This window comes from Pseudomonas sp. LFS044 (genome assembly GCF_047978245.1).
Classification (GTDB): domain Bacteria; phylum Pseudomonadota; class Gammaproteobacteria; order Pseudomonadales; family Pseudomonadaceae; genus Aquipseudomonas.
Window position 1 is genome coordinate 114566 of record NZ_JBFPFX010000013.1, and the last position, 47049, is coordinate 161614.

Here is a 47049-nt window from a genome sequence, read left to right on the forward strand (position 1 = left end):
GGTCCAGGGCGCGGGCGGCGGCGACCTGGTCGTCGCGGGTGCGCGCGGCGAGCAAGGTGTCGAGCAGGTGGTCGACCACCGGGTCCTTGACCCCAGCATAGTTCTTGCTGCCTTTCGTCGCGGCCTGGCTTGAGTGGAAGTACAGCCACTGTTCGAGGCCGGGGCTCAGGGTCTGGCTCAGGGTCATCAGGATCATGTCGAAGTCGAACTGGTCCAGGCGTTGTTTGTACTGGGCACGGTCGACGGTGCGCAAATGGGCGTCGATGCCGATGCTGGCCAGGTTTTCGACATAAGGCTGCAGAATGCGTTCGAGGTTAGGGTTCACCAGCAGCAGCTCCATGCGCAGCTGCTTGCCGTTCTTGTCTACCAGGCGTTGGCCGTCGAGATTCCAGCCGGCCTGATTGAGCAAGCCCAAAGCCTGGCGCAGGGTTCGGCGGCTGATGCCGCGCCCATCGGTGTGGCTCACCTGGTAGGGCTGGGTGAACAGCTTTGCTGGCAACTGGTCGCGCAGCGGCGCCAGCAGCAGCCACTCCTTGCCCGTCGGCAAGCCTGCGGCCGCAAACTCGCTGTTGGGGTAATAGCTGGTCGAGCGGCGGTAGGCACTGCTGAACAGGGCGCGGTTGGTCCACTCGAAATCGAGCATCAGGCCCAGCGCCTGACGCACCCGGCTGTCGCTGAAGGTGGCCCGGCGGCTGTTCATGAACAGGCCCTGGGTCTGGGTCGGGATGCGGTGAGGGATCTGGGCCTTGATCACTTCGCCACGGCGCACGGCCGGGAAGTTGTACCCGTTGGCCCAGTTCTTCGCCTGGTGCTCGATATAAATGTCGAACTCGCCGGCCTTGAAGGCTTCGAACGCCACAGTAGCGTCACGGTAGAACTCGTACTCGACGCGGTTGAAGTTGTATTTACCGCGGTTCACTGCCAGGTCTTTGCCCCAGTAGCGCTTCACCCGCTCGAACACCAGGCGCCGGCCTGGTTGCACCTGGATGATGCGGTAGGGGCCGCTGCCCAGTGGTGGCTCGAAGGTGGTGGCCTGGAAGTCGCGGCCTTGCCAATAGTGCTTGGGCAGCACGGGCATTTCACCCAGGCGCAGGATCAGCAGCGGGTTACCAGCGCGCTTGAAGACGAAGCGGATGCGCAGTGGGCTGAGGATGTCGACGCGCTGTACTTCCTGCAGGTTGGTGCGGTAGATCGGGTGGCCTTCCTTGAGCAAGGTGCGGTAGGAAAAGGCCACGTCCGCCGAAGTGATCGGCTGGCCGTCATGCCAGCGGGCTTCCGGGCGCAGATTGAACACCACCCAGCTGCGGTCCTCGCTGTACTCCACCGAGCGCGCGATCAGGCCGTAGCTGGAAGTAGGTTCGTCACCTGAAGGGTCGTACTGGCCGGTGCCCACCATCAGCGTCTCGTTCAGCTCGCTGATGCCGTACTGCAAGAAATTCGGCGTGGTGACCGGGCTGGAGCCCTTGAAGGTGTAGGGGTTGAGCGTGTCGAACGTGCCGAATGCCATGGCCCGCAAGGTACCGCCTTTGGGCGCTTGCGGGTTGACCCAATCGAAGTGGGTGAATGTGGCTGGGTACTTGAGCGTGCCGAACTGCGCGTATCCGTGGCTTTCGCTCACCATCGCGGCTGCGGGAAAGCTCAAGGCCAGGCTGAGTGACAGCAGGAGGGGACGTATCAAGTCGGCATCCGATCCAGAGGCGTTGGGCTTTGGTCGGCGTACAGTAACAGCTTGGCGGGGTTGGAAAAAGGGTGTGCCAGGTGGGACATCAGGGGCTGCCTTGCAGCCCATTCGCGGGCTTGCCCCGCGAATGGGGCGCGGAGCGGCCCCAGGTTTGCATCAATGCGACAGGTAGACGGTCAGGGTCTGGCCTGGCTTCAGCGCATGCCCGCTGCGCGGATTCCAGCGCTTGAGGTGTTGCATTTCGACATTGAAACGTTTTGCCACCAAATACAGTGAGTCACCCTTGCGCACCTTGTACTGGGTCGAGCGCTTCGAGGACGCTGCGACGCGGTTACCCGCTGCACTCGGCGCATTGCCGCCGCGCAATGCCAGCACCTGGCCGGCCTTCACGCGGTTACCCGGCAGCTTGTTCCAGCGCTGGATGTCCTTGACCGACACGCGGTTGGCCTTGGCGATGGTGCTCAGGTTGTCGCCACGCTTCACCCGGTAGCTGCGCGCGGTTGCCGGCGCCTTGCCTTCGGCCACGGCGCGGGCGAACACGGCCTTGTTCGGCTGCAGGCTGACCAGTTGTTCTGGCTTAAGGTTGGACAGGCTGGCGGACAGCAGTTGCGCCTTGGCGGTCGGCACCAGCAGTTGCTTGGGGCCGTCCACGGTCATGCGCTTCTTGAACGCCGGGTTGAGCTGGATCAGCTCGTCTTCGTCGATGTTGGCGAAGGCGGCGACCCGCGACAGGTCGAGGCGGTCGTTGATGGCGACGGCTTCAAAGTAGGGTTCGTTGGCGATCGGGTTGAGGTTTACGCCATAGGCCTCGGGGGTCGACACCACCTGCGACAGGGCCAGCAGCTTGGGCACGTAGTCGCGGGTTTCCTGCGGCAGGGGCAGGTTCCAGTAGTCGGTCGGCAGGCCGAGCTTCTCGTTGCGCTCGATGGCCCGGCTGACGGTGCCTTCCCCGGCGTTGTAAGCGGCCAGGGCCAGCAGCCAGTCGCCGTTGAACATGTCGTGCAGGCGCGTCAGGTAGTCCAGCGCGGCATTGGTCGACGCGGTGACGTCGCGGCGGCCGTCGTAGAAATTGGTCTGGCGCAGGTTGAAGTGGCGGCCGGTCGCGGGCATGAACTGCCACATGCCTGCGGCGCTTGCGCGGGAGTAGGCCATCGGGTTGTAGGCGCTTTCGATGGCGGGCAACAGCGCCAGCTCCAGCGGCATGTTGCGCTCTTCGAGACGCTCGACGATGTAATGCAGGTAGAGGCTGCCGCGTTCGCCTGCGCTTTCGATGAAGGTCGGGTTGCTGGCGAACCACAGGCGCTGCTGCTCGATGCGCGGGTTGACGTCGATGCTGTCCTGCAGCGCGAAGCCCTGGCGCATGCGTTCCCACACATCCTGTGGCGCCTGCTCGACGGGTTTCACCGCGAGCGGGGCTGGCTTGTGCTTGATCCGCGCCTGGTAGCTGTGTGCGCGAACACTGTCGGATTCGTCGAGCTGACGGGTGCTCTGGCAGCCCACCAGGGTGGCGGCCAGCGCCAGCGCACTGATTTGGGCCAGGCGCGTCAAGGCGACTGAATGAGAGGTTCTGCGGCTACGGGAAGACATCGGCTGGGACAGGTATCCGGGCAAAAAATTTCGGCGATTCTAGGAACCGCATCCAGCCGGGTCAACCTTCCGTGGCACTTTGCGATATATCTTCAGGTTATCAGAAGCTGTCCTTCCAAGACCTCAAGGCAGCAAAAACAGTGACCTGCGTGTCGTTTGAACGTCCCTTCCATTCGTCTGCTTTTTGTTTAACTAATGTTTCAGAGGTACGCAAAAAGGGGTTGGTCAGCCGTTCCAGGCCTATGGTTGATGGCAAGGTGATGCGATTGTCGGCGCGCAACCGGGTAACGTCCTCGAAACGTTGCTGAACGTGTGGGTTTTGCGGTTCGACAGCCTTGGCGAAGCGCAGGTTGCTCAAGGTGTATTCGTGGGCGCAGTACACTTCGGTCTGTTCAGGCAGCGCCGCCAGGCGGGCGAGGGCAGGCTGCATTTGCTCCGGCGTACCTTCGAACATCCGCCCACAACCGGCGGCGAACAGCGTGTCGCCACTGAACAGCACGGGTGTGGCAGGCTGCGGGCTGAAGAAGGCGATATGGCCCAAGGTGTGGCCAGGCACGGCCAGTACCTGGAAGGTCACGCCCAGCACCGTGACCTGGTCACCCTCGTCCAGGGCCAGGTCGCGACAGGGGATCTGCTCGTTGGCCGGGCCGCAGACGCGGGCACCGGTCAGTTGCTTGAGCCGTGCCACACCGCCGACATGGTCCTGGTGATGGTGGGTCACCAGGATGTCTGCCAGCACCCAGCCGGGGTTGGCGGCCAGCCAGGCTTCCACCGGGCCGGCATCACCGGGGTCGACCACCGCGCAGCGTCGTTTGGCAGTATCCTGTAACAACCAGATGTAGTTGTCGGAGAAAGCGGGGAGAGCATCGATCTGTATCATGGTGCGGATCCGTATCGCCAAGCGTGGCACATGAGGGCATCTTAGCCGCGATGGCGCGGTGCGAGAACCTTCGAGGGAGAGCGCAATGACCGACCAAGCCTTTGCCCAGGCCGACCCGGACTGGGTCGAACTGATCAGCCTGGCCCGTGAGTGGTTCAACGGCCCACTCGGCCAACTGATGCTGAAGGAAGAGGAAAAACTGCTGGAGGAAGAGCTCGGGCGCTTCTTCGGCGGTTACCTGGTGCATTACGGCCCCTGCGCCGAAGCGCCGCCCAGCGCACCCCAGGTGCAGCGCAACGTGCGCCTGGGTGCGCCGTTGCCAGGGGTGGAGATCGTCTGTGAGGAACAGGCCTGGCCATTGAGCGAGCACGCCGCCGACGTGGTCGTGCTGCAGCACGGCCTGGACTTCAGCCTGTCGCCCCATGGCCTGCTGCGCGAGGCAGCCAGCGCAGTGCGCCCGGGTGGCCACCTGCTGATCGTTGGCATCAACCCCTGGAGCAGCTGGGGCGTGCGCCACTTCTTTAGCCATGGCGCGTTGCGCAAGGCCCGCTGCATCTCGCCGTCCCGGGTGGGCGACTGGCTCAACCTGCTGGGCTTCGCGCTGGAGAAACGCCGCTTCGGGTGCTATCGTCCGCCGCTTGCCTCGCCGGCCTGGCAACAACGCCTGGCGGGCTGGGAACGGGTTGCAGGCGGTTGGCAAAGCTCGGGCGGCGGTGTTTACCTGCTGGTGGCGCGCAAGATGGTGGTCGGCCTGAGGCCGCTGCGCCTGGAGCGCCGCGAGCCGATGGGCAAGTTGCTGCCATTGCCTCTGGCCAAGGTCAACCGCACTGCGGCAAGCCCTGACACCGAAAAGCACTGAACATGAGTGGTACATGAGCGATAGCGTCGAGCTGTATACCGATGGTGCCTGCAAGGGCAATCCCGGCCCGGGCGGCTGGGGCGTCCTGTTGATCTACAAGGGCGTCGAAAAGGAACTGTGGGGCGGCGAGCGCGAAACCACCAACAACCGCATGGAGTTGATGGCTGCGATTCAGGGTCTGATGGCGCTGAAGCGCGAATGCGAGGTGGTGCTGACCACCGACTCGCAGTACGTGATGAAGGGCATCAACGAGTGGATGGTCAACTGGAAGAAACGCGGGTGGAAGACCGCCGCGAAAGAGCCGGTGAAGAATGCCGACCTGTGGCAGCAGCTCGATGAGCAGGTCAACCGGCACAAGGTCACCTGGAAGTGGGTGCGCGGGCACATCGGCCACCCTGGCAACGAGCGCGCCGACCAGCTGGCCAACCGTGGTGTCGACGAGGTGCGCGCCAAGCGTTGAGCTGGGGTACAATCCCCGGCTTTGTAACTGATGCAAGTCGGAGCGCCCCGCGTGGAGCAGCAGCAACAAGATAAACGCCTGGTCATTCTCGATACCGAAACCACCGGCATGCCGGTCAGCGAAGGCCACCGGATCATCGAGATCGGGTGCGTGGAAGTCATGGGCCGGCGCCTGACCGGTCGGCATTTCCACGTGTACCTGCAGCCGGACCGCGAGAGTGACGAGGGGGCGATCAACGTCCACGGCATCACGGACGCCTTCCTGATCGGCAAACCCCGTTTCGGCGATGTGGCCGACGAGTTCTTCGAATTCATCCAGGGCGCCACGCTGGTCATCCACAACGCGGCGTTCGACGTCGGCTTCATCAACAACGAATTCGCCTTGCTGGGGCAGCGCGACCGCGCCGACATTTCGCAGCACTGCACCATTCTCGATACCTTGCTGCTGGCGCGTGCCCGCCACCCCGGCCAGCGCAACAGCCTCGACGCGCTGTGCAAACGTTACGACATCGACAACTCCGGCCGTGAGCTGCACGGCGCATTGCTCGACTCGGAATTGTTGGCCGACGTCTACTTGGCGATGACCGGTGGCCAGACCAGCCTTTCGCTGGCGGGCAACGGGCAGGACGGTGACAACGATGGTCAGGGCAGCGGTGGCAGCGAGATTCGCCGCATTACCGGGCGTGCGCCAGGGCGGGTGATCATGGCCAATGCCGAGGAGCTGGAGGCGCATGCCGAGCGCCTGGCGGCAATTGCCAAGTCGGCGGGCGGGCCTTCGATGTGGCAGGCCTTGACCGAAACACCTGCCGGCTAGCTGATCGTCCGTACCGGCGACAGGGCCAGCACTTTAACCATCAGGCTCAACTACCCTGAGAGGACGATCCGTCCTTCGGAGGTAGCCGCCTGATGTACAAGGACCTCAAGTTCCCGATCCTCATCGTCCACCGCGCCATCAAGGCCGACAGTGTTGCCGGCGAACGCGTGCGGGGGATCGCCGAAGAGCTGCGCCAGGACGGTTTCGCCATCCTCGCCGCCGCGGATAACGCCGAAGCGCGCCTGGTTGCCGCGACCCATCACGGCCTGGCCTGCATGCTGATCGCCGCTGAAGGCATTGGCGAAAACACCCACCTGCTGCAGAACATCGCCGAGCTGATTCGCCTGGCCCGCCAGCGTGCGCCGAACCTGCCGATCTTCGCCCTTGGCGAACAGGTCACCCTGGAAAACGCCCCCGCCGAGGCCATGAGCGAGCTCAACCAGCTACGCGGCATCCTCTACCTGTTCGAAGACACCGTGCCCTTCCTGGCCCGCCAGGTGGCCCGTGCCGCGCACAATTACCTCGACGGCCTGCTGCCGCCGTTCTTCAAGGCCCTGGTGCAGCACACCGCACAATCCAACTATTCCTGGCATACGCCCGGCCATGGCGGTGGTGTGGCCTACCGCAAAAGCCCGGTGGGCCAGGCCTTCCATCAATTCTTTGGCGAGAACACGCTGCGCTCGGACCTGTCGGTCTCGGTGCCGGAGCTAGGTTCATTGCTCGACCATACCGGGCCCTTGGCCGAGGCCGAAGCCCGCGCCGCGCGCAACTTCGGTGCCGACCACACGTTCTTCGTCATCAACGGCACCTCCACCGCCAACAAGATTGTCTGGCACGCCATGGTCGGCCGCGACGACCTGGTGCTGGTGGATCGCAACTGCCACAAGTCGGTAGTGCACGCAATCATCATGACGGGCGCCATCCCCATCTACCTGTGCCCGGAGCGCAATGAGCTAGGCATCATCGGGCCGATTCCTCTCAGTGAGTTCAGCCCCGAGTCGATCCAGTCCAAGATACTGGCCAACCCTTTGGCCAAGGGCCGTGAACCGCGCATCAAGCTGGCGGTCGTGACCAACTCCACCTATGACGGCCTGTGCTACCACGCCGGGCTGATCAAGCAGGCCCTGGGCAGCAGCGCCGAGGTGCTGCATTTTGACGAGGCCTGGTTCGCCTATGCGGCGTTTCATGAGTTCTTCACCGGCCGCTATGCCATGGGCACCGAGTGCACGGAGGGGAGCCCGCTGGTGTTCAGCACTCATTCGACGCACAAGCTGCTGGCAGCCTTCAGCCAGGCGTCGATGATCCACGTGCAGGACGGTGCGCAGCGGCAACTGGACCGCGACCGCTTCAACGAAGCATTCATGATGCACATCTCCACTTCCCCGCAGTACAGCATCCTGGCGTCACTGGATGTAGCGTCGACCATGATGGAAGGCCCCGCCGGGCGGTCGCTGCTGCAGGAAATGTTCGACGAGGCGTTGAGCTTTCGTCGTGCCCTGGCCAACCTGCGCGAGCACATCGCTGCGCACGATTGGTGGTTCAGTATCTGGCAACCGCCGGCAGCAGAGGGCATTGCCCTATTGGCCGCGCACGACTGGCTGCTGCAGCCGGGGGCGCATTGGCATGGCTTTGGCGAGGTGGCTGACGATTATGTGCTGCTCGACCCGCTCAAGGTCACCCTGGTGATGCCAGGGCTGAGTGCCGACGGCGTTCCAGGCGAGCATGGCATTCCAGCGGCGGTGGTCAGCAAGTTTCTCTGGGAGCGCGGGTTGGTGGTGGAGAAGACCGGCCTGTACAGCTTCCTGGTGCTGTTCTCCATGGGTATCACCAAAGGCAAGTGGAGCACGCTGCTGACCGAACTGCTGGAATTCAAGCGCCATTATGATGCCAACACTGCTTTGAATCTGTGCCTGCCCAGCATCGTTGCGGTCGATGGGGCGCGCTATCAAGGTATCGGCTTGCGTGACCTGTGCGACCAACTGCATGACTGCTACCGCGTGAATGCCACGGCCAAGCAGCTCAAACGGCTATTCAGCCGTTTGCCGGATGCAGCACTCAGCCCGGCTCGGGCTTACGACCAGATGGTGCGGGGAGAGGTGGAGGCGGTGCCGATAGAAGCGCTGCTCGGCCGCATCGCGGCGGTGATGCTGGTGCCGTACCCACCCGGCATTCCGTTGATCATGCCAGGCGAGCGATTCACCGAAGCGACCCGCTCGATCCTGGAATACCTGGCGTTTGCCCGTGCCTTCAACAGCGGCTTCCCGGGCTTCGTCGCCGATGTGCATGGCCTGCAGAACGAGACCGGCACCTACACCGTGGACTGCGTCAAGGAATGCGAATGATTTCGACGCCCGTTTGTGCCAGTTCGAAGCGGTCTTCACCCAGGTGGTTGACCCGGTCGCCGATGGCCAGGCGATAGGTGGTGATCGGCGAGCCCAGGGCGCTGCCATCGGTCTGCAGGGTGGACTCCTGGAACTCGTGAACGGGGTAGATACGGCCTTCGGCGTCACGGGCGTGGAATTGGCCGACCATTACTGCTGCCATTTAGGTGAAAACCTCTGAAATACGTAGGAAATGTCTGCCTGAATAGACCGTGGAAGGTACCCGGAAGTTTTCCGCTCCGTTAAAAAAAACCAAAGCGCCGAAGAACGGTCATCTATAACTACCAAGTCTCTTACCCAGCAAAGGTTGGAAATCGCCATGAGCCAGGTGTATTCGGTAGCGGTCGTCGTCGGCAGCTTGCGCAAGGACTCCTACAACCGCAAGGTGGCCCGCGCCCTTGCAGAGCTGGCGCCGTCCAGTCTCAACCTGAAAATCATAGAGATCGGCGACTTGCCGTTGTACAACGAAGATGTCGAGGCGGCTGGCGTGCCAGAGCCCTGGAAACGTTTTCGCGACGAGATCCGCCACAGTGATGCGGTGCTGTTCGTTACCCCGGAATACAACCGTTCAGTACCCGGCGCGCTGAAGAATGCCATCGACGTGGGCTCACGGCCGTATGGGCAAAGCGCCTGGAGTGGCAAGCCGGCTGCGGTGGTCAGCGTGTCGCCGGGGGCCATTGGCGGGTTCGGTGCCAACCATGCCGTGCGTCAGTCGCTGGTGTTCCTCGACATGCCGTGCATGCAGATGCCAGAGGCCTATATCGGTGGGGCGGCGACCCTGTTCGAGGACAGCGGCAAGCTCGGTGACAAGACCCGGCCGTTCTTGCAGGGCTTTATCGACAAGTTCGCTTCGTGGGTGAAGTTGAACCGGGCGGTCTGAATTCAAGCCCTCACCGGATGCCAGGCACGGCCTCGCCAGCCGTGCACGCGGCATCCATTCCAACTGCGGTGATGCCGAGGCCCTCCTACAGTATTGGCGCTCCTGAACCTGATTGCTGGAGCGACAATGACGCACAATTCCTCGGCGACACGCACGGTCGATGAAAAGACCCTTGCTGCCACTGACGACTTTATCGCCGCAAGGCTGCCAGCGTGGTTGAAGCGCGCCTCGCGTGCCCAGATGACGAGGTTGCGTGCCGCCTTCAATGCCCATCAGGCCAGCCAGGCGCGCCTGCGTGGGCTCACCCTCAAGCTTGAACCGCTGGATGTATTCGCCGAAAAGCATCTCAAGTCGCTGTTGGCCAAGCCGCTGCCTGCGGGGGTGGAGTTTTCGCAGCTCGAGTGGCTGGAAGTGACGCCCTGGATCGGTACGCTCGGCAGCTCTGACATGCAGGCGTTTGGTTACCAGGCATCACGCACCGTCGGCATCTTGAGGCTGATGAGCAACTTCGAATCTGACAGCCCCTTATACGCAGGCTCTGGCCTGGTCGCGCCGGGGCATGATGAGGTGTTGTCAATCTCGGAAACGTTGCTTGCGGCCGAGTGCAGAGGGCTGGATGTGGGGCAAAAGTACCAGGATGAACTGGAACGGATATTCAATGCTACGGCCTTGAGTATTCTGGCCGACGACAAGCGATCCGGGCTTGCGTTGGCAGGCAAGATTGCAGCGATGAAAGGCGACATTACGGCCGAGGTGGAAATAGCGCTGCTCGAGATGACCCGTGCAGAGTCGCACCTTCATAAGTCGGGGCTGCGCGGTTATGGTGGCACTTTGCAGGTGCTTGGCCAGGCAGCAGCCGACGGCATGCTCGTCCGGTTGCGCAATGTGCAGGGTACGCAGAAGGGTATCCTGCTCTACTTGCCAAGCGATCCGCAGCAGGCCTTGCGCTATTTTGCTGATGAAGCGTCGATGAACAGCGCCATGGCCACCTTGCTGCAAGGTAAAACCTATCGCTCGTTTTTCTCTCAGTTGATCAGCCTGAGCGCTCGGGCCAATTTTGTCGACCTGCTCGGCAAGCGTCTCCAAGACCCATCCCCTGATCTTGAGATGGAAGGTGTTGTGATTCAGGGCAGCATTTTTACAGCGCTGGCCAGCGCCCAGGTCGAGCGCACCATGGCAGATGCGCGGATGCTGTTGGTGCCAACCGCCGAGGCCGATGCCAAGGCAGCCCGCGCCAGGCACGAGGCCTGGAAGTCGGCAGGCCTCAACCTGATCAATCTGGCAGGGCTGTTCATCCCGGTGGTCGGGGCCGTGTTGCTGGGGCAACTGGTACTGCAGACCTTGGGTGAGGTCTTCGAAGGCGCGCAGGACTGGTACGAGGGCCACCGGCATGAAGCATTGGAGCATATGCTCGGTGTCGCCGAAGCGCTGGTAGCGACAACGGCGACCGTGGTTGGCGTGATTGTGTTGCGCAGCGCCTGGGTAGCTGCCCTGGAGCCCGTCAATGTGCGAACCGGCACTCAGCGTTTGTGGGACGACAGCCTCGTACCTTACGAGTCGGTACCTGAAAATATCAGCCTGCGTTCCGACGGCTTGTATGGCGATGGCAGTCAGCGCTGGCTGCGCTCCGGTTCGCGTTACTATGAAGTGCATCGGCCCGAACCTGAGGGCCCCTATCGGCTCCGCCATTCACGACGTTCAGGCGCTTACGAGCCCGTCGTGCTGCATAACGACGAGCGCTGCTGGCGGCCGATTTGCGAACGGCCCTGGGTGTGGGCTGACAACGCGCAGATGCTTGACAGGTTGTGGCCACAGCACCCGATGATAGACGCGCAGCGGGCCGAGCAGGTACTGCGCGTAGCAGGGGTCGATCAAGACGAGCTGCGCGGCATCCTGATGGAAAACCGAGCGTTGCCTGTCAACCTGCGGGAAACCCTGCGCAGCTTTGAAGCGGACGGGCTGATCGAGCGCTTCTTCGATCATTTGCAGCGCAAACGTCTGGATGCACAGGACGAGGAACTGCTGACGTGGTGCGAGTCATCTCCCGATGTCGGCAAAGGCATTGCGCAGGTGCTGGGGGCGAAGCTGCAACTGCGTGGCAAGCTTTACGCGCACCTGACGCGTCTGGACCGTGTTGGCGATGACCCGTTGCTGCAGCAGTTGAAGAGGGATTTTCCTGGGTTGGGGGATGCGTATGCTCAGATGCTGGCAGGCGAGGCCAGTACAGTAGAACACAATGAAGGGTTCAGAACCGGCAAGCTGCCCCTGGCTTTGGCGCTCAAGGCGGCGTCGTTATTGCGTGTTGCGAGAATCAACAAGGCCTTGGCGGGCCTCTACCTGGCCAATGGATATGCCACCGAGACAGGCGAATTGGTATTCGCATTGCTCAATCAGCTGGGGCCTCGGACCATCAACATCAATCTGTGTGAAGGTGAAGTTGACGGGCGTGTTGTTGCAAGCCTGGTGGCGCAGGAACAAGGGACGCCGTTGCGGATACTCGTCCACCAGAACGGAAAGTTCAATGTTTTCGCGGCCAATGGCGGCGAGGTCACGGTTTCAGCAGGCGACCCAGGAGATCTCTTCCAGGTAGTCGTCGCACTGCTAACCCCCGCTCAGCGTGTCGAGTTGGGAATAGCGGGGAGTGACGATGCAAGTCAGCTGCTCCTGGCTCGGGCGCTGGAGCAACTGCCTCGAACTCATGAAGAAATTGCGCGTTTCCTGGAATGGCCGGAACGTGCACGCTGGATCAACCCCGGGCAACGCCTGGACGATGGCCGGGTCGGTTACTTGCTCAGTGGTCGTGGTCAAGGCCAGCGCAGAACCCCAAGGGACGTGTTGCGAGACGGTCTGCGCCGGTACTTTCCTGGCTTGAGCGAAGCGCAGATTGACGAGGAGCTGCAACGCAGGCTTGAAGGACAGGCATCGGCGTACGAGCTTCTGCTCGAGGTGCAGAACGAGCATGAGCAACTGGAAAGGGCGCTGCAGCGCTGGCAGGGGAGTGAGCTCAACGATACCCGGCGGCGCACGCGGGGTTACGTTGCCCAGCGCATGCGAAGCGCCTGGGCTGCGCAGGGCGAGCGTTTCCCCGCCGACAATGGCGGTGTAGCAGGGCAGCGCCTGACCCTCACCGGCCTGAATATCACCACGCTTCCAGAGTTACCCCTGCGCCTGAATTTCACTTTCATCACTTCATTGGTGATGGAGGGTACAACGATTACCGGAGTGCCGACACAGTTTCTCAGTTCATTCACCAGCTTGCAGGTGTTGAATATGGGGGGGAATACGCTGCTGCGCATTCCCGAGGGTATTTCATACCTGATCGAACTGCGCGAGCTGCGCTTGGCGCGTAATAACATCCGATTGGATGCGGCAGCCCAGCAGGCCTTGAGCACGCTGCCGCGTCTTGCCTATCTCGATCTCAGCCACAATCCGCTGGGCCAGTTCGCAATGAGGTTCAATCACCTGTCGCACATGGTGAGCCTCTTTATGCGCAATTGTCGTTTGGGTGCCTGGCCGGAGGGTGTGGAGCTCTGTGGCTTTCTCGAAATAGCTGACTTGCGTGACAACCAGCTGCACGCTGCGCCTGATGTCTTGCTGCAGATGCCTTATGAGTTTCGCCGCATTTTTCAACTCGACGGCAACCCTTTATCTAGCCAGGCATTGCAGCGTTTCTATGCGTTGGACAGCATTCCGGAAGAGCCGGCGCAGTTGCGGATCGCGGCGACCGATGCCCGTGCATGGTGGGTCGGCGAGGATGCCGCACTGCGGGTTGTTCGTGACACTCGTTGGAGCGCATTGACGGCATCGGTAACTGGGGCACGGCTTGTTGCACTGTTGAGCGAACTTATCGAGTTCGCCGACTTCAGCTGGCCGCGATCGTATCTGATCGAGCAGGGTTGGGATGTGCTGAACGAATGGGAACACAATGCGGAATTTCGCGGGCAAATCGACGGATTGATGGAGCGGCCGCTGATGGATCACAACGCGGCTATCGAGCGCTTCAGCCAGTTGACTTTACGCTTGCATATCGCCCGGGCAGAGGCCCTTGTAGCGGCTGGGCGGAGTGCCGACCTGGTGGATCTGGGGCGGGCGCTCATGCGCCTGGATTTTCTGGACCAGTACGCGCGACGGGATATCGCCCAACGTCAGACGTTGCGAGTACCCGTAGACCGTACAGCCATTATCCTGGGCTATCGGGTGCGTCTGCGGCAGCGCTTGAGCTTGCCCCGACAGCCGCTGGCAATGCGCGAATCGCAGGACGGTAGGGTAACCGAGGACCAGTTGCTGGAGGCATTGCGTGCCTTACGTGAGGCCGAAACACCTGAACACTTGGCCGCTAGCCTGTGTCGACGCTCGTTCTGGCGGCGACACCTGGCACTGGTGAATGCTGAACCTTTCAACGACCTGGTACAACTCTACGAGCAGAGGCGCAACGTGATCGAAGGGCAGCGCGCTCAGTTGGGTGAGCCGCAGTACCGGAACGACCTTGACGAGTTGGACAATGAGCAGGACGCCGATACCCATGCCTTGAGGCTGGAGCTCACCTTGCGGCTCGTTCGCAGCCTGGAAAGAAGTCGAGGTTGAGTGCGGGGCGCGGCCGTATTCGCTGACCTTGTTCCCCCGCGTGACGAACAGGCGCTTTTGCGGGTAGACCGCGCCCACAGGTTCGATGGCGAAGCTGTGGGCACGCTCTTGCCCGCGATGGGGGCAGCACCGCTGCGTCAGAACGCCTGCGGCATCTCACCCTTGACCAAGCGCCGGTTGATGTCGGCGATCACCTCGGGCAGTTCATTGATGGTGTCGATCAGGTAGTGCGGGCGCGAGCTTTCGAACATTGCGTGAATACGCTTGCGCTCGCTCTCCAGCTTCTCTGCGCTCAAGGCACGGTAACCTTCCCAGGTCAGGCCCAGCGCGTTGCCGGAGCACACCAGGGCCACAGTCCACATGCCGGCGCGGCGACCTTCCAGGATGCCCGGCACGGTATCGTCAACCTTCACACAGGCCGCCACATCGTCGATGCCCAGGGCAATCACGTTGGCCAGTGCCTGGGCCGGCCATGGGCGGCCGTTCGGGGTTTCGTCGGTGGCCACCACGTGGTCGGCGACATAGCCGTTCTGCGCCGCCAGCTCCACCACCTTGTCCATCACCACTTTCGGGTAGCCCGAGCACGAGCCGATCTTCAGGCCGCCCTTGCGCAAGCCGGTGAGGGTGTCCAGGGCGCCAGGGATCAGCGCCGAGTGCACAGCGATCTTTTCGATCTGCAGGGGCATGAAGCGGTTGTAGATGGCGGTGACGTCATCGTCAGTCGGGGTGCGGCCGAATACTGTGCGGTAACGCTCGGCGATGGCAGGCACGTCGCACAGGGTGCGTATGTGGTCCCACTTGCCCATGCCCATCGGGCCACGGGCTTCTTCAATGGACACCTGCACGTCGAACTCGGCGAAGGCTTCGACAAAGATCTGCGTCGGGGCGAAGGAGCCGAAGTCGACCACGGTGCCGGCCCAGTCGAGGATGGCGGCTTGCAGCTGGGTAGGGTTGCTGTAGTTCATGTGCGCTGATTCCTGAAATCGGGTGGGCAAAGGGTCAGATATCCAGTACTTCCATTTCCCGTAGCACGTCGGCCACGGCATTTACAGCGGCTTGCATGCCGTCCGGGCCGACCACGCCTATGCAGCCGACGCGGAAGGTCTCGACCTGGGTCAGCTTGCCTGGGTAGAGGATGAAGCCCTTGGCTTTGACCCGTTGGTAGAAATCCGTGAACTGATAGCGAGTGTCGTCAGGGGCGTGGAAGGTGACGATGATCGGCGCCTGGATGTCGGCCGGCAGGAAGCTGCGCAGGCCGATGGCAGCCATGCCGTCGAGTAGCGTCTTGCAGTTATTGGCGTAGCGCTGGTGGCGGGCGGGCAGGCCGCCTTCCTCGTTGTATTGCTGCAGCGCCTCATGCAGTGCAGCCACGACGTGCGTGGGCGGCGTGAAGCGCCACTGGCCGGTCTTGGCCATGTACGTGTGCTGATCGTGCAGGTCCATGGCCAGCGAGTGGGCGTTGCCTTCGGCGGCGGCCAGTGCGGTTTTTTCGACGAAGACGAAGCCCATGCCCGGTACGCCTTCCAGGCATTTTCCAGAGGCGGCGATCAGCGCCTCGAAGGGGATTGCGCGGGCATCGATCGGCAGCGCGCCGAACGAACTCATGGCATCGATGATCAGGCGCTTGCCGTGGCGCTTGATCACCTGGGCGATCTCCGGCAGCGGGTTGAGGATACCGGTGCTGGTTTCGCAGTGGATCAACGCCACGTGGGTCACGGCCGGGTCAGCGGCCAGCAGGCGATCGACATCGGCAGCAGTGGTCGGCTGATCTTCGGCGGTTTCGAAAGTAGTGTAGGTGCGCCCCAGAACCTTGCAGATCTTTGCCAGGCGTTGACCGTAGGCGCCGTTGATCAATACCAGCACCTTGCCGTCGCGTGGTACCAGGGTGCCGATGGCGGCTTCCACGGCAAAGGTGCCACTGCCCTGCAGAGGGACGCAGTGGTGGCTGGCGCTGCCGTCGATGATGGCGAGCAATTGTTCGCAGACGCTGGCAGTGAGTTGGTTGAAGTCGCGGTCCCAGGAGCCCCAATCCACCAGCATGGCTTGGCGGGTGCGAGCGGAGGTGGTCAGGGGGCCGGGGGTCAGCAGGATCGGGGCGATGCTCATTCCGTGGTTCCTCACAAGCGGCGGGTGGTCAGCCGAATAATCTGGCGCTGAAACTACGGGGCTAGGTTGCAATTCCCCTTCCTATCAATCAAATTGTTTGTTGTTATTCGAGCTATAAGTCAGGCCGATAAATATGAACCTGTTTCAGCTACGTGCCTTCGATGCAGTTGCCCGCGAAGGCAGCTTCACCCGCGCCGCCGCGCGGTTGTTCATCAGCCAGCCGGCGGTCACCGGGCACGTCAAGGCGCTGGAAGAGCACTACCAGATCACCTTGTTGCGGCGCACCGCACGGCGGGTCGAGCTGACCGAAGAGGGCACCCGCCTGGCAGCCATTACCCGGGCCATGTTCGGCCTGGCGCAAGAAGCACAGGCGATGCTCGAGGCCAATCGGCAGTTGCTCACTGGCCGCCTGGAGGTCGCTGCGGACGGCCCGCACCGGGTCATGCCGATGCTCGCTCAGTTGCGCGAGCGTTACCCGGGCATCACCGTCAACCTGCGCCTGGGCAATGCTCAGGAGACGCTGGCTGCATTGCTTTCCGAACATGCCGATGTTGCCGTGCTGACCGAGATCGAGCCACGCAAGGGCCTGTACCTGCAGGCCCTGTGCGAGTCGCGCCTGTGCGCGCTGCTGCCGGCGGGGCATGCCTGGGCGAGCGGCGAGGGGGATTTGCCGTTGGCCGAGCTTAACCAGCAGATCATGGTGTTGCGTGAGCCCAGTTCTACCACCCGCCGCACTTTCGATAAGGCCTGTGCCGCAGCGGGTGTGCACCCCCGTGTGCTGCTGGAGCTGGACAGCCGCGAGGCGGTCACCGAGGCGGTGGCTTCGCAGCTGGGCGTTGGGGTGGTTTCGTCGACCGAGGTGGCCAACGACCCCCGTGTGGTGGCGCGGCCGCTCACCGGAGAGGGCCTGGTCAATCAGCACATGATCGGCTGCCTGGAGCGTCGTCGCGAACTGCGCTTGATTCAGGCATTCCTGGGCCTGGCCGCGAACCTGTGAGGCAGGGCTGGTGTTTTTCCTGACCGGGCCTAAGATGGCCGGCACAGATCAATCTGGATGGCCGATGAGCGAAAAAGACACCATCTCCATGCAATTGGTGCGCGAAGCGCTGTTGCAGACCTGCCCGGCAGGGCAACCCGATGTCGGTGTGCTGCGGCCTGCCGGCATCGACCCGGCGCAGCTTGAGCTGCCAGAGGCGCGGGTGAGTGCTGATGCCTATGCCCAGCTTTGGCGGCTGCTGGCGCGACGCTGCAACGATGAATTCTTCGCCATGGACCCGCGTGGCCTGGCCGTCGGCAGCCTGGCCTTCATGACCCGTGCAGCCATGGCCCAGCCGACGCTCGGTGAGGGGTTGGACGTCGCGCTGGGTTTTCTTTCGTTGATGCTCGCGGACCTGCATCCAACCCTGATACGCCAGCAGAGCCTGGCTGAAATCGTCATCAACGAACCCCGCGAACAGTCGCGGCGAGCCTTCACCTATTTCACCTTCTGGATGATCGTGCACGGCGTCGCCTGCTGGCTGGCGGGCCGGCGCATCCCGATCCTGGCCATCGACCTGCGCTGCGCTGAGCCTTCGTTCTGCGATGATTACCGGGTCATGTTCTCGGAAAGTTTGCAATTCGATCGGCCGCGTACGCGCATGATCATTGCCGCCGACAGCCTTGACCTGCCAATCAAGCGTACGCCCCAGGAATTGCAACGCTTCTTGGCCGAAGCGCCGGGCAATATTCTGGTCAAGTATCGCGACCCTGCCAGCCTGGGGCGGCGTGTGCGCAACGATCTGTTGCATCGGCACCCCAATCAGTGGCCCGACGCCGACGCCCTGGCCCGGCAGTTGTGCTTGTCACCTTCCACCCTGCGCCGGCGCCTGGCCGAAGAAGGGCAGACCTACCAAGGCCTCAAGGACAGCGTGCGACGTGAATTGGCGATTGCCTGGCTCAGCGAGGCTGAACCCGCCATGGCGGACATTGCCGAGCGGCTGGGGTTTGCCGACAGCAGCTCGTTCTACAAGGCCTTTCGCAAGTGGTTTGGCTGCAACCCCGGCCATTACCGTGCGTTGGTCCAGGCGCGTGAGCCTCACTGCTGAGCGGCTGTCTGCCTTGACTGCGACAGCTGTTCGGCTTCCCTCTGAAGCGTTGCCGCAATGAGTGAAAGATTGTGCCCTCTCATCAGCACAGAGGGTTCCTCATGCGCACATTTCCGGCTGTACCCAGTACCCGTAACAGTGTCACTGCCCAAGATATGCAAGAGGCTGCTACGGCTTTTACCGAATCGCTACCTGAATGGATCAAAGGTGCCTCAAAAGCCAACATCTACAAGCTGCGAGTATTGATCGCCAGCCATAGAGCCAGCCAGATAGCCGTGGCCGGGGCGACCAAGGCAGCGGTACCCCTGCAGGCGTTCGCCGAGAGCAAATTCTCCGAAGCCCTGGCAGGCATGCTGCCCAGTGGGCAAACACTGAACGCGTTGCAGTGGCGAAGGAAGACTCGCAGACCGGTTGGCCATTCGGTTCCCCACCTGGAAGACGCTTTTGAAGTGCAGCCAGCGTTGTCGCGCCTGGTGCAGAACTTCGCCGAAGATGACATCCCCTTGAGCGGCAGTGGTCTGGTTGTCCAGGCTGACGATGAAGGGGTCATTGGCAATACCGCGCAATTGATCGAAGCGTGCCGCCAATTGGATGCTGGAAAGCAGTACCAGGCACTGCTTGATCAACATTTCACCCAGAACAAGGCGCTGCTGGTGGCGGACAAGCTTGCGGGCTTCAAGCTGGCCGTGCAGGTCGCCTTTCTCAAGGGCAAGATCGACAACGATGTCCGAGACGCACTGGAGCACTGTGCCGAAAGCCCTGGCGGCACGGCTACCGAGCCCAGGCTCACGGCGTACCCAGGGCTGATGTCCATGCTGGGGGTGCTGGTTCATGAGGCTTTGATAATCCAGTTGAAAACGGCCGATGGCAACAGTGCAGGTGTCGTGACCTACATGCCTGGCGATGCCGACAATCCACTGCGCTGGCACAGCTCCACCCAGGAGTTGCAAGTTGAAATGGTATCCGCCCTGCAGCACCAAGGTTATCAGCGTGAACTCCTGCAATTGATCGCGCTGGATGCTCGCAGCGCGTTTTTCCAGCAGCTGCAATTGCGCTTGATGGATGACGTGCCTGACCTGCAGATAGAGGGCATGACCGGGCACGGCACAGTGTTCACCCGCTGGGTGGATGAGCAGGTCGAGCGGGTGCGCGCGGATGCCAAGGTGCTGCTCGTACCTACCGCAGACGCTGATGCCGAGGCCAGCCGTGAACGCCTGGAGGACTGGACGTCGCTTGGCTGGGGGCTGGTCGGGCTGGCCGGGTTCTTCATCCCCGCGGTAGGGGCCGTGCTGTTGGGGGCGTTGCTGAAGGATGTTTGCGCCCAGGTGTTCGAAGGCGTTACAGACTGGGCCAAGGGGCATGACCACGAAGCATTGCAACATGCACTGAACGTGGCGCAGGTTGTCGTTGCCACGGGGGCTGCGGGGGGTGCGGGCGCCGCTGCTGGCCGTTTGGTCGACAGGGTGCTGGAAGAGGGCCTGGAAGCGGTCACGTTGGACGATGATAGCCAAGGGCTGTGGAACGGCGACCTGAGTATCTACCAGCGTGAATTGCCGGATGATGCGGTCATGGGTGCAGATGGTTTGTATTTCAAAGGCAACCGCCGTTGGCTAAGGGTCGACGAGCACTATTACGAGGTGCATCAGCCGAGTGAGAACGGGGCCTGGCGGCTGCTTCATCCCGACCGGCCACAGGCTTACGGGCCGGTGCTGCAGCGCAACGCCGAGCGCCTGTGGCTGTTACCTGACGACTCGCCCATGGGCTGGAATGACCCACAGCAGATGCTCGCCCGCCTTTGGCCACAGCAAATTCCCCTTGACCAGCTACGTGCCAAGCAGGTGCTGCAAGCGGCTTGCAGCGATATAGACGAACTGCGCGGGATCCTGGTGGAGAATCGTCCTTTGCCGGCGAACTTGCGCGATACCCTGCGCCGTTTCGAGGCCGATGAAAGGATCGAGCGCTTCTTCAGGTCGCTGGCGCCCGGTGCGACGGGGGCCGATGACCTGGCGCTGCTTGACTGGTGCGAGCAGCGCCTCGATTTAGCTCAGTTGACAGCCGCCGAGCGACATGGGGCGATTCTTGATCAACAGATCCAACTACGTCAGGACCTGTTAGATCACCTCACATTTGTCGAGCCGGGTTCTGACCTTGTTGTTCAAGTGCTGAAGCGGGATTTTCCTGGCTTGCCTACCGATTACGCCATCGAATTGGCCTGTCAGGTGAGCGCAGACGAGCGGGAAGAGGTGCAGTTGCGGCAGCGGCTGCCCTTGTCTGTCTCCACCAAAGCGCGCTCCCTGCTTCAGCTCGCCAGGCTGAATCGTGCTGTACAAGGCGTGATGCTGCGAAACGCGTTCTGTGATAGCAGCGACGAGTTAGCGCTGGGACTGCTGTCCAGGCTTGACCATTGGTCTTTCTCGAGTCGCCTCGAAATACGCCTCGAGTCGGCGGAGGGGCGCTTGCTGGCAGCTATCAACACGCAGGCATCGCAGGGAGAGCCAATAACGATGGTACGTCATGCGGGGGCGTTCCGGTTGTATGACGCTCAAGGCCTCCCGCTGGAAGAGCAGAGCAGCGTTCCCGATGACTTCTTCCAGGCCATTGCCACCGTACTGACAGCGGCACAGAAAACCGCCCTTGGCCTCGGCAGCGAGGATCAGGCAGGCGAGCTACGGCGACAGGTCGTCAAGCAGCTGCCCACAGGCCGGCAAAAGCTGGTGAGCCAATTGGCCTGGCAGGAGCAGCCGGGCTGGTTCAATCCGGGGCAGCAGCTGGACGATGGCCGTGTCGGGTATCCGCTGGGCGGCAGTGCCTCTCAGCTGCGCAGGCCGGGGTGGCGGGCCCGGCGGCGATTGGCCAGGCTCTATCAGGGCGATTCGCCCAGGCAGATGGATGAGCATTTGAATCGCATTCTGGACGCTGCCAACCCCTACGCAGCTCTGGTTCTGGAAGAGCAGAACTGTCAGATGCTCGACCATTGCCTGGGGACGTGGATAGCTGATGGGCCAGAAGGGGAACGGGCAGCGCGTCGCCTGCTTGGGCAAAGGTTGCTACAAGCCTGGCGCAGGCAGTTGCCGGTCGATGCCCACGGGAATGGTTTGCGCGGCTTCGTTCTGGACCTGAGTGGGCATGGTGTGAGCAGCTTGCCTCAACTGAATGCCGCGATCGACTTCCATCACATCACCGCCCTGGCCATGGTCAATACGCCACTGCAGGTGGTGCCAGATGCCTTCCTCAGTTGCTTCAGGCATGTTCGCCGTCTGAATATGGCGCGCAACCGCCTGGAAGCACTACCGGTCGGCATTCGGCATCTGCGGGGGCTTGAAAGGCTGGACCTTTCATACAACGGTATTCGCAACGGCGAGCGTGTGTCTGAGGCGCTCAGCACACTGACCGAGCTGCAGGAGCTGGACCTCAGCGCCAATCCGGCGATCCGCAGTTTGTATCTGAGCAACTGGGCTTCAGGGCTCAGGCGCCTGCACCTGAGGGAGTGCGGGTTGCTGGAATGGCCTGAGGGCCTGGAGCGGTGCCGATTATTGCGCTGGATCGACCTGCGTTCCAATCATCTGATCAACGTACCTGCAGCCATCCAGGCAATGCCGTATGGCTACCGTATCTCAATTTTGCTGCATCGCAACGCCATTGAGGAAGCGCAACTGGAGCGCCTCTATGCGCGCCCTGTGCATGTCCATCCGCCGGCCGCCCACCCCGCGCCTCAGCTACTTGCTGCCAGGGATGTCTGGGTGACTGGTGAGCATGTGCAAGCGCGCGGGGAAACGTGGGATCGGTTGTTCGCTGAGCCACGACGCAGTGAGCTGGACACGATCCTGGGCAGGCTGCAGCAAAGCAGCGACTACAGCAATAAGGCGCTGCGCAGTGAGCTGGACGCCCGAGTGTGGACGATACTTGACGCCATGGACACCGACACTGAGCTGGCCAATAACGTCCATGCCTATGTTCGCGGCACTACTTGTGTAGATGATGTCGCCGATCTATTCAGCGAGCTGCATCTGCTTGTATTGGTGGAGAATGCAACGCGATCGTCAGCAGAGGCCGGGCAGCAACAGGCGTTGCTCGAGCTGGGCCAGGGGTTGTTCCGGCTCACGCTGTTAAAGGAACATATCGGCAGGTACATCGCTGAAAAAACCGTGAGCAAGCCAAACCTTGATGCCATCGAAGTCAGCCTTTATTTCCGATTGGCCTTGGCCGAAGAGATGAAGCTGCCAAGCCAGCCGAGCTCGATGATGTTCGGTGCGATAGCCAACGTCAGCGAGGCGGATCTTGATGCTGCACGGGCCTTCGTCAGGGATGCGGCCACAGTCGAAGCGAAAGCCGCTTTCCTGAGCCAGCAGACCTTCTGGTGTGAATGGGTGGAAAAGCAACACGCGGAGGCGTTTGCTCCCCTGCTCGACCAATTCCAGGAAAGTCTGGACGAAGTGTTTGAACAGCGGGGTGAGATCGACGACGCGCCATATTGGGAACAAAGCAATGAGTTGTCCAGGCAGCTTGCACAAAACAAAACCCGTTTGGTGATCTTGCTGACCAAACCCATGCTGACGCCCGACGCAGATCCAATCCTGCCAGCTGGCGACCAAACCGGTCATCCAGATTGACAGCTTTGGCCATTGCCCGTCAGGGCATGTAGCGACAACATCGTCAGACCAATGGTGCACTCCAACAATAACAACCAGGAGTCTGACGATGCGTGATTATGCCGATGCCGCCCGTTCGTTCGACCATGCCAAGGCTGCCCGCGCGGCACTGCACGGGCAGCTGAATGCCCTCAATGCCTGTGTCGAATGCTGCGACCGCCATGTTGGCAGCGGCAAGCTGGCGCTGCGGTGGGAAGGCCGTGATGGCGACAGCAAGCAATATACCTTCGATGAGCTGGCCGGCTTGGCGGCACGCTTTGCCAACGTGCTGAAAGCCCAGGGGGTAGGCGCCGGCGACCGTGTTGCCGGCTTGATGCCACGCACCCCCGAATTGCTGGTGACCATCCTCGCCACCTGGCGCCTGGGTGCGGTCTACCAGCCGCTGTTCACTGCCTTCGGCCCCAAGGCCATCGAACATCGCCTGGCGCAGTCCGCAGCGCGCGTGGTCGTGACCGACCAGCAGAACCGTGCCAAGCTGGATGAGGTGAGTGATTGCCCGAAGGTCATCACAGTTCAAGCACGCGCTGGCGAACTGGATTTCCATGCCAGCCTTGAACACATTGCAGATGGCTGTGAACCTGTCATGCGCACGGGTGACGACCCGTTCCTGTTGATGTTCACCTCGGGCACCACCGGCCCAGCCAAACCCCTTGAAGTGCCGCTGCGCGCCATCGTCGCCTTCCAGGGCTACATGCGTGATGCGATCGACCTGCGCCCGGAAGACAACTTCTGGAACCTGGCCGATCCAGGTTGGGCGTATGGCCTGTATTACGCCGTGACCGGCCCGTTGTCGCTGGGCCACGCCACGACCTTCTACGATGGCCCGTTCAGCGTCGAGAGCTGCGCGCACATCATCAACAAGCTGGGCATCAGCAACCTGGCCGGTTCGCCTACGGCCTATCGGTTGCTGATTGCTGCGGGCAGTGAGTTTTCCGCGCCAATCCAAGGCCGCCTGCGGGCCGTCAGCAGTGCCGGCGAGCCCCTCAACCCGGAGGTCATTCGCTGGTTTGCCGACGAACTGGGGGTGACCATCCACGATCACTACGGCCAGACCGAACTGGGGATGGTGCTGTGTAACCACCATGGCTTGCAGCACCCCGTGCATCCAGGGGCTGCCGGTTTCGCCATTCCAGGCCACCGTATCGTCGTGCTCGATGAGCAGGGCGCGGAGCTGTCGGTCGGGCAACCTGGGATTCTGGCCGTCGACCGTGAGCAATCGCCCTTGTGCTGGTTCGGCGGTTATCGCGGCGTGCCTACCCAATCGTTCGTCGGCAAGTATTACCTCAGCGGCGATACCGTCGAGCTCAACGCCGACGGCAGCATCAGCTTTGTCGGCCGCAGCGACGATGTGATCACCACCTCCGGTTACCGGGTTGGCCCTTTCGATGTGGAAAGCGCGCTGATCGAGCACCCAGCGGTGATCGAAGCGGCAGTCATCGGCAAGCCCGACCCGGAGCGCACCGAGCTGATCAAGGCCTTCGTCGTGCTGGCCAAAGGCGTGACACCCACCGCAGAGCTGGAAGATACCTTGCGCCGGCACGTGCGCCAGCGACTGTATGCCCACGCCTATCCGCGTGAAATCGAATTCGTCAGCGAGCTGCCCAAGACGCCGAGCGGCAAGCTGCAACGCTTCATCCTGCGCAATCAGGAAATCGCCAAACAACACGCGCCGCTGGCCACACGCGCCAGCGCCTGAGGGACCCCACATGCAGATCAACCACAAACATTTCATCGTCAGCGGCGCGGCTTCCGGGCTGGGTGCCGCCACTGCGCAGATGCTGGTCGAGGCAGGTGCCAAGGTCATGCTGGTCGACCTCAATGCCCAAGCCGTCGAAGCCAAGGCACGCGAACTGGGTGACAGCGCCCGTTTCGCGGTCGCCGACATCAGCGACGAGCAGGCCGCAAAGGCTGCGGTCGATGCTGCTGTCAGTGCTTTTGGCAGTATTCATGGCCTGATCAACTGTGCCGGTATCGTCGGCGCCGAGAAGGTGCTGGGCAAGCAGGGCCCGCATGGCCTGGCCAGCTTCACCAAGGTCATCAACGTCAACCTGATCGGCAGTTTCAATTTGCTGCGCCTTGCAGCGGCAGCCATGGCCGAGGGCCAGCCTGAAGAAGGAGGGGAGCGCGGCGTGATCATCAACACCGCCTCGATCGCCGCTTATGACGGGCAGATCGGCCAGGCCGCCTATGCTGCATCCAAAGGCGCGATCGCCAGCCTTACGCTGCCTGCGGCCCGTGAGCTGGCGCGCTTCGGGATCCGGGTGATGACCATCGCCCCCGGCATCTTCGAGACGCCAATGATGGCCGGCATGACCCAGGAAGTACGCGACTCCCTGGCCGCCGGCGTACCGTTTCCGCCGCGCCTGGGCCGGCCACAGGAATACGCCGCCCTGGCCCGCCACATCATCGAGAACAGCATGCTCAACGGCGAGGTGATACGACTCGACGGCGCGCTGCGCATGGCTGCCAAGTAAGGAGCATTGAACATGACCCTCGTCAACGATTCTATTGTCATCGTCAGCGCCGTGCGCACGCCCATGGGCGGCCTGCAGGGCGACCTCAAGAGCCTCACCGCACCGCAACTGGGCGCAGCGGCGATCCGCGCAGCCGTCGAACGCGCCGGTATCGATGCCGCCTGCGTCGAGCAGGTGCTGTTCGGCTGCGTGCTGCCGGCAGGCCAGGGGCAGGCCCCGGCGCGCCAGGCCGCGCTGGGCGCAGGCCTGGGCAAACACACCACGTGTACCACCTTGAACAAGATGTGCGGCTCGGGCATGCAGGCGGCGATCATGGCCCACGACCTGCTGCTGGCCGGCACCGCCGACGTGGTGGTGGCTGGCGGCATGGAGAGCATGACCAATGCCCCCTACCTGCTGGACAAGGCCCGCGGCGGTTACCGCATGGGCCATGGCAAGATCATCGACCACATGTTCATGGACGGGCTCGAGGACGCTTACGACAAGGGCCGGCTGATGGGCACCTTCGCCGAGGACTGCGCCCAGGCGGGCGCCTTCAGCCGCGAAGCCCAGGACCAATTCGCCATTACCTCGCTGACCCGCGCGCAAGACGCAATCAAGAACGGCCTTTTCGCTGCCGAGATCGTCCCGGTGGAAGTCACCGAGGGCAAAGAGAAGCGCCTGGTCAAGGATGACGAGCAGCCGCCCAAGGCGCGCCTGGACAAGATCCCGCAGCTCAAGCCGGCCTTCCGTGAAGGGGGGACGGTGACCGCCGCCAACTCAAGCTCGATCTCCGATGGTGCCGCAGCGCTGGTGCTGATGCGCCGCTCCGAAGCAGACAAGCGCGGCCTCGAACCGTTGGCCGTGATCCATGGCCATGCCGCTTTTGCCGATGCCCCGGCGCTGTTCCCCACCGCGCCAATTGGCGCTATCGACAAGCTGATGAAGCGTACCGGCTGGAACCTGGCCGAAGTCGACCTGTTCGAGATCAACGAAGCCTTCGCTGTGGTCACCCTGGCGGCCATGAAGCACCTTGACCTGCCACACGACAAGGTCAATATCCATGGCGGCGCCTGTGCGCTGGGCCACCCGATCGGCGCTTCAGGCGCGCGGATTCTGGTGACGCTGTTGTCGGCCCTGCGCCAGAACAACCTGCGCCGCGGCGTGGCGGCCATTTGCATTGGCGGTGGCGAGGCCACGGCCATCGCCGTCGAATGCCTGTACTGAGGTGAACCATGCTGGTAACTGACGAGCAACAACAAATTGTCGACGCCATCCGTGACTTTGCCCAGGAGCGTCTAAGGCCGTTCGCCGAGCAATGGGACAAGGCGCATCGCTTCCCGCGCGAAGCCATTGACGAGATGGCTGCCCTGGGCCTGTTCGGCATGCTGGTGCCGGAGCAGTACGGCGGCAGCGATACGGGGTACGTGGCCTATGCCCTGGCCCTGGAAGAGATCGCCGCAGGCGACGGTGCCTGCTCGACCATCATGAGTGTGCACAACTCGGTGGGTTGCGTGCCCATACTCAAATTTGGCACCGAGCAGCAAAAGCAGCAGTTCCTCGCGCCTTTGGCCAGCGGGTCGATGATCGGGGCCTTCGCGCTGACCGAACCCCAGGCGGGTTCCGACGCCAGCAGCCTGAAGACCCGTGCGCGCCTGGAGGGCGACCACTACATACTCAACGGCAGCAAGCAGTTCATTACGTCCGGGCAGAACGCCGGTGTGGTCATCGTCTTCGCCGTCACCGACCCGGAGGCCGGCAAGCGTGGCATCACCGCGTTCATCGTGCCAACCGACACGCCGGGTTACCAGGTAGCGCGTGTGGAGGACAAACTCGGCCAGCATGCATCCGACACCTGCCAGATCGTCTTCGACAATGTGCGCGTGCCTGTCGCCAATCGGCTGGGCGAAGAGGGGCAGGGCTACAAGATCGCCCTGGCCAACCTGGAGGGTGGGCGTATCGGCATCGCTTCGCAGTCGGTCGGGATGGCCCGCGCCGCCTTCGAAGTGGCGCGCGACTATGCCAAAGAACGGCAGAGCTTCGGCAAACCACTGATCGAGCACCAGGCCGTGGCCTTCCGCCTGGCCGACATGGCCACGCGCATTGCCGTTGCCCGGCAGATGGTGCTGCACGCCGCCGCGCTGCGTGATGCCGGGCGTCCAGCGCTGGTTGAAGCGTCGATGGCCAAGCTTTTTGCCTCGGAAATGGCCGAAAAGGTCTGTTCGGATGCCTTGCAGACCTTGGGCGGTTATGGCTATCTGAGCGACTTCCCGCTGGAACGGATCTACCGCGACGTTCGGGTCTGCCAGATCTACGAAGGCACCAGCGACATTCAGCGCATGGTCATTGCGCGCAATCTTTGAAGGAGCAGACTGCATGGCATTCGAAACCATCCTGTTGGACATCCATGGCAAGGTCGGCCTGATCACCCTCAACCGGCCCCAGGCGCTGAATGCGCTGAATGCGCAGATCGTCAGCGAGATCAACCAGGCTCTGGACCAGCTCGAGCGTGACCCGGACATCGGCTGCGTGGTGCTGACCGGCTCGGCCAAGGCGTTTGCCGCCGGCGCCGACATCAAGGAAATGGCAGAGCTCAAGTACCCGCAGATCTACGTCGACGACCTGTTCAGCGATGCCGATCGGATTGCCAACCGCCGCAAACCGATCATTGCTGCCGTGTCCGGCTTTGCCTTGGGCGGTGGTTGCGAGCTGGCGATGATGTGCGACTTCATTCTGGCGGGTGACAACGCCAAGTTCGGTCAGCCGGAAATCAACCTCGGCGTACTGCCAGGTATGGGCGGTACCCAGCGCCTGACCCGGGCGGTAGGCAAGGCCAAGGCCATGGAGCTGTGCCTGACGGGGCGCTTGATGGGCGCGGAAGAAGCCGAGCGTGCCGGCCTGGTGGCACGCGTGGTGCCGCAGGCCGAGCTGGTCGAGGAAGCGTTGAAGGTAGCTGCAACCATCGCCAGCAAATCGATCCCGGTCAGCATGATGGTCAAGGAGAGCGTCAATCGCGCCTTCGAGGTCACCCTCAGCGAGGGTGTGCGCTTCGAGCGACGCGTGTTCCATGCCGCCTTCGCCACTGAAGACCAGAAGGAGGGTATGAGTGCCTTCATTGGCAAGCGTGAAGCGCAGTTCAAGGATCGTTGAGAGGCCGGTGCGCTGCATGCAGCGCACTGTTTGAGTCATGTCTTGAAACAGGCCCAGGCACGCCGGCTGGCGGAATCGGTGCCATTTCAGTCAAAATCCCCCGTGATTGCAGTTGCTCCACGCGACGTGGAGCCTTAGACTGCCGCCCCCTGTAAAAGAGTGCCGATTGGCGCTTGAAGAATTCCGCTGCTGACGCGTTGGCGTCGGCGGCACCCGAATCGCCCAAATGCACATTTTTTCATAGAGAAATCGATGACCAAGGAACAGTTGCTGGCCATGTCGGCCGATGACTACATGAACGCTGATCAGCTGGCCTTCTTCACTGGCCTGCTGCAGTCGATGAAAGTCGAAACCCATGAGCGCATCGAGTTGAGCCGTGCCACCATCGAGGGCCTGGACACTCCGTCGGACCCTGCTGACGTGGCTTCGGTAGAAGAAGAGCGTAGCTGGTTGGTCAATGCCATCGACCGCGACCAGCGTTTGCTGCCACAGCTGGAAATGGCGCTGGACCGTATCTCCGACGAGAGCTTCGGCTGGTGCGATGACAGCGGTGAGCCGATTGGCCTGAAGCGTCTGCTGATCAGCCCGACCACCAAGTACTGCATCGAAGCCCAGGAGCGCCACGAGCAGCTCGACCGCCACCAGCGTCAGGTCTGATCGAGCGTTGCGTGCCAGGCCCCATGGAGCGATCCCTGGGGCTTTTTGCGTTTGCTAGGCGCAGCGCCGACGAGTTTGTTGCCCGCAGCGCAACACAGCTCTACCAACGTTGGCTTTCTCCCGCCTGATCGCGGGCGTATCATGACCATATAGTTAGGTTGCTAATTAAATTCCGGAGGGAATGATGAATAGCCGAGTCGATGTGGCCGTGATGATTGGCTCAGGTGTGCCCGAGACACTGCAGGCGCTGGGTAGGCGGGTATGTTGGGTGGTGCTGGTCAATGGCGAGCGCCGTGGCACGGCGTTCGCAACGCGTGGCGAGGCGCTGGAGTGTCAGGCGGCCTGGCTGCAACAGTTGCACAAAGGGCAGGCCGCCTGATTGCACGCTAGCGCTCCAGGCGTCTGGCGAGCTCGCAGGCATCATGGTGTCGGCGGCGAAACCCCTTGACCTGCCCGGTAGCGCTCTCGGTGACGTGGAAGAACTCGACACCTGCAGGAATGACGACGAACCGAGGTTTTGAAAGATAAGAAATCTTCTTTGCCTCTCGACGGATTTCAGTGTTTTCGTGCATATTTCTTCCTCAGTAAGCGATGATGGATTGCCGAGCCCGTTCTGCCGAGGGGCCTGCTGTTATCTATCGCATCTTCTCCAGCGGAGTAGTTGTAGGACGTTACGCTTCCCGATTGGGGAATGTGCCCAAGCTCGCTGTTGCGGCTAAGTCTGGCGATCCGGAGTAAGGTTTCCTGCACGCCGTATCGCCAAAAGGCACAGACGTATTACGCATCGCTTAATTATTCTTTTCGCCTATCGAATTTAAATGGCCGCGCCTCACCGACTGCGAGTGGGGGCGGATGTCACCGGTTTGAGGATTACTTCATTGGCAGTCAGTACTCTGGATACCCACGCCCTGTTCGCCCTGGGCGATTTGCGCGGTAAGTTGGCCAAGCTGTTTCAGGGCCGTTTCGTGTATGTTACCGAGCAGAACCCCGAAGGCCTGTACATGGCCGAAATAGATACCGATAGCGCGTTGGTTGTCGATGACAAACAGCGCCTGGAGCTGAAGGTCGGCGATCATTTTCGCGCTGCCGTGTTGCCCAGCCGAGAAGGCGGGAAATTGGAAATGCGCTTTCGTGAAATCAAACTCAATGTCTATGGTGTGGGTGATTACGCGTTTGTCTCGGTGCCGGAAGGCGAGGGCATCGTGTTCCGCGACGGCCAGGGCGTGATGTTGGTGTTCGCTGCGCAACAGCAAGTGCAGGAAGGCCTGGGCAAGTTGCTAAAGGCAGTGACCGGCAAGGTCGCCAAATGGCGAAAGGGCGAGCTGATCACGTTCAAGGCAAGTGAATGAGTGACGGCGAGTCACTGCCCGGTTCGCGTGCCGCGTTCCATCGGCAGTATCACGCGCAGGCTGTCTTGCAGGCCGAAAGCCTGCTTGCCAGGCGCCAGGAGATGCAGGGGGCGTGGTTGACCTGGGTGGCCGCCCAGCTCTATCAGCTCAGCCCGCCACCCTACGCCGCCATGGTTCGGCGCGAGCTGCAGCGCCTCACCCAGGGCTGAGGCGGCCGCCGAGCCTTTGATCAGTTGCCGCTGTCGCGGCCGCTGCTGACCTCTTCAGGTACTGCTTCCCTGGACATGCGCTTGCGGAACAACGCCGCCCTGGCCAGGAGTAGTGTGGTAACCGGTACAGTGATCGACAGCAGAATGGGAATCAGCCAGGCGTGCAGCACCGGGCTTTGCTTCAGCCACGAAAAGTAGATGATTGAAGCCAGTGCAACGCACCAGGCGCCAATGGTCGAGGCCAGCGCCGGTGGGTGCATGCGCTGGAAGTAGTCCTTCAGCCGTAGCAAGCCAATCGCCCCGATCAGGGCGAACAGGCTGCCGAGCAGCAGCAGGGCGGCGGTGAGCAGGTCCAGCCAGAGCGGCAATTCAAGGGCTTGATTCATTCGATCACCTCGCCACGCAGCAGGAATTTAGCCAGGGCGAACGAGCCGACAAAGCCAAACAGGGCAATCAGCAGGGCACCTTCGAAATAGGTGTCACTGGCATAGCGAATGCCCAGTACCAGCATCATCAGCATGCCCAGAATATAGAGGTAGTCCAGTGCCAGTACCCGGTCCTGCGCCGAAGGGCCGCGGAACAGCCGGATCAACGCCAGGCCCATGGCCAGGGCGAAGATGAACAGGCTGGCGAGGACTGCGTTGGCGAGCAGGCCTGTCATTCGAAAATCTCCATCAGCGGGCGTTCGTAAGTGTGTTTGAAGTGCTCGATGAAAGCAGTCTCATCCTGCAGGTCAAACACATGCAGCAGCAGGACGCTGCGGTCCAGCGCCAGTTCCGACCAGACCGTCCCGGGCACCACGGTGGTGATCATCGACAACGCTGCGAGGCCGTGGGCGTCGCGCAGGTCCAGGGGGATGTGCACGAAGGCCGAACGAGGTGGCCGCTGCGCTGCCCGCAACACACCCAGGGCGACCTGCAGGTTGGACTGGATGACGTCGATGCCCACCCGGCAGATCAACCTTGCCACGACCAGTGGCCGACGCACATGGGCGTGCTGAGGGCGCAGCGGCGCCAGCAGCATGGGTGCGACAACAGCAAAAGCGGCAGCCAGCAGCAAGTTGCCGGGGCTGACAGACAGGTTCAGCAGCAGCCAGAGCACGAACAGCGCGACCGACAGCAGCGGAGCGGGGAACAGTCGGCTCATGGCTGCACCTGTACGTCGAGGGAGGTCGGGCCAGGGACGGGGCGGGCGGCCATCACCGCCTGGATGTAGGCGTCGGGCGCCTGCAAGCTGGCGGCGGTGTCCTGGGTGTAACGCAGCAGCGGTTCGGCCCTGACGCTTAGAATGATGCACAGCCCGAGCAGGATCACGATGGGCAGGCATTCATAGCGACGCAGCAGGGGCGAGGGGCGCTCTTCGGGCTTCCAGAAGCGCAGGATGCCTACCCGGCCGAAGGCGATCAGCGAAGCCATGCCCGACAGAATGAGCAGGGCAACCAAAGCCCAGCCTGCGCCGGACAATGGTCGTTCGCTTGGAACGCCCAGCCCCAGTGGGTTGAACAGTGCGCTGATCAGGTTGAGCTTGCCGACGAAGCCCGATAGCGGGGGCATGCCGATGATTAGCAGTGCGCAGGCGATGAAGCTCATGCCGAGGAATGCCATGGTCCAGGGGATGATCTGGCCGATAACGGCCTTTTGTTCGTCGTCGAGGTTGATGCCCTTGGGTGGGTGCAGCGACTCGAGCGGCGAGGGCATGGCACCCTCTTCGTCTTCCAGCGGCGCCTCGTTGGCCGATCGCGAGCGTTCGACCAGTTCGGCGAGCAGGAACAGCGCGCACAGTGCCAGGGTTGAGTTCACCAGGTAGAACAAAGCCGCGCCGGTCAGGGCCGGCTGGGCAAAACCGACAGCGCCGAGCAGGGTGCCAGCGGAGACCAGAATGCTCAGTGCGGCCATGCGTTCCAGGCGTTGCGCCGCCAGGATCGACACGGCCGCCACCGCCAGGGTGACCAGGCCACCGTAGATCAGCCATTGGCCACCGAAATGCGCCGATGCGCCGGCCTGGCCGGAAAACAGCAAGGTCCACAGGCGCAGCACGGCATACAGGCCAACCTTGGTCATGATGGCAAACAGCGCCGCTACTGGCGCGCTGGCCGAGGCGTAGGCCGGTATCAGCCAGAAGTTCAGCGGCCAGATGCCTGCCTTGGCCAGGAAGGCGACGGCCAGAATCGCCGCCCCAGCGTGCAGCAGGCCGCGGTCTGCTTCCGGGACCAGCGGGATTTTCAGCGCCAGGTCTGCCATGTTGAGCGTGCCGGTCACCCCGTAGAGCATCGCCGCGCCCACCAGGAACAACGACGAGGCGAACAGGTTGATGGCGATGTAATGCAGGCCCGACCGCACCCGTGCCCGCCCCGAGCCATGCAGCAGCAGGCCATAGGACGCTGCCAGCAGTACCTCGAAGAACACGAACAGGTTGAACAGGTCAGCGGTCAGGAACGCGCCGTAAAGGCCCATCAGCTGGATCTGGAACAGCGCGTGGAAGTTGGCGCCCGCGCTGTCCCAGCGGGCGCGGGCGAACAGCAGTGCGCTGAAACCGATGACGCCGGTCAGGGTCAGCAGCAGTGCCGAAAGGTGGTCCAGTACCAGCACGATGCCGAAGGGCGCAGGCCAGTTGCCCGGCAGGTAAACGCCGATGGACTCAGCCTGCCCTTGGCTGCGAACCCACAGCAGCAGGGTAGCCGCGATGGCCAGGCCACTGAACGTCGACAGCAGGTTGAGGCGCGCCTTCAGATGACGACGCTTCTCGCCCAGCAACAGCATCACCGCTGCAGTGAGCAGCGGCAGCAGAATGGGGGCGACGATCAATTGACTCACCACAGTCATTCGTCACGCTCCCTGCCATCCACATGGTCGGTGCCAGTCAATCCACGTGACGCCAGCAGCACCACGAGGAACAGCGCGGTCATGGCAAAGCTGATGACGATGGCGGTGAGCACCAGCGCCTGGGGCAGCGGGTCGGTGTAGTGCAGAAGGTCCTGGGTGACGCCTTCCTTGATGATCGGCTCCTTGCCGATGAACAGGCTGCCCATGCTGAAAATGAACAGGTTGACCCCGTACGACAGCAGGCACAGGCCCATGATCACCTGGTAGGTCCGTGGGCGCAGGATCAGCCACACCCCCGAGGCGGCCAGTACCCCGATGGCGACTGCAATGACTTCTTCCATCAGGCGGCTCCTGCTTGGCTGGATTTCGACGATTGGCCCGGCCGGTAGGCACGGACCGATTGGTGCGCCAGGGCGGTGAGGATCAGCAGGGTCGAGCCGACCACCACGGTGTACACGCCGATATCGAAGAACAGTGCACTGGCCACGTGCACGTCGCCGAGCAATGGCAGGTGCAGGTGGGCGGTATGGGTGGTCAGGAACGGATAACCCAGCAACATGGCACCGGCCCCGGTCAGGGTCGCGCACAACAGGCCGGTGCCCATCCAGCGCAGCGGTCGCAGGCTCATCTGCGCCTCGACCCATTGAGTGCCCGCAACCATGTACTGGAGGATGAACGCCACCGACATCACCAAGCCGGCGACGAAGCCGCCGCCCGGCTGGTTGTGGCCGCGCATGAACAGGTACATCGACACCAGCAGCGCGATGGGCAGGAGCAAGCGCACCAATACGGCGGGCACCATCATGAAGCCCAATGCGGTGTCGGTGGCATGGCGCGGGTTGATCAGGTCGGTGACCACGTCAGGCGCAAGCTGGCGCTGCTGGGCAGGCAGCTGCATGCTCTCCTTGGGGGGGCGGAAGCGGCGCAGCAGGGCGAACACGGTCAGGGCCACGGCCACCAGCACGGTAATTTCACCGAGGGTATCGAAGCCGCGGAAGTCCACCAGCATCACGTTGACCACGTTGGTGCCGCCGCCCTGGGGCAGGGCACGGCTCAGGTAAAACGAGGAAATGTCGTTAGGCGTGGGGCGGGTCAGCATGGCGTAGGACAGCAACGCCATGCCGCCACCGACGAGGACGGCCAGCAGCAGGTCGCGCAGGCGCCGAACGCGGGCGCGATCGAGGCTGCCCGGTAGCGGCGAGACGCCTTCTATTCGCCGCGGCAGCCAGCGCAGGCCGAGCAGGATCAGCACCGTGGTAACCACCTCGACCACCAGCTGGGTCAAGGCAAGATCAGGCGCGGAGAACCAGACGAAGGTGATGCAGGTCATCAGGCCGCAGACGCCGACCATGATCAACGCAGCCAGGCGGTGATACTTGGCCTGGTAAGCGGCACCAATCGCGCAGGCGATGGCGATCAGCCAGAGTGCAACAAATACCCCGGAGCCGGGAATCTTCGGCCGGTCGCCCCAGCTTAGCCCGCTGTACAACAGGGGCGTGAGGCCGGCAAGGAAGGCCGCCAGCACCATCATGAACAGTTGCGACTGCAACCGGCGGGTGGTCAGCAGGCTTTCGACGCGCTTGGCCAGCAGCATCAGGTGCACCTGGCCGTGCTCGAACAGCCGCTTGCCATTGAAACGCTCGATCAGCGGCGGGTAGGGGAAGCGGCCACGGCGTAATTGGTTGCGCAACAGCAGGTAGAGCACGATACCGCCACTCATGGCGACCAGGCTCATGATCAGCGGAGCGTTCCAGCCATGCCAGATGGCCAGGCTGTACTCCGGCAACGTGCCGCCTACCACCGGCAGGGCAGCGGCGGCCAGTAGCGGGCCGACGGACTGGGCGGGGAAAATACCCACCACCAGGCAGGTGAGCACCAGCAACTCGACCGGCGCGCGCATCCAGCGTGGCGGTTCGTGAGGCGTGTGTGGCAGGTCCTGGGCGGTAGGGCCAAAGAACACGTCAACGGTAAACCGCAGGGCATAGGCAACGCTGAAGGTGCCGGCGAGGGTGGCGATCACTGGCAGCGTGGCTTCGACCCAGGCGGTGGATGTGATGAACACGGTTTCGGCGAAGAACATTTCCTTGGACAGGAAACCGTTCATCAACGGCACGCCGGCCATGGAGGCACTGGCCACCATGGCCAGCGTGGCGGTGTAGGGCACCAGGCGGATCAGGCCGCTGAGGCGGCGAATGTCGCGGGTGCCGCTTTCATGGTCGATGATGCCGGCGGCCATGAATAGCGAAGCCTTGAAGGTGGCATGGTTGAGGATGTGGAAGACGGCGGCAACAGCGGCCAGCGGGCTGTTCAACCCCAGCAGCAGGGTGATCAGGCCCAGGTGGCTGATGGTGGAGTAGGCCAGCAGGCCCTTGAGGTCGTTCTGGAACATCGCTGCGAAGGCGCCCAGCAGCAGCGTGATGGCGCCAGCACCGCCGACGATCCAGAACCATTCTTCACTGCCCGATAGCACTGGCCAGAGCCGTGCCAGCAGGAATACGCCGGCCTTGACCATGGTCGCCGAATGCAGGTACGCCGATACTGGCGTCGGCGCTGCCATGGCGTGGGGTAGCCAGAACTGGAAAGGGAACTGTGCGCTCTTGCTCAAGGCACCGATCAGGATCAGCGGCAGCAGCACGGGGTAAAGTGCGTGTTGGCGAACGGTATCGCCGGCAGCCAGGACCTTGTCCAGGTCGTAGCTGCCGACCACATGGCCGAGAAGGAGGGCCCCCACCAGCAGGCACAGGCCACCGGCGCCTGTGACCATCAGTGCCATGTACGCGCCGCGGCGGGCGTCGGCGCGGTGGTGCCAGTAGCCGATGAGCAGGAACGAGAACAGGCTGGTCAGCTCCCAGAAGAACACCAGCTGCACCAGATTGCCTGAGATGACCAAGCCAAGCATGGCGCCCATGAAGGCCAGGAAGAAGGCGAAGAAGCGCGGTACTGGGTCTTGTGGCGACATGTAGTAGCGCGCGTACAGTGACACCAGCGCGCCGATACCCAGTACCAGCACTGAGAACAGCCAGGCGAAGCCATCCATGCGCAGGACCAGGTTGAGGCCCAGGCTTGGCAGCCATAGGAATTCCTCGCGAATCACACCGCCGTGAGCGACTTGAGGGTACAGCAGTGCTACCTGGACGGTGCCGACCAGGGCCACGAGCCCCGCTAGGATGGACTCGGCATTACGTGCGTTGTGCGGCAGCACGGCTGCCAGGCAACTGCCCACGAACGGCAGAAGCAGTAGCACTATCAAGGACATAGCGTTCTATTCTGGAAAGGTTTGCAAGGATCATACGTGCCGAGCAGTTGATCACCAACACGCAAGCTGTCGCAGAATCATACAAACAGGGTGTGACAAGCTGTTTTTTTATAACAGTTTTTTACAGAGCATAGCCGTTGTTGGCTGATTCATCGGCCTGTTTCACCATCACCTAGCACCTCGGCTGCTTCGTCCGCAGCGCTGGCACGGCGGATCTTCAACTCACTGACCACCACGGCGATGACGATCAGCAGGCCACCGATCAGGGCAACACCGGGCAGGCGCTCACCGGCGATGCGGCCGACGATCCCGGCCCACACCGGTTCGCCTGCGTAGATCAGGGTGGCGCGGGTTGGCGAAACCGATTTCTGTGCCCAGTTCATCGCTACCTGAATGATCGCGCTCATGGCGCCGAGGCCCAGGGCACTGATCAGCAACAACCAGGAGAAGTCGGGTATGCGCTCCTGAGTCGGCACCATCATCAGGAAAGACAGCAGGGAGGCGGTCGCCAGTTGCACCACGGTGACGCGACGCACGTCGACCTGGCCGGCATAGCGGCTGATCAGGATAATCTCGGCGGCGATGGCCACTGCGCTTACCAGGGTCACGACTTCACCTTCGCTGAAACGCAGGCTGCCGCCCTCAGGCCCCGCCAGCAGCATCAGGCCGAGAAATGCCAGGCAGATACCGATGCTGGGCATCAGCCCTGGCCGACGGCCCAGCACCAGCCACTGCAGCAGCGGTACGAAAGGCACATACAATGCGGTGATGAAGGCCGACTGGCTGCTGCTGATGGTTTGCAAGCCCATGGTCTGCAAGCCGTAGCCGAGCATGATGGACGCGCCGATCAGCACCCCGGCTTTCAACTCGGTCAGGGTCAGGCCAGGCAGCGCACGCGCCGAGACCAGCCCCACGAACAGCGCGGCGGCAGCGAAACGCAGGCCGACGAAAAACATCGGGCCGCTGACGGTCATGACGTTATGCACCAGCAGAAAGGTGCCGCCCCATAGCATGGTGATGAACACCAGCACCAGCTCGGCTTTGCTCAGGCGCAAGTAAACGGAGGTCTGTGGGCTGCTGTTCGGTTGGGTCATGGCCTTGCGCACTCGGAGGGGGCGGCGCACAATCGCCGCAAAGTGGGCAGTATACTGCGCAACCGGAACAAGTGAGCAATATAGTGCACAAAGAATCCACGCACCGTGCCTCGGTACTGCAGCATGTCAGCCTCAATGTCCGAAGCCTGCGCAATGCGTTGGGGATGAGCCAGGCTGCGCTTGCTGAGCGTTCAGGCGTGAGCCGGCGCATGCTGGTAGCGATCGAGGCAGGTGAAAAGAACGTCAGCCTGACCACCCTCGACCTGATTGCCGAGGCGTTGGGGGTCGCCTTCAGCACGCTGATCCAGGCGCCTGACCAGCGCGACACCAGTCGCATCGATGAACTGGCCTGGGCCGGCGAGCATCCGCAGAGCAAGGCAGTACTGCTGGCCAGCAGCGCCGCCAGCAAAGAGGTGGAGATCTGGGAGTGGACCCTGGCACCGGGTGAGTGCTACATCAGTGAGGCCGATGCCGAGGGCTGGAGCGAGCAGATCTACGTGGCCGAAGGGCAGCTCACGCTGATCATCGAAGGGGCCGAGCATTGCTTGCAGGTCGGCCAGTTTCATGTGTTTCCCAGCAACTGCCGCTATGCCTACCGCAACGATGGTGCTGTGCCCACGCGGTTTGTACGCAACGTCGTGATATGAGCTGTCACCTTTTCAGCAGTTCATCGGTCTTCACCACCTTGGCATAGGCAAACGCCAGCGCGGCCATCGCCGACGCCTGCACGTCCGCTGCCGGCACCTGCTTGCCATTGAAGTCGAGCGGCAACGTGGCACACGCATCATGGGCCACTGTGACGTCAAAACCGAAATCGGCGGCAGCGCGGGTGGCGGCGTCGATGCACATATGGCTCATGCTGCCAACGATGGTCAGGTCGGTGATGCCATGTTGATCGAGGGTGGTCTTGAGCGGGGTGTCACGGAATGCATTCACCTTGTGCTTGAGCACCACCGGTTCCCCATCCACCGGCTGGACCTTTGCATGGATCGCCGCGCCTTCTGAGCCTGGCACAAAGAACGGCGCATCGCTGCTTTCGAACTCATGTCGAACATGCACCACGAGGTCGCCGCGTTGGCGCGCTGCGTCCAGCAACCTTGCGGCGTTGTCGGCTGCCTGGTCAGCGCCTTCAAGAGCCCATTTGCCCCCTGGGAAGTAATCGTTCTGGATATCGATGATGATCAGCGCCTGCTTGCTCATGCTGCCTCCTGTGGCAGTAGTCGTTGGATGACGATAGTTATAGGCTGTGCGCAACGAGTTGAGGATTAGCGTGACCGACACAATGACGGCAAAAACTGACACCCCAGGCAGCCTGGAGATCGGCCTGCTGCTTTACCCCGGCGCGCAGCGCGCGGCGGTGCATGGGCTCGCCGACCTGTTTAGCGTGGCCAACCGTGTCGCCGCTGAGCTCGGTGCTGTCGACCTTGCGCAAATTCGGGTCAGCCATTGGCAAGCGGATGAAACGGGGCAGTTGCAGGTCGTCGAGGACAGCCACCCCGGAGCGCCCCATGACGTGCGCGTGCTCATCATCCCTCCCAGCCTGGAATCTGCACCACCGCCTGAGCTGCTCGAACTTCACCGGGGGCTACTGTGTCGTTGGCATGGCCAGGGCACGGTATTGGCCTCTGTTTGCATAGGCGTGTTTTTTCTCGCCGCCAGCGGATTACTGGACGGCCGTTCGGCGAGCACGCATTGGAATTACGCGCAAACACTGGCCCAGCGCTACCCCAAGGTCAGGGTTGAAGCCAACCAGCCGCTGCTGGATGACGGTGACATCATGACCTCGGCGGGGTTGATGGCCTGGACCGAGCTGGGCTTGCGCCTGCTGGACCGTTTTCTCGGCCCGTCGGTAGCGTGGGAAACGGCGCGTTATATGTCCGTGGAACCGGTCACGGCGCCGTTACCTGGCGCGCTGTTCAGTCCGCGGCTGGATCACGGCGATGCGGCGGTGCTCAAGGTGCAGCACTGGTTGCAGGCCAGTGCCGCGCAGGGCGCGGACTTGGCGGGCATGGCTGGTTGCGCCGGGCTGGAAGAGCGAACGTTCCTGCGCCGTTTTCGCGCAGCCACCGGCCTGAAGCCCACCGAGTACTGCCAGCAGGTGCGGGTGGGGCGCGCCTGCCGGATGTTGGAGTTCACCCGGCGCACCGTCGAGCAGATTGCCTGGGGCGTGGGATATCAGGACCCAGGCGCATTTCGCAAGGTGTTCCAGCGCACCACCGGCTTGACCCCCAGCGATTACCGGCGTCGTTTCGCGCCGCCTAGATGACCGCGCTATTCAGGGCAAATGCGGCCCAGGCCCTTCGTCGGCCAGATAGTCCTGACGGTTGCGTAGCGGGCATTCCTTGAGTGACATGCACCCGCAGCCGATGCAGCCGTCCAGTTGATCGCGCAACAGGATCATGTCGTCGATACGCCGGTTAAGGTCATCACGCCAGCCTTCCGACAGGCGCTGCCAATCCTCGGCCGTCGGAATATGGTCATTGGGCAGCGCGGCGAGTGCCGTTGCGATGTCGGCCAGCGGAATGCCCAGGCGTTGAGCCATCTTTATTACCGCAACACGGCGCAGCACGGCGCGCGGATACCGGCGCTGGTTGCCGGCGTTGCGCGTGCTGCGGATCAGCCCCTTGGTTTCATAGAAGTGCAGCGCGGTGACTGCCACCCCGCTTCGGGCGGCCAGTTGGCCGACGCTGAGCAGCTTGTCCTGGGCCACTGGTGTAGTTTTCGGCATGCAAAAAGCCTCTTGACCTTGACTTAACTCGAGGTTTTACAGTGCTGGCCATCGCGCTGCAAGCGTCCGGAGCAAGGAGACTGTCCATGACGGCCAATCCGCATTCCCTGTGGTTTACCCAGATGATCGAATACGAAGTGCCTGCCGCACGCCAGGCGGCGCTCGCCCATGCGCTGGTGACGCGCAGCGAAGCGCTCGCCTACCGGTGCGAGGGCTTGCAAGGTGTCAGTGTTCAGGCCAGCGACGATGGCAGTCGGGTACTCCAGTACCTGCAGTGGCAGTCGCGCCAGGCCTGGGCTGCGGCGGCAGAATCCTTTATCGAAGAGCCTTTTCTCGACCTGGTGCGGCTGCACCAGGCGCGCAGTGTCAACTTTGCCGCTTATCAGGCGCTGCGCAGCGTGGTGCGTGACGCCGACGGTGGCCTGCATTGCCAGGTCGGCGAGCCTCAGGCGTACCAGGGTGCGTAGTGCGGGTAGCGGTCCAGGCGCGCGCCCACCACCATCTCGCTGATCCACGACGCGAGGATCGAGCTGTAGGCTTTCTGACTTTCCTCGCTGGAAAGCCCGTGATCAGCACCATCGACTATTCGATGGGTGAGCGAGTGGGCGCTGATGAAGGCCGAGCGATAGCTCATCAGCGTGGCATGCGGCACATAATCGTCCTGTTCAGATTCCACCAGCAGCACATCGCCGGCGAATTCTGCGCAGGCTGCCAGGGCACGGTTGTCTGACGGCGCGAGCGGGCGCTGGCGATAGGCGTTGAGGCGCTGGCGGTCGAGCGTCTGCTTGGGCGTGTCCCATTCGTCGTCCCAGTACATGGCCGGTACGCGCAAAGCCAGCCACTTCACCGGCCGCTGCAGGGTCAGCAAGGTGGCCAGGTAGCCGCCGTAGCTGCTGCCGATGATGGCGATGGCGCTGCTGTCCACTGCCGGGTGGCTGACCAGCCGGTCGTAAGCCGCGAGCAGGTCTTTCAGGTTTTGCTCGCGAGTCACTGTCAGGCGCTGGCTCTCGGTCTTTTCGTGGCCGCGCAGGTCGAAGGTCATGCACACACAGCCCAGCCCGGTAATGTGCCTGGCGCGGGCGAGGTCGCGTTGCTGGCTGCCACCCCAGCCGTGCACGAAGAGGATGCCGGGCATCTTGCTTCCGGGGCTGACCAAGGTACCGACGATGCTGTCATCGTCGACTTGCAGCTCGATGGTCTCACTCTGAATGGTCATGCTCGCGAATCCGCGCGAATTTGCTGAGTTGTCCGAGTTCACTGTCGTTTCCTTGGTAGAAGAGGGTGGCGTCAGCGGGCAGGTCGGGCGTGCTGAACACTTCGTGGGTGGAGGCATGCACCCGCTGCAGTGCCGGGTCAGCCGCAAATGCCTGCAGGGCCAGCAGCTCTGCGCTGCTGGCCCCGCCCAGGCGCCAGGACTGTTCGAGCACGCCGCTGCGCAGATGGCCCTGCGCGTCGAAGCCGCGGGCAATGTCGTAGTTGCGACGCGAAGCGATGAAGCCTGGGAACTGCTGCTCGGCTGCCTGCTCGTAGGTCATGGCCTGGTTGATCGCCAGGCGCAGGTGATCCTCAAGTGGGAGTTGCAGCAATGCCTGGTAATCGCCGCGAACCACGATCAGGTCAGAGCCGCCATAGACTTCGATGCCCTGGTGGTCGCGGGTCAATTGCTGGGTGCCGTGGTAGCTGCAGGTCAGGCCGGCAACCCGAACCTGGCCGACGCTGTAGGTTTCTACCCCACTGAGGTCTTCCTCCAGCACCAACCCCCATAACCCCAAGGCCTGGTCATCCATGTCGGCGAGCAGCGGCTCCAGTTCATCCAGTGCCACGATGACCTGTTGACCGCGCCCGGCACAGGCCAGTACGGGCTTGAGCCGCACAGGGCCGTCGCGCAGCAGTAGCTCTGCGGCCCGGCGGGCATCGGCTTTGCTGAACACGGTATAGCCGCAGAGCAGGGCATCGCTGGCCTGGAGGGCGAATGCATCAGTCCAGCCGGGCGGGAAATCGGCGTTGGCCGGCAGTGGGTGAGAGATTGCCTTGGTTGCCATGTAAGGATGACTGACCACGCCGCCGAACAGGTCGTGCTCGGTCAGGATGCCTAGGGCCGCCTGGCGCTGTGGGTCGACCAGGGTTTCAGTCGGCAGGTAATAGTAGCCGTCGGCGGCGGTAGGGGAGTGATCGGGCTCTACGTGGTGGCAGCCCAGAAGGCCGGCAATGCCGGCCGCCAGCTTGAGGTGCACGGCGTGTTCGTGTTCTGGCGTGTGCTCGCGTGTGTCGAGCAGTACGACACCTGTCTTCGGTTCGCAGGCGCTGGGCATGGGCATCAGCCTGTCTGCAATGAATGTAATGGTTGTGAAGCCCCATTGTTCGGGAAGTTCAGCCAGAAGCGATCGATGGTCCCGGCTTGATTGTAGGAAGCGTCCTGATTGCAGGTGTCCTCATGGGCATTGCATGCCGCGAGTTGGCCGTCCTGATTGCAGGGCAGTAATGGCTGTTCCATTATCGTGCTTTGGGCTTAACCAGGCTGTGATCGCAGGAGTGCGCATGAACGTTCAGACCACCATCGAGCAGAGTGTTCCGCAGCGCCTGGCGCGCGTGCGTGAGGTAATGGCCAGGGAGGGCGTCGATGCCCTGCTGGTGCCCTCGGCCGATCCTCACCTTTCCGAATACCTGCCGGGCTACTGGCAAGGGCGCCGGTGGCTGTCGGGGTTCGATGGTTCGGTGGGCACCCTTGTGGTCACTGCCGATTTTGCCGGGTTGTGGGCTGACAGCCGCTACTGGGAGCAAGCGGACAGAGAGTTGGCGGGCAGTGGCATTGAGCTGATGAAGTTGCTGCCGGGCAAACCCGGTGCGCTGGAATGGCTGGGTGACAACATCCGGGCGGCGGGCGCGGTGGCCGTGGATGGCGCGGTCATGGCCCTGGCGTCGGCACGCCAACTTGAGGAGCGCCTGAAGGCTCGCGATATCCGTCTGCTCACTGACCGGGACCTGCTTGCGCAGGTTTGGGATGGGCGCCCGGCGCTGCCATCAAACCCGGTTTATCAGCACTTGCCGCCCCACGCCACGGTCAGCCGGGCGGAAAAGCTCGCCCAGCTGCGTAGCACCCTGGCAGAGAAGGGTGCGGATTGGCACTTCATCGCGACACTGGACGATATCGCCTGGCTGTTCAACCTGCGTGGCAGTGATGTCTCCTACAACCCGGTGTTCGTTTCGTTTGCCCTGATTGGCCAAAAGCAGGCCACCCTGTTCGTCGGAGCGGGAAAGGTCGATGAGCACCTGCGGCATGTGTTGCAAGTCGACGGGATTGAGTTACGTGATTACGCCGATGTAGGCACGGTGCTGTCGCAAGTGACACCTGAGAGTCGGCTGTTAGTGGACCCGTCGCGGGTAACCTGCGGTTTGCTGAAACACCTGGATGCACAGGTTCAACTGATCGAGGCGCTTAACCCGACCACGCTGAGCAAGTCACGCAAGGGCGAAGATGAGCTGGTTCATGTCCGCAAGGTCATGGAGCAAGATGGCGCTGCCCTGTGCGAATTCTTCGCTTGGCTGGAGGCGCATCAGGGCACGGAAGTCATTACCGAACTGACCATCGATGAACAGCTGAGTGCGGCGCGCGCCCGTCGCCCCGGCTTCGTTTCGCTGAGTTTCTCCACCATTGCGGCGTTCAACGGCAACGGTGCCATGCCCCACTACCGAGCTACCGAGCAGTCTCATGCCGTGATCGAAGGCGACGGCTTGCTGTTGATCGACTCAGGGGGGCAATACCTGGGCGGCACTACCGATATAACCCGCATGGTCCCGGTAGGCACGCCCAGCCTCGAGCAGAAACAGGATTGCACCAGGGTGCTCAAGGGCATGATTGCCTTGTCACGCGCCACTTTCCCCCGCGGCATTCTTTCGCCGCTGCTCGACGCCATCGCGCGCGCGCCGATATGGGCTGATCAGGTCGACTATGGCCACGGTACCGGGCACGGTGTCGGCTATTTCATGAATGTGCACGAAGGGCCGCAAGTGATCGCCTATCAGGCTGCAACCGCGCCGCAGACGGCCATGCAGGCAGGGATGATCAGCTCGATCGAACCGGGTACCTACCGTCCTGGTGCCTGGGGTGTGCGTATCGAGAACCTGGTGGTGAACCGGGAGGCGGGCAAGTCTGCATTTGGCGACTTCCTCACATTCGAGACCCTGACGCTCTGCCCTATCGATACGCGCTGCCTGCTGGCGGACTTGCTCACAAAAGAGGAGCTTGTCTGGCTGAACAGCTACCACAGGGTGGTGCGTGAGCGCCTTGCGCCGTTGCTTGCCGGCGATGCGTTGGCCTGGCTTGAGGAGCGTACGGCGCCGCTCTGAGTGGCTAGGGCAGCGTGTGAATGAAAGAAGGGCAGCTCATGGGCTGCCCTTTTCTTCATTTGCAGATGACGATCATGCTGCGGCTGGTGTAGCCGGCGGGGTTGATGCCGAAGAGGTAATCTCCCGGTTCCTCGCCAGTGTCGCCGGAGCGCGCGATGACTTTATAACCGCGCTTGCTGCAAGAGGTGGCTGCCTTGCTGTAGCACTTGTCCCACGACGAGGAAAGGCCGGAGCAGTTGATATGCAGGCCCTTTTTTCCCTTTTTGACCTCGGTCTTGGCCGTTGCGGCGCATCCAGCAATGGCCAGAACGGCCAGGATGAGCAAAATACGTTTCATTCCTGTCCTTAAATGCAGGGCTAATGGTGGTCTGACCCTGTCGTAATGGCTTCAGTTCTTCCTGAATCTTCCTCAGCTTCCGTGTCCGCTCAAGTAGATAGCCAAAAGATTATGACTTTGTGACAGCTTAATCAGCGAGGCGGGCCGCCACAATGGTTAATCCCATCCCAAATGGAAATATTTCTCAAATCAGTCGGCCGCAACGGGGGGGTTAGCTTCTTTGCGCATCGACAGGGTGGCACCGACAGAAGCGGCAATAATGGCGAAAATCGCCAGCCATTGGGTCACGCTCAACAACTCACCCAGGAACAGCAGGCCGGACAAGGCGCCAATGGCGGGTTCAATGCTCATCAGCGTGCCGAATGTGCGTGCTGGCATGCGAGTCAGAGCAACCATTTCCAAGCTATAGGGCAGTGCTGTCGAGAGTATGGCGACCCCGAGGGCCAGCGGGATGACTGCAGGTGTCAACAGGGCGCTGCCGGCATGAACGATACCGATTGGCGCTACGAAGATGGCGGCAACTACAACACCCAGTGCGGCACTCTGGATGCCATGCTCCGCGCCCGCGCGTTGGCCGAAGAGGATATACAGTGCCCAGCACACACCGGCACCCAGCGCATAGGCAGCCCCTGTCAGGTCCAGAGACTGGCCCCCGTGACCGACGGGGATCAACAGCAGCAGGCCGGTGACCGCCAGGGCAATCCACAAGAAATCGATCACCCGCCGTGAGGCGAAAAGCGCTACGGCCAGCGGGCCGGTGAATTCCAGAGCGACGGCGATGCCAAGGGGCGTTGTTTGCAGTGCCATATAGAAGAGGAAGTTCATTCCCCCCAGGGCCATGCCGTAAATGACCACGTTGCGCAGCGTGCTGGCGGTCATGCGTACGCGCCATGGGCGCAATATAAGCAGCATGATGATACTGGCGAAGATCAGGCGCAGCGTCGTGGTGCCTTGTGCGCCGATCATGGGGAACATGCTTTTGGCCAAGGATGCGCCCGATTGTATCGATGCCATGGCGATGAGCAGCAGGCCGATGGGGAAGAGCGTGGAGGCCAGGCTGCGGGGCTGGGTGTTCATTTGTGGGCGGCGATCCTTGAGAGGGGAGGGGTGTGCAATATAGTGCGCAATTGCCGGGGGCCGGCGCAAGGCGTGTGTGCACTGGTTATTTCCTCCTTTAATGAAAGTAACTGTTGACGTGGTCTTCAATCCCCTTATAATGCGCCCCACTTCCAGCGACATCGGAACGACAAACTCCTTGAGATTCAATGAGTTAAGTAGTTAAGGTGTGCTGCAAGGGCTACGATCGAATGATCGCAAGCGGTTGAAATGGTGATTGACAGCGCTTCTAAACGCTGTAAGATTCACCTCCCGCTACGAGAGATCGCAGCGAGTTAAGTGTTTGAAGCTAAACGAGTTTCTCGGTAAAAACTTCAAAATAAACGCTTGACAGACTCTGAGGAAAGCGTAGAATGCGCGCCTCGGTTGAGACGAAAAGCTCTTAACCAAACGCTCTTTAACAAATTGAATCAAGCAATTCGTGTGGGTGCTTGTGAGTACGGACTGATAGTCAAAAAGATTATCAGCATCACAAGTGACCATGCGAGAAATCACATAGTCATTTGAGATTGCTGAGCCAAGTTTAGGGTTTCTTAAAAACCCAAGCAGTATTGAACTGAAGAGTTT

General features: G+C 62.2%; 42 protein-coding genes (1 of these 42 running past the window's edge). 22 read left to right on the forward strand and 20 right to left on the reverse strand.

The annotated features are described in order from the left end of the window. The 3 genes from ACNQPL_RS13390 to gloB form a co-directional block, all read right to left on the reverse strand. Nucleotides 1-1678 carry the 5' portion of an extracellular solute-binding protein gene (locus ACNQPL_RS13390; RefSeq protein WP_416467001.1) on the reverse strand. 152 nt of this gene lie to the left of the window's left edge, so the window shows 1678 of its 1830 coding nt (coding positions 1-1678); it begins with the start codon at nt 1676-1678; its stop codon lies off the left edge, out of view. A gap of 159 nt (nt 1679-1837) precedes the next feature. Continuing rightward, nucleotides 1838-3268 (reverse strand): lytic transglycosylase domain-containing protein, encoded by a 1431-nt coding sequence (locus ACNQPL_RS13395; RefSeq protein WP_346615106.1) that lies wholly within the window; start codon nt 3266-3268, stop codon nt 1838-1840. A gap of 100 nt (nt 3269-3368) precedes the next feature. Then, on the reverse strand, nt 3369-4148 hold the full coding sequence (gene gloB, locus ACNQPL_RS13400; protein WP_416467002.1) for a hydroxyacylglutathione hydrolase: 780 nt from the start codon (nt 4146-4148) through the stop codon (nt 3369-3371). Nucleotides 4149-4233: 85 nt separating this feature from the next. Here gloB and ACNQPL_RS13405 point away from each other — a divergent pair, with 85 nt between their 5' ends. From ACNQPL_RS13405 to ACNQPL_RS13420, 4 genes are all read left to right on the forward strand, one after another. Then, nucleotides 4234-5007 carry a class I SAM-dependent methyltransferase gene (locus ACNQPL_RS13405; RefSeq protein ID WP_346615104.1) on the forward strand — a complete coding sequence of 258 codons (774 nt, stop codon included), beginning with the start codon at nt 4234-4236 and terminating at the stop codon, nt 5005-5007. Nucleotides 5008-5020: 13 nt separating this feature from the next. Continuing rightward, nucleotides 5021-5467, forward strand: a complete 447-nt coding sequence (gene rnhA / locus ACNQPL_RS13410) for a ribonuclease HI (RefSeq protein ID WP_012315304.1) — start codon at nt 5021-5023, stop codon at nt 5465-5467. A 108-nt stretch (nt 5468-5575) separates the two neighbouring features. Next, on the forward strand, nt 5576-6280 hold the full coding sequence (gene dnaQ, locus ACNQPL_RS13415; protein ID WP_387531428.1) for a DNA polymerase III subunit epsilon: 705 nt from the start codon (nt 5576-5578) through the stop codon (nt 6278-6280). 92 nt (nt 6281-6372) lie between these two features. Next, entirely contained in the window at nt 6373-8622 is a 2250-nt protein-coding gene (locus tag ACNQPL_RS13420; protein WP_416467003.1) for an Orn/Lys/Arg decarboxylase N-terminal domain-containing protein, read from the forward strand. Here ACNQPL_RS13420 and ACNQPL_RS13425 read toward each other — a convergent pair. Then, nucleotides 8606-8824, reverse strand: coding sequence for a hypothetical protein (locus ACNQPL_RS13425; protein ID WP_346615103.1), 219 nt, complete (start codon nt 8822-8824; stop codon nt 8606-8608). The two genes, ACNQPL_RS13420 and ACNQPL_RS13425, sit on opposite strands and share 17 nt — an antisense overlap. Before the next feature lie 156 nt (nt 8825-8980). On the opposite strand from ACNQPL_RS13425, the gene ACNQPL_RS13430 reads away from it, so the two are divergent. Beyond that, nucleotides 8981-9541, forward strand: a complete 561-nt coding sequence (locus tag ACNQPL_RS13430) for an NADPH-dependent FMN reductase (RefSeq protein ID WP_346615102.1) — start codon at nt 8981-8983, stop codon at nt 9539-9541. Between the two features lie 126 nt (nt 9542-9667). Then, entirely contained in the window at nt 9668-14125 is a 4458-nt protein-coding gene (locus ACNQPL_RS13435; RefSeq protein ID WP_416467004.1) for an NEL-type E3 ubiquitin ligase domain-containing protein, read from the forward strand. Nucleotides 14126-14262: 137 nt separating this feature from the next. On the opposite strand, the gene phnX is transcribed toward ACNQPL_RS13435, so the two are convergent. Then, nucleotides 14263-15090, reverse strand: a complete 828-nt coding sequence (gene phnX / locus ACNQPL_RS13440; RefSeq protein ID WP_416467005.1) for a phosphonoacetaldehyde hydrolase — start codon at nt 15088-15090, stop codon at nt 14263-14265. A gap of 34 nt (nt 15091-15124) precedes the next feature. Then, the gene (locus ACNQPL_RS13445; protein ID WP_416467006.1) at nt 15125-16231 is read right to left on the reverse strand and encodes a 2-aminoethylphosphonate--pyruvate transaminase; all 1107 of its coding nucleotides are present in this window, start codon (nt 16229-16231) and stop codon (nt 15125-15127) included. Nucleotides 16232-16364: 133 nt separating this feature from the next. Between ACNQPL_RS13445 and ACNQPL_RS13450 the strand changes: the two genes are divergently transcribed. From ACNQPL_RS13450 to ACNQPL_RS13495, 10 genes are all read left to right on the forward strand, one after another. Then, complete coding sequence (locus ACNQPL_RS13450) at nt 16365-17228, forward strand: LysR substrate-binding domain-containing protein (protein WP_346615098.1); 864 nt, start codon at nt 16365-16367, stop codon at nt 17226-17228. A 64-nt stretch (nt 17229-17292) separates the two neighbouring features. Then, on the forward strand, nt 17293-18315 hold the full coding sequence (locus ACNQPL_RS13455; RefSeq protein WP_416467007.1) for an AraC family transcriptional regulator: 1023 nt from the start codon (nt 17293-17295) through the stop codon (nt 18313-18315). A gap of 101 nt (nt 18316-18416) precedes the next feature. Then, nucleotides 18417-22925 carry an NEL-type E3 ubiquitin ligase domain-containing protein gene (locus tag ACNQPL_RS13460; protein ID WP_416467008.1) on the forward strand — a complete coding sequence of 1503 codons (4509 nt, stop codon included), beginning with the start codon at nt 18417-18419 and terminating at the stop codon, nt 22923-22925. Nucleotides 22926-23013: 88 nt separating this feature from the next. Further along, a complete protein-coding gene (locus tag ACNQPL_RS13465) occupies nt 23014-24660 on the forward strand; it encodes an AMP-binding protein (protein WP_416467009.1) in 1647 nt (548 codons plus the stop codon). A 10-nt stretch (nt 24661-24670) separates the two neighbouring features. After that, nucleotides 24671-25438: an SDR family NAD(P)-dependent oxidoreductase gene (locus tag ACNQPL_RS13470; protein ID WP_416467010.1), complete on the forward strand. Its 768-nt coding sequence runs from the start codon at nt 24671-24673 to the stop codon at nt 25436-25438. A gap of 12 nt (nt 25439-25450) precedes the next feature. Further along, complete coding sequence (locus ACNQPL_RS13475) at nt 25451-26644, forward strand: acetyl-CoA C-acyltransferase (RefSeq protein ID WP_416467011.1); 1194 nt, start codon at nt 25451-25453, stop codon at nt 26642-26644. An 8-nt stretch (nt 26645-26652) separates the two neighbouring features. Then, on the forward strand, nt 26653-27780 hold the full coding sequence (locus tag ACNQPL_RS13480) for an acyl-CoA dehydrogenase (protein ID WP_346615092.1): 1128 nt from the start codon (nt 26653-26655) through the stop codon (nt 27778-27780). A 13-nt stretch (nt 27781-27793) separates the two neighbouring features. Further along, the gene (locus tag ACNQPL_RS13485) at nt 27794-28567 is read left to right on the forward strand and encodes an enoyl-CoA hydratase (protein WP_416467012.1); all 774 of its coding nucleotides are present in this window, start codon (nt 27794-27796) and stop codon (nt 28565-28567) included. A 252-nt stretch (nt 28568-28819) separates the two neighbouring features. Next, nucleotides 28820-29224, forward strand: coding sequence for a TraR/DksA family transcriptional regulator (locus tag ACNQPL_RS13490; protein WP_016485822.1), 405 nt, complete (start codon nt 28820-28822; stop codon nt 29222-29224). A 184-nt stretch (nt 29225-29408) separates the two neighbouring features. Then, on the forward strand, nt 29409-29603 hold the full coding sequence (locus ACNQPL_RS13495) for a hypothetical protein (RefSeq protein ID WP_346615090.1): 195 nt from the start codon (nt 29409-29411) through the stop codon (nt 29601-29603). A gap of 7 nt (nt 29604-29610) precedes the next feature. Here ACNQPL_RS13495 and ACNQPL_RS13500 read toward each other — a convergent pair whose 3' ends face one another. After that, nucleotides 29611-29796, reverse strand: coding sequence for a hypothetical protein (locus tag ACNQPL_RS13500; RefSeq protein ID WP_346615089.1), 186 nt, complete (start codon nt 29794-29796; stop codon nt 29611-29613). 306 nt (nt 29797-30102) lie between these two features. Between ACNQPL_RS13500 and ACNQPL_RS13505 the strand changes: the two genes are divergently transcribed. Continuing rightward, on the forward strand, nt 30103-30573 hold the full coding sequence (locus tag ACNQPL_RS13505; protein WP_346615088.1) for a hypothetical protein: 471 nt from the start codon (nt 30103-30105) through the stop codon (nt 30571-30573). Continuing rightward, nucleotides 30570-30782 (forward strand): hypothetical protein, encoded by a 213-nt coding sequence (locus ACNQPL_RS13510; RefSeq protein WP_346615087.1) that lies wholly within the window; start codon nt 30570-30572, stop codon nt 30780-30782. The genes ACNQPL_RS13505 and ACNQPL_RS13510 overlap by 4 nt, the downstream gene beginning before the upstream one ends. 20 nt (nt 30783-30802) lie before the next feature. Here ACNQPL_RS13510 and ACNQPL_RS13515 read toward each other — a convergent pair whose 3' ends face one another. From ACNQPL_RS13515 to ACNQPL_RS13545, 7 genes are all read right to left on the reverse strand, one after another. Next, nucleotides 30803-31168 (reverse strand): Na+/H+ antiporter subunit G, encoded by a 366-nt coding sequence (locus ACNQPL_RS13515; RefSeq protein ID WP_416467013.1) that lies wholly within the window; start codon nt 31166-31168, stop codon nt 30803-30805. Then, complete coding sequence (locus tag ACNQPL_RS13520; RefSeq protein WP_110639073.1) at nt 31165-31443, reverse strand: K+/H+ antiporter subunit F; 279 nt, start codon at nt 31441-31443, stop codon at nt 31165-31167. The genes ACNQPL_RS13515 and ACNQPL_RS13520 overlap by 4 nt, the downstream gene beginning before the upstream one ends. Next, the gene (locus tag ACNQPL_RS13525) at nt 31440-31928 is read right to left on the reverse strand and encodes a Na+/H+ antiporter subunit E (protein ID WP_346615085.1); all 489 of its coding nucleotides are present in this window, start codon (nt 31926-31928) and stop codon (nt 31440-31442) included. Before ACNQPL_RS13525 ends, ACNQPL_RS13520 begins: the two co-directional genes overlap by 4 nt. Beyond that, nucleotides 31925-33604 (reverse strand): monovalent cation/H+ antiporter subunit D, encoded by a 1680-nt coding sequence (locus tag ACNQPL_RS13530; RefSeq protein WP_416467014.1) that lies wholly within the window; start codon nt 33602-33604, stop codon nt 31925-31927. Before ACNQPL_RS13530 ends, ACNQPL_RS13525 begins: the two co-directional genes overlap by 4 nt. Then, a complete protein-coding gene (locus ACNQPL_RS13535; protein ID WP_012315281.1) occupies nt 33601-33945 on the reverse strand; it encodes a Na+/H+ antiporter subunit C in 345 nt (114 codons plus the stop codon). The genes ACNQPL_RS13530 and ACNQPL_RS13535 overlap by 4 nt, the downstream gene beginning before the upstream one ends. Continuing rightward, nucleotides 33945-36860: a monovalent cation/H+ antiporter subunit A gene (locus tag ACNQPL_RS13540; protein ID WP_416467015.1), complete on the reverse strand. Its 2916-nt coding sequence runs from the start codon at nt 36858-36860 to the stop codon at nt 33945-33947. Before ACNQPL_RS13540 ends, ACNQPL_RS13535 begins: the two co-directional genes overlap by 1 nt. 149 nt (nt 36861-37009) lie before the next feature. Continuing rightward, nucleotides 37010-37954: a DMT family transporter gene (locus ACNQPL_RS13545; RefSeq protein ID WP_416467016.1), complete on the reverse strand. Its 945-nt coding sequence runs from the start codon at nt 37952-37954 to the stop codon at nt 37010-37012. A gap of 83 nt (nt 37955-38037) precedes the next feature. On the opposite strand from ACNQPL_RS13545, the gene ACNQPL_RS13550 reads away from it, so the two are divergent. Next, nucleotides 38038-38601 (forward strand): helix-turn-helix domain-containing protein, encoded by a 564-nt coding sequence (locus ACNQPL_RS13550; RefSeq protein ID WP_416467017.1) that lies wholly within the window; start codon nt 38038-38040, stop codon nt 38599-38601. A gap of 4 nt (nt 38602-38605) precedes the next feature. Here the strand turns inward: ACNQPL_RS13550 and ACNQPL_RS13555 are convergent, their stop codons facing one another. Continuing rightward, the gene (locus tag ACNQPL_RS13555; protein ID WP_416467018.1) at nt 38606-39154 is read right to left on the reverse strand and encodes a cysteine hydrolase family protein; all 549 of its coding nucleotides are present in this window, start codon (nt 39152-39154) and stop codon (nt 38606-38608) included. A gap of 82 nt (nt 39155-39236) precedes the next feature. Between ACNQPL_RS13555 and ACNQPL_RS13560 the strand changes: the two genes are divergently transcribed. Continuing rightward, on the forward strand, nt 39237-40220 hold the full coding sequence (locus ACNQPL_RS13560; protein ID WP_416467019.1) for a GlxA family transcriptional regulator: 984 nt from the start codon (nt 39237-39239) through the stop codon (nt 40218-40220). Nucleotides 40221-40229: 9 nt separating this feature from the next. Here ACNQPL_RS13560 and soxR read toward each other — a convergent pair whose 3' ends face one another. Further along, a complete protein-coding gene (gene soxR / locus ACNQPL_RS13565; RefSeq protein WP_416467020.1) occupies nt 40230-40682 on the reverse strand; it encodes a redox-sensitive transcriptional activator SoxR in 453 nt (150 codons plus the stop codon). 86 nt (nt 40683-40768) lie between these two features. Between soxR and ACNQPL_RS13570 the strand changes: the two genes are divergently transcribed. Beyond that, entirely contained in the window at nt 40769-41149 is a 381-nt protein-coding gene (locus ACNQPL_RS13570) for an antibiotic biosynthesis monooxygenase (RefSeq protein WP_416467021.1), read from the forward strand. Here the strand turns inward: ACNQPL_RS13570 and ACNQPL_RS13575 are convergent. Beyond that, nucleotides 41128-41898: an alpha/beta hydrolase family protein gene (locus ACNQPL_RS13575; RefSeq protein ID WP_346615077.1), complete on the reverse strand. Its 771-nt coding sequence runs from the start codon at nt 41896-41898 to the stop codon at nt 41128-41130. The genes ACNQPL_RS13570 and ACNQPL_RS13575 overlap by 22 nt on opposite strands. Then, nucleotides 41882-43000 carry a DUF3182 family protein gene (locus ACNQPL_RS13580; protein ID WP_416467022.1) on the reverse strand — a complete coding sequence of 373 codons (1119 nt, stop codon included), beginning with the start codon at nt 42998-43000 and terminating at the stop codon, nt 41882-41884. The genes ACNQPL_RS13575 and ACNQPL_RS13580 overlap by 17 nt, the downstream gene beginning before the upstream one ends. Nucleotides 43001-43220: 220 nt before the next feature. On the opposite strand from ACNQPL_RS13580, the gene ACNQPL_RS13585 reads away from it, so the two are divergent. Then, nucleotides 43221-45029 carry an aminopeptidase P family protein gene (locus ACNQPL_RS13585; RefSeq protein WP_346615075.1) on the forward strand — a complete coding sequence of 603 codons (1809 nt, stop codon included), beginning with the start codon at nt 43221-43223 and terminating at the stop codon, nt 45027-45029. Between the two features lie 55 nt (nt 45030-45084). Here ACNQPL_RS13585 and ACNQPL_RS13590 read toward each other — a convergent pair whose 3' ends face one another. Together ACNQPL_RS13590 and rhtA are read right to left on the reverse strand one after the other, a co-directional pair. Beyond that, the gene (locus ACNQPL_RS13590; protein WP_346615074.1) at nt 45085-45366 is read right to left on the reverse strand and encodes a hypothetical protein; all 282 of its coding nucleotides are present in this window, start codon (nt 45364-45366) and stop codon (nt 45085-45087) included. Nucleotides 45367-45555: 189 nt separating this feature from the next. Further along, nucleotides 45556-46443: a threonine/homoserine exporter RhtA gene (gene rhtA / locus ACNQPL_RS13595; protein ID WP_416467024.1), complete on the reverse strand. Its 888-nt coding sequence runs from the start codon at nt 46441-46443 to the stop codon at nt 45556-45558. Nucleotides 46444-47049 lie beyond the last annotated feature (606 nt).

Bases quoted from the DNA above. Each gene is read 5' to 3' on its own strand.
- ACNQPL_RS13395 (WP_346615106.1), bottom strand. From the start codon at position 3,268: ATGTCTTCCCGTAGCCGCAGAACCTCTCATTCAGTCGCCTTGACGCGC.
- gloB (WP_416467002.1), bottom strand. From the start codon at position 4,148: ATGATACAGATCGATGCTCTCCCCGCTTTCTCCGACAACTACATCTGG.
- ACNQPL_RS13405 (WP_346615104.1), top strand. From the start codon at position 4,234: ATGACCGACCAAGCCTTTGCCCAGGCCGACCCGGACTGGGTCGAACTG.
- rnhA (WP_012315304.1), top strand. From the start codon at position 5,021: ATGAGCGATAGCGTCGAGCTGTATACCGATGGTGCCTGCAAGGGCAAT.
- dnaQ (WP_387531428.1), top strand. From the start codon at position 5,576: ATGCCGGTCAGCGAAGGCCACCGGATCATCGAGATCGGGTGCGTGGAA.
- ACNQPL_RS13420 (WP_416467003.1), top strand. From the start codon at position 6,373: ATGTACAAGGACCTCAAGTTCCCGATCCTCATCGTCCACCGCGCCATC.
- ACNQPL_RS13425 (WP_346615103.1), bottom strand. From the start codon at position 8,824: ATGGCAGCAGTAATGGTCGGCCAATTCCACGCCCGTGACGCCGAAGGC.
- ACNQPL_RS13430 (WP_346615102.1), top strand. From the start codon at position 8,981: ATGAGCCAGGTGTATTCGGTAGCGGTCGTCGTCGGCAGCTTGCGCAAG.
- ACNQPL_RS13435 (WP_416467004.1), top strand. From the start codon at position 9,668: ATGACGCACAATTCCTCGGCGACACGCACGGTCGATGAAAAGACCCTT.
- phnX (WP_416467005.1), bottom strand. From the start codon at position 15,090: ATGAACTACAGCAACCCTACCCAGCTGCAAGCCGCCATCCTCGACTGG.
- ACNQPL_RS13445 (WP_416467006.1), bottom strand. From the start codon at position 16,231: ATGAGCATCGCCCCGATCCTGCTGACCCCCGGCCCCCTGACCACCTCC.
- ACNQPL_RS13450 (WP_346615098.1), top strand. From the start codon at position 16,365: ATGAACCTGTTTCAGCTACGTGCCTTCGATGCAGTTGCCCGCGAAGGC.
- ACNQPL_RS13455 (WP_416467007.1), top strand. From the start codon at position 17,293: ATGAGCGAAAAAGACACCATCTCCATGCAATTGGTGCGCGAAGCGCTG.
- ACNQPL_RS13460 (WP_416467008.1), top strand. From the start codon at position 18,417: ATGCGCACATTTCCGGCTGTACCCAGTACCCGTAACAGTGTCACTGCC.
- ACNQPL_RS13465 (WP_416467009.1), top strand. From the start codon at position 23,014: ATGCGTGATTATGCCGATGCCGCCCGTTCGTTCGACCATGCCAAGGCT.
- ACNQPL_RS13470 (WP_416467010.1), top strand. From the start codon at position 24,671: ATGCAGATCAACCACAAACATTTCATCGTCAGCGGCGCGGCTTCCGGG.
- ACNQPL_RS13475 (WP_416467011.1), top strand. From the start codon at position 25,451: ATGACCCTCGTCAACGATTCTATTGTCATCGTCAGCGCCGTGCGCACG.
- ACNQPL_RS13480 (WP_346615092.1), top strand. From the start codon at position 26,653: ATGCTGGTAACTGACGAGCAACAACAAATTGTCGACGCCATCCGTGAC.
- ACNQPL_RS13485 (WP_416467012.1), top strand. From the start codon at position 27,794: ATGGCATTCGAAACCATCCTGTTGGACATCCATGGCAAGGTCGGCCTG.
- ACNQPL_RS13490 (WP_016485822.1), top strand. From the start codon at position 28,820: ATGACCAAGGAACAGTTGCTGGCCATGTCGGCCGATGACTACATGAAC.
- ACNQPL_RS13495 (WP_346615090.1), top strand. From the start codon at position 29,409: ATGAATAGCCGAGTCGATGTGGCCGTGATGATTGGCTCAGGTGTGCCC.
- ACNQPL_RS13500 (WP_346615089.1), bottom strand. From the start codon at position 29,796: ATGCACGAAAACACTGAAATCCGTCGAGAGGCAAAGAAGATTTCTTAT.
- ACNQPL_RS13510 (WP_346615087.1), top strand. From the start codon at position 30,570: ATGAGTGACGGCGAGTCACTGCCCGGTTCGCGTGCCGCGTTCCATCGG.
- ACNQPL_RS13515 (WP_416467013.1), bottom strand. From the start codon at position 31,168: ATGAATCAAGCCCTTGAATTGCCGCTCTGGCTGGACCTGCTCACCGCC.
- ACNQPL_RS13520 (WP_110639073.1), bottom strand. From the start codon at position 31,443: ATGACAGGCCTGCTCGCCAACGCAGTCCTCGCCAGCCTGTTCATCTTC.
- ACNQPL_RS13525 (WP_346615085.1), bottom strand. From the start codon at position 31,928: ATGAGCCGACTGTTCCCCGCTCCGCTGCTGTCGGTCGCGCTGTTCGTG.
- ACNQPL_RS13530 (WP_416467014.1), bottom strand. From the start codon at position 33,604: ATGACTGTGGTGAGTCAATTGATCGTCGCCCCCATTCTGCTGCCGCTG.
- ACNQPL_RS13535 (WP_012315281.1), bottom strand. From the start codon at position 33,945: ATGGAAGAAGTCATTGCAGTCGCCATCGGGGTACTGGCCGCCTCGGGG.
- ACNQPL_RS13540 (WP_416467015.1), bottom strand. From the start codon at position 36,860: ATGTCCTTGATAGTGCTACTGCTTCTGCCGTTCGTGGGCAGTTGCCTG.
- ACNQPL_RS13545 (WP_416467016.1), bottom strand. From the start codon at position 37,954: ATGACCCAACCGAACAGCAGCCCACAGACCTCCGTTTACTTGCGCCTG.
- ACNQPL_RS13555 (WP_416467018.1), bottom strand. From the start codon at position 39,154: ATGAGCAAGCAGGCGCTGATCATCATCGATATCCAGAACGATTACTTC.
- ACNQPL_RS13560 (WP_416467019.1), top strand. From the start codon at position 39,237: ATGACGGCAAAAACTGACACCCCAGGCAGCCTGGAGATCGGCCTGCTG.
- soxR (WP_416467020.1), bottom strand. From the start codon at position 40,682: ATGCCGAAAACTACACCAGTGGCCCAGGACAAGCTGCTCAGCGTCGGC.
- ACNQPL_RS13570 (WP_416467021.1), top strand. From the start codon at position 40,769: ATGACGGCCAATCCGCATTCCCTGTGGTTTACCCAGATGATCGAATAC.
- ACNQPL_RS13575 (WP_346615077.1), bottom strand. From the start codon at position 41,898: ATGACCATTCAGAGTGAGACCATCGAGCTGCAAGTCGACGATGACAGC.
- ACNQPL_RS13580 (WP_416467022.1), bottom strand. From the start codon at position 43,000: ATGCCCATGCCCAGCGCCTGCGAACCGAAGACAGGTGTCGTACTGCTC.
- ACNQPL_RS13585 (WP_346615075.1), top strand. From the start codon at position 43,221: ATGAACGTTCAGACCACCATCGAGCAGAGTGTTCCGCAGCGCCTGGCG.
- ACNQPL_RS13590 (WP_346615074.1), bottom strand. From the start codon at position 45,366: ATGAAACGTATTTTGCTCATCCTGGCCGTTCTGGCCATTGCTGGATGC.
- rhtA (WP_416467024.1), bottom strand. From the start codon at position 46,443: ATGAACACCCAGCCCCGCAGCCTGGCCTCCACGCTCTTCCCCATCGGC.